Annotated in this window: 38 protein-coding genes; 10 read left to right on the top strand and 28 right to left on the bottom strand. The window is 57.6% G+C overall.

The annotated features are described in order from the left end of the window. Positions 1-41 precede the first annotated feature (41 nt). Both BLQ58_RS27445 and BLQ58_RS27440 read left to right on the top strand, forming a co-directional pair. Positions 42-1,583 carry an IS3 family transposase gene (locus BLQ58_RS27445; RefSeq protein ID WP_092602868.1) on the top strand — a complete coding sequence of 514 codons (1,542 nt, stop codon included), beginning with the start codon at positions 42-44 and terminating at the stop codon, positions 1,581-1,583. A gap of 52 nt (positions 1,584-1,635) precedes the next feature. Next, entirely contained in the window at positions 1,636-3,183 is a 1,548-nt protein-coding gene (locus BLQ58_RS27440) for a penicillin acylase family protein (protein WP_175460029.1), read from the top strand. 113 nt (positions 3,184-3,296) lie between these two features. On the opposite strand, the gene BLQ58_RS27435 is transcribed toward BLQ58_RS27440, so the two are convergent. Next, a complete protein-coding gene (locus BLQ58_RS27435; RefSeq protein WP_092603549.1) occupies positions 3,297-4,229 on the bottom strand; it encodes a LysR family transcriptional regulator in 933 nt (310 codons plus the stop codon). A 302-nt stretch (positions 4,230-4,531) separates the two neighbouring features. On the opposite strand from BLQ58_RS27435, the gene BLQ58_RS27430 reads away from it, so the two are divergent. Beyond that, a complete protein-coding gene (locus tag BLQ58_RS27430) occupies positions 4,532-5,842 on the top strand; it encodes a cation:dicarboxylate symporter family transporter (protein WP_092603547.1) in 1,311 nt (436 codons plus the stop codon). Positions 5,843-5,945: 103 nt separating this feature from the next. Next, on the top strand, positions 5,946-6,782 hold the full coding sequence (locus BLQ58_RS27425) for a 3-oxoadipate:acetyl-CoA acetyltransferase (protein ID WP_092603545.1): 837 nt from the start codon (positions 5,946-5,948) through the stop codon (positions 6,780-6,782). 12 nt (positions 6,783-6,794) lie between these two features. On the opposite strand, the gene BLQ58_RS27420 is transcribed toward BLQ58_RS27425, so the two are convergent. Genes BLQ58_RS27420 through BLQ58_RS27410 form a run of 3 tightly spaced genes read right to left on the bottom strand, consistent with a single transcriptional unit; the run spans position 6,795 to position 10,245 of the window. Beyond that, complete coding sequence (locus tag BLQ58_RS27420; protein WP_092603543.1) at positions 6,795-7,952, bottom strand: NAD(P)H-dependent flavin oxidoreductase; 1,158 nt, start codon at positions 7,950-7,952, stop codon at positions 6,795-6,797. Positions 7,953-7,975: 23 nt separating this feature from the next. Next, entirely contained in the window at positions 7,976-9,013 is a 1,038-nt protein-coding gene (locus BLQ58_RS27415; RefSeq protein ID WP_139186185.1) for a 2,5-dihydroxypyridine 5,6-dioxygenase NicX family protein, read from the bottom strand. A 41-nt stretch (positions 9,014-9,054) separates the two neighbouring features. Beyond that, positions 9,055-10,245, bottom strand: a complete 1,191-nt coding sequence (locus tag BLQ58_RS27410; RefSeq protein ID WP_092603538.1) for an FAD-dependent monooxygenase — start codon at positions 10,243-10,245, stop codon at positions 9,055-9,057. Between the two features lie 305 nt (positions 10,246-10,550). Here BLQ58_RS27410 and BLQ58_RS27405 point away from each other — a divergent pair, with 305 nt between their 5' ends. The 3 genes from BLQ58_RS27405 to BLQ58_RS27395 all read left to right on the top strand — a co-directional run bounded on the left by BLQ58_RS27405 (position 10,551) and on the right by BLQ58_RS27395 (position 14,429). Continuing rightward, positions 10,551-12,188, top strand: coding sequence for an AMP-binding protein (locus BLQ58_RS27405; RefSeq protein WP_092603536.1), 1,638 nt, complete (start codon positions 10,551-10,553; stop codon positions 12,186-12,188). A gap of 250 nt (positions 12,189-12,438) precedes the next feature. Next, complete coding sequence (locus BLQ58_RS27400; protein ID WP_092603534.1) at positions 12,439-13,272, top strand: MBL fold metallo-hydrolase; 834 nt, start codon at positions 12,439-12,441, stop codon at positions 13,270-13,272. Between the two features lie 89 nt (positions 13,273-13,361). After that, the gene (locus BLQ58_RS27395) at positions 13,362-14,429 is read left to right on the top strand and encodes a porin (protein ID WP_092603532.1); all 1,068 of its coding nucleotides are present in this window, start codon (positions 13,362-13,364) and stop codon (positions 14,427-14,429) included. 52 nt (positions 14,430-14,481) lie between these two features. On the opposite strand, the gene BLQ58_RS27390 is transcribed toward BLQ58_RS27395, so the two are convergent. The 18 genes from BLQ58_RS27390 to BLQ58_RS27305 all read right to left on the bottom strand — a co-directional run bounded on the left by BLQ58_RS27390 (position 14,482) and on the right by BLQ58_RS27305 (position 34,552). Then, on the bottom strand, positions 14,482-15,447 hold the full coding sequence (locus BLQ58_RS27390) for a LysR family transcriptional regulator (protein WP_092603530.1): 966 nt from the start codon (positions 15,445-15,447) through the stop codon (positions 14,482-14,484). A 129-nt stretch (positions 15,448-15,576) separates the two neighbouring features. Beyond that, positions 15,577-16,602, bottom strand: coding sequence for a Bug family tripartite tricarboxylate transporter substrate binding protein (locus BLQ58_RS27385; RefSeq protein ID WP_092603528.1), 1,026 nt, complete (start codon positions 16,600-16,602; stop codon positions 15,577-15,579). A 43-nt stretch (positions 16,603-16,645) separates the two neighbouring features. Continuing rightward, a complete protein-coding gene (locus BLQ58_RS27380) occupies positions 16,646-18,721 on the bottom strand; it encodes a tripartite tricarboxylate transporter permease (RefSeq protein ID WP_254776213.1) in 2,076 nt (691 codons plus the stop codon). 38 nt (positions 18,722-18,759) lie between these two features. Further along, on the bottom strand, positions 18,760-19,668 hold the full coding sequence (locus BLQ58_RS27375; RefSeq protein WP_302847677.1) for an alpha/beta fold hydrolase: 909 nt from the start codon (positions 19,666-19,668) through the stop codon (positions 18,760-18,762). Positions 19,669-19,754: 86 nt separating this feature from the next. Beyond that, positions 19,755-20,555 (bottom strand): alpha/beta fold hydrolase, encoded by an 801-nt coding sequence (locus tag BLQ58_RS27370; protein WP_175460026.1) that lies wholly within the window; start codon positions 20,553-20,555, stop codon positions 19,755-19,757. Between the two features lie 524 nt (positions 20,556-21,079). After that, positions 21,080-21,883, bottom strand: a complete 804-nt coding sequence (locus tag BLQ58_RS27365) for an IclR family transcriptional regulator (protein WP_029051664.1) — start codon at positions 21,881-21,883, stop codon at positions 21,080-21,082. 22 nt (positions 21,884-21,905) lie between these two features. Continuing rightward, positions 21,906-22,871 carry a Bug family tripartite tricarboxylate transporter substrate binding protein gene (locus BLQ58_RS27360; protein WP_029051663.1) on the bottom strand — a complete coding sequence of 322 codons (966 nt, stop codon included), beginning with the start codon at positions 22,869-22,871 and terminating at the stop codon, positions 21,906-21,908. A gap of 34 nt (positions 22,872-22,905) precedes the next feature. Next, positions 22,906-24,237, bottom strand: coding sequence for an MmgE/PrpD family protein (locus tag BLQ58_RS27355; RefSeq protein WP_092603520.1), 1,332 nt, complete (start codon positions 24,235-24,237; stop codon positions 22,906-22,908). Between the two features lie 2 nt (positions 24,238-24,239). Continuing rightward, positions 24,240-25,115, bottom strand: a complete 876-nt coding sequence (locus tag BLQ58_RS27350; protein ID WP_049815996.1) for an alpha/beta fold hydrolase — start codon at positions 25,113-25,115, stop codon at positions 24,240-24,242. Further along, on the bottom strand, positions 25,090-27,180 hold the full coding sequence (locus BLQ58_RS27345; RefSeq protein WP_092603518.1) for an acetate--CoA ligase family protein: 2,091 nt from the start codon (positions 27,178-27,180) through the stop codon (positions 25,090-25,092). Before BLQ58_RS27345 ends, BLQ58_RS27350 begins: the two co-directional genes overlap by 26 nt. A gap of 3 nt (positions 27,181-27,183) precedes the next feature. Beyond that, the gene (locus BLQ58_RS27340; RefSeq protein WP_029051423.1) at positions 27,184-27,978 is read right to left on the bottom strand and encodes an enoyl-CoA hydratase/isomerase family protein; all 795 of its coding nucleotides are present in this window, start codon (positions 27,976-27,978) and stop codon (positions 27,184-27,186) included. 32 nt (positions 27,979-28,010) lie between these two features. Beyond that, positions 28,011-29,003, bottom strand: coding sequence for a tripartite tricarboxylate transporter substrate binding protein (locus BLQ58_RS27335; RefSeq protein WP_029051424.1), 993 nt, complete (start codon positions 29,001-29,003; stop codon positions 28,011-28,013). Positions 29,004-29,286: 283 nt separating this feature from the next. Then, complete coding sequence (locus BLQ58_RS27330; protein WP_029051425.1) at positions 29,287-30,246, bottom strand: Bug family tripartite tricarboxylate transporter substrate binding protein; 960 nt, start codon at positions 30,244-30,246, stop codon at positions 29,287-29,289. Between the two features lie 40 nt (positions 30,247-30,286). Next, positions 30,287-31,240: an SMP-30/gluconolactonase/LRE family protein gene (locus tag BLQ58_RS27325; RefSeq protein ID WP_029051426.1), complete on the bottom strand. Its 954-nt coding sequence runs from the start codon at positions 31,238-31,240 to the stop codon at positions 30,287-30,289. A 22-nt stretch (positions 31,241-31,262) separates the two neighbouring features. Beyond that, on the bottom strand, positions 31,263-32,099 hold the full coding sequence (locus BLQ58_RS27320) for an amidohydrolase family protein (RefSeq protein WP_092603516.1): 837 nt from the start codon (positions 32,097-32,099) through the stop codon (positions 31,263-31,265). Next, entirely contained in the window at positions 32,100-33,095 is a 996-nt protein-coding gene (locus BLQ58_RS27315) for a Bug family tripartite tricarboxylate transporter substrate binding protein (RefSeq protein WP_029051428.1), read from the bottom strand. It abuts the gene before it with no gap. A gap of 44 nt (positions 33,096-33,139) precedes the next feature. Then, positions 33,140-33,940, bottom strand: coding sequence for an SDR family NAD(P)-dependent oxidoreductase (locus tag BLQ58_RS27310; RefSeq protein ID WP_029051429.1), 801 nt, complete (start codon positions 33,938-33,940; stop codon positions 33,140-33,142). Positions 33,941-33,997: 57 nt separating this feature from the next. Then, the gene (locus BLQ58_RS27305) at positions 33,998-34,552 is read right to left on the bottom strand and encodes a carboxymuconolactone decarboxylase family protein (RefSeq protein ID WP_029051430.1); all 555 of its coding nucleotides are present in this window, start codon (positions 34,550-34,552) and stop codon (positions 33,998-34,000) included. A 234-nt stretch (positions 34,553-34,786) separates the two neighbouring features. Between BLQ58_RS27305 and BLQ58_RS27300 the strand changes: the two genes are divergently transcribed. Continuing rightward, on the top strand, positions 34,787-35,686 hold the full coding sequence (locus BLQ58_RS27300; protein WP_049815945.1) for a LysR family transcriptional regulator: 900 nt from the start codon (positions 34,787-34,789) through the stop codon (positions 35,684-35,686). Here BLQ58_RS27300 and BLQ58_RS27295 read toward each other — a convergent pair. Beyond that, a complete protein-coding gene (locus BLQ58_RS27295) occupies positions 35,683-37,074 on the bottom strand; it encodes an MmgE/PrpD family protein (protein WP_092603514.1) in 1,392 nt (463 codons plus the stop codon). The genes BLQ58_RS27300 and BLQ58_RS27295 overlap by 4 nt on opposite strands. 7 nt (positions 37,075-37,081) lie before the next feature. Further along, positions 37,082-38,071, bottom strand: a complete 990-nt coding sequence (locus BLQ58_RS27290; protein WP_092603512.1) for a Bug family tripartite tricarboxylate transporter substrate binding protein — start codon at positions 38,069-38,071, stop codon at positions 37,082-37,084. Between the two features lie 213 nt (positions 38,072-38,284). Here BLQ58_RS27290 and BLQ58_RS27285 point away from each other — a divergent pair, with 213 nt between their 5' ends. Continuing rightward, positions 38,285-39,172, top strand: a complete 888-nt coding sequence (locus BLQ58_RS27285; RefSeq protein ID WP_029051633.1) for a LysR family transcriptional regulator — start codon at positions 38,285-38,287, stop codon at positions 39,170-39,172. Here the strand turns inward: BLQ58_RS27285 and BLQ58_RS27280 are convergent. Together BLQ58_RS27280 and BLQ58_RS27275 are read right to left on the bottom strand one after the other, a co-directional pair. Further along, the gene (locus tag BLQ58_RS27280; RefSeq protein ID WP_049815988.1) at positions 39,165-40,046 is read right to left on the bottom strand and encodes an alpha/beta fold hydrolase; all 882 of its coding nucleotides are present in this window, start codon (positions 40,044-40,046) and stop codon (positions 39,165-39,167) included. The genes BLQ58_RS27285 and BLQ58_RS27280 overlap by 8 nt on opposite strands. A gap of 140 nt (positions 40,047-40,186) precedes the next feature. Further along, positions 40,187-41,155: a Bug family tripartite tricarboxylate transporter substrate binding protein gene (locus BLQ58_RS27275; RefSeq protein ID WP_092603510.1), complete on the bottom strand. Its 969-nt coding sequence runs from the start codon at positions 41,153-41,155 to the stop codon at positions 40,187-40,189. 254 nt (positions 41,156-41,409) lie between these two features. Between BLQ58_RS27275 and BLQ58_RS27270 the strand changes: the two genes are divergently transcribed. After that, positions 41,410-42,213 carry an IS5 family transposase gene (locus BLQ58_RS27270; RefSeq protein ID WP_092603508.1) on the top strand — a complete coding sequence of 268 codons (804 nt, stop codon included), beginning with the start codon at positions 41,410-41,412 and terminating at the stop codon, positions 42,211-42,213. Positions 42,214-42,234: 21 nt separating this feature from the next. Here BLQ58_RS27270 and BLQ58_RS27265 read toward each other — a convergent pair whose 3' ends face one another. Both BLQ58_RS27265 and BLQ58_RS27260 read right to left on the bottom strand, forming a co-directional pair. Beyond that, positions 42,235-43,311 (bottom strand): porin, encoded by a 1,077-nt coding sequence (locus tag BLQ58_RS27265; RefSeq protein WP_029051642.1) that lies wholly within the window; start codon positions 43,309-43,311, stop codon positions 42,235-42,237. 241 nt (positions 43,312-43,552) lie between these two features. Then, positions 43,553-44,095 (bottom strand): 3-hydroxyacyl-CoA dehydrogenase family protein (locus BLQ58_RS27260; RefSeq protein ID WP_254776209.1); only part of this gene is annotated, 543 nt, incomplete at its 5' end.

Here is a 44,095-nt window from a genome sequence, read left to right as displayed (position 1 = left end):
TGGGGGTGCGGCCGAAAACTTGGACTACCTGGAGGTAGTTCATGTACTCGTATGAAGACCGTCTGCAAGCGGTTCGGCTGTATTTGAAGTTAGGTAAGCGCATCGGAGCGACCATTCGACAGTTGGGATACCCGACGAAGAACGCCCTCAAAGCCTGGTATCGCGAGTACGAACAGTGCCATGATTTGCGGGCTGGCTATGTGCGTCTACGACAAAGGTATTCGGCCGAACACAGGCAGGCGGCCGTCGATCACTATCTAAGCCACGGGCGCTGTGCTGCTGCAACCCTGAGGGCGTTGGGATACCCGTGCCGGGCGACGCTGGCAGCCTGGATCGAAGAACTGCATCCCAGCATCGGAAAGCGCGTAGTCGGCAGAGTCGCTGGCAGCGCCCCGAAATCGCAGGAAGTGAAACGGGCAGCAGTCATCGAACTGTGCACCAGAGAGCAAAGCGCACGCGCGGTCGCTCAGAAGGCAGGCGTGAGCAGGCCAACACTGTATAACTGGAAGAACCAGCTACTCGGGCCAGAGGCTCCCGCATCCATGAAACGCCAAACCAAGCGCGCGCCGGACGAAGAGAGGGTGAAACTGGAGCAGCAGGTCGAATCCCTTCGACACGATATCCGGAAACTGCAGCTCGAACACGATATCCTCAAGAAGGCGAATGAACTGATAAAAAAAGAAGTGGGCGTCAACCCGCAGCTCCTGAGCAACCGGGAGAAGACGATGCTGGTTGACGCCCTGAACCAAACGTACGCGTTGCCGGAGCTGTTGGCAGCATTGGGGCTTGCTCGTAGCTCTTACTTCTATCACCGTGCACGCCTGCGCGTCGCTGACAAGTATGCAAGCGCACGTTGTGCTATCGCGAACATTTTTGAGGTCAACCACCGCTGCTATGGCTATCGGCGGATACGCGCGGCACTGGCGAGACAGCAAGTCTTCCTCTCGGAGAGGGTCGTGCGGCGCTTGATGAAGCAGGAAGGCCTTACGCTTGCTGTCACCAAGCGCCGTCGTTACGGCTCCTACCTCGGGGAGATAAGTCCTGCACCTGAGAACCTCATCAATCGCGATTTCCAGGCCGCTGCGCCCAATGAGAAGTGGCTCACCGACATTACCGAATTCCAGATTCCGGCAGGCAAGGTCTATCTGTCGCCGGTGATCGACTGCTTCGACGGGCTTGTCGTAAGCTGGGCTATCGGCACCCGGCCAGATGCTGAACTCGTCAATACCATGCTTGATGCTGCCATTGACTCTGTGGCCAACTGCGATGAAAGGCCTGTGGTTCACTCCGATCGCGGTGCGCACTATCGCTGGCCCGGATGGCTCTCACGGATGCGCGATGCCAAGCTCATTCGTTCGATGTCACGCAAAGGATGCTCGCCCGATAACGCAGCCTGTGAAGGTTTCTTTGGGCGACTGAAAACCGAGTTGTTCTATCCTCGTGACTGGCGGACAGCAACCATTGAGCAGTTCATCAAGGTCGTTGACTCTTACATCCGCTGGTACAACGCAAAGCGGATCAAGCTCTCCCTCGGCTTCCTGAGCCCGATCGAATACCGGGAGAGTCTCGGAATAGCGGCATAAAACAGTCCAAGATTCCTGCCGCACCCCCGGGTTCTGGGCGCAAAAGGTGGTTTTGACCCACCTGACTATACCCGGCCAATTCAATCACATCGGCGTGTCTCGAGTCGGCAGCGCAGTTCAACAGATCGGGCATAGCGACGATATCGCACGCACACATACGGTGTCTGCCGTTCCGCGGGATGTAGTCTACAAACTCACGCTGGATCCTAGCAATCCTCAACGATATCTCTACGACGGGAAGCCAAGAGCACTACAAGCATACCCAGTCAGCGTGCGCGTGCGACAAGCAGACGGTTCCGTCGCGTTGCGTACAAAGACCCTCTACTGGAGCCACTTCGGCCCAATAATCCAAAGTAACGAGCGTCCTTGGGACGTGGCTCATGCCTACACCCTGCGCTCGGTTATGAACACTCTGGATCGACTCAAGGTCGATGAGCACAAACTTGCGCTCGACCGAGCGAAATCCGTCAACGAAATTCGTGCAATTCTGTCGCGCTATCAGCTACAGGATACGAACACGATTGCCGTGGACAAGAACGGCAACACGTTATTCGCCGACATCGGCAATATCCCTCATCTGGACAATTCCCTCCTTCAACGATGCGGGACGGTCAAGTTGTTAGATGGATCCAGGTCGGAATGCGAACTTGGCACGGACCCAGACTCAGCACGCGAAGGAATCTTTGGCCCTAAGCGCAGCGCAGTCCAAATGGGTAGGCCGTATGTAGCGAACAGCAACAACCCCCCGCGGTACGTCAACCCGGAGTTCCCACTTAATGACCTAGACGATGTGTTCAGCCGCCAGGGAGTACCGCTCGGACTTCGCCCGCGTATGGGCCTCACCCTGATCTCTCAACGGCTGGACGGCACGGACGGCCTTGGCGGAAAGAAGTTTACCTTCGAAAACATCCAGAAGATGTTCCTCGGAACGCGTGTCTATGCAGCAGAAGTGGTCCTCGATGATCTCCTCAAACAGTGCGCCAAGCATCCTTCCGGCACGCTGAAGAACGGTGAGGTTGTCGACCTCAAACCCGCATGCGACATCCTCTCCAAATGGGACCGCACCTATAGCACCACTAGTCGCGGTGGCCACATCTTCCGGGAATTCGCAAAGGAAGGTGGCATCAAGTTCTCGGATACGTTCGATCCTGCTCACCCCGCGACAACGCCGAAAAAGCTGGAACTCTCGGATAATGCCGCTCTGGATGCGCTCGCACGTGCCGTCGCGAAACTCAAGCTGGCGAAGATCCCCCTGGATGCCTCTTTGGGTGAGATTCAAAAGACGAACCGGGAGGGAGAAGCCGTATCTGTCCCAGGTGGGGATTCCAACGACGGAGTCTTCAACTATATGAGCACCTCGGCGCTGTCCAAGGACGGATACAAGGCAATCGGTGCCACTGGGTTCTTCTATTTCATCGAATTCGACAAGAAGATCAAGAGCAAAGGGATGTTGATCTACGGTTTGTCGTCCGACAGAAGCTCCGAGCACTTCAGTGACCAGATGAAAGCCTACGGCAATGGAGTCATCGTCGACTGGAAGTTCAACGAATCGGACATCGCCGCCGACCCGTTCCTCAAATCGAAGCGAATCACCAACTAGCCTGACGGCCAGCCCGAACGGTTACTGCTGAACCAACCATGCCCTGAACGAAGAAGCTGTTCCAACCGCTTCACCGTTCAGGGCATCAGCTCAACTTGACGCAATGCGCCTTGTCAGTCTGCAAGCCACACTGCCTCACCCTTCCAAGCCGCGCTGGACACAAAAGTCTTAAGCCTCGAACAAAGCATTTCAATCCACGCTTCCGCATACCGTGATGCCGGCCCATCTCGAAGAGTTGTAACCGCCACATTTGAGCGAATCGATGGCCTGACGATCCTGTGCGCTGACAGTTCCCCTGCCTCAATTTCACGCTGAATCGCGATGAATGTGAGGATGGAGTAGCCCAATTCTGCCTTCACCAACTGCTTTGTCAGAGCGACGCTGTCGACTTCCAGCATAACTCGAAGCCTCACTCCATACTGAACTGCCGCCTGCTCAATTAAACGGCGATTGCTATGTGGAAGACTTGGAAGTATCAGTGGTAGTTCGGCGAGATCTCGGATGTGGTAGTCGCGCTCCTGTGCCTTGGGAACTGGCGGGCCCACTAGAATCATCGGTTCGGAGAACAACGTCCTTACATTGAATGCCTCCACCGGCGGTTGGTTGTACACGACCGCCAGGTCCACTCGTCGGTCAAGCACCCATTCCTGCAGCGAGCTGCTGAGGCCCTCCCGTACGTGCAGAGAGACCCTGTCCCACCGTTCGCGAAACTCCTTCGTCAACTCAGCCCCAATGAGAAGGCTCATTGTCGGCGGCAGCCCAACCGCAAGGTGGCCGCGCTCCTCATCGGAGCTGGCTCGAACATCCTCGCTAGTCTCGTTCAGCATGTCGCAGATTAGCTCTGCGCGCTCAAGTAGTCGGGAGCCGGCGACCGTTAGCCGCACTCCGCGGCCGTGCCGTACAAGCAGCGCCACGCCAATTTCGGCCTCCAACTTGGCAATTTGGCGGCTGAGTGCCGGCTGTGCGATGTAAAGGTCAGCCGCCGCACGGCTAAAACTTCCCGCCCTAGCCACCCCTATGAAGCTTCTGAGTTCCCTAATATCCACACGCACTCCTATGCCAATCTGGCATAGATTGTTATGTCAACACGGTCTTTGTCAATACTTAAGGGCCGATCTATGCTCCCATTAACTACAGATTCATCATAGATCTGCTCGGAGACAAAGCATGTCGGTTCCCCGCCATATCCCCATCCGCCTGCACTGACATTCGCACCACCGCGCCTCGGTTGCAATCGCTTCCTCGGCCTGGTCGCCTTTCATCAGCACGGTTTTCCCGTAGTCACCCGACGGTGCTCCTTCTTCGAGCACGGTGGCGATAACACGCGTCCACGTCGGGAGGAGTCCTCATGAAACACCTCAAGAAGCTGCATATTCAAGTCCTCATCGGCCTGGTGAGCGCCGTCATCCTTGGCTTGGTTGCCCCCAGCTGGGCGATTGCCATGAAGCCTCTTGGCCAAGGGTTCATCGCACTGTTGAAGATGATGCTCGCTCCAATCATCTTCTGCACTTTGGTCCAAGGCCTGGCTCATGTCCGTGACCTGCGCATGCTTGGCCGCATGGGGGTCAAGTCACTGGTCTATTTCGAGGTCCTTAGCACAGTCGCAATGATCTTGGGATTTGTGCTCGTGAACGTCTTCCAGCCTGGTGAGGGTCTGCACGCCGCGAATCTCGCAGAGAATTCCGCAGCCGCGAAGGCGGCATCCGGAGCAGGTAGCATATCTGCAGTGGATTATGTGCTGGGGCTCATTCCTCACACCGTGGTGGACGCGTTCGCCAAGGGCGATATCGTCCAAGTACTCATCATTTCGCTGCTCGCAGGGTTGGCGCTGAATATTGCCGTGGGCGAAGATTCCGTTCTTCTCCGTGGCCTGGACGAGGCGCAATCGGTCTTGTTCAAGATGTTGGGCTTCATCATGAAGCTAGCGCCCCTCGGCGCATTCGGCGCTATGGCCGCCGCAGTCGGCAGCTATGGAGGGATGACCTTGGTCTACCTACTAAAGGTCATTGTTCTTTACTACGGCGCCTCGCTGCTCTTCGTGTTTGGCGTGCTGAGTACGGTTAGCTGGATCATTGGATTGCCCTACTTCGCGATCCTCAAACTCATCCGAGAAGAGCTTCTGCTTATATTCGGCACCGCATCCAGCGAAGTCGCATTCCCGCGACTGGTTGAGAAGCTAGAACGTGCTGGCTGCGATGAAGCCGTCGTAGGCTTTGTTCTGCCTGCCGGCTACAGCTTCAACCTCGACGGCACCTCCATCTACATGGCTATCGCTGTTGGATTTATTGCTCAGACTACGGACACCCCGTTCTCCCTTTGGCAGCAACTTGGTCTTCTTGCGGTTCTCAGCCTGACTTCGAAGGGTGGGACGACCGTTGCAGGTGGCGCCTTTGTGAAACTTGCGGCCACACTCCAGTCCGTACGAGCGCTTCCATTGGGCGGCCTGGGGCTCCTGTTCGGCATCGACCGCGTCATGGCGGTGGCCACGGCACTCGTCAATGTGGTGGGCAACACCATGGCCGTCTTCGCGATCGCACGCTGGGAAGGCGCTTTCGACGCCACGGCATTTGAGAAGGAAACCGGAGTTCGGGCACGCACACCGATTCTGAAATCTGCAAGCGCGTCGTCCGCAAACGCCGTAAGTGCGTCCCGCGCCTAAGCTCACGATCGACTGAGCCTGACTTCTACCAGATCCTTGCTCGTCCTAATTTCCACGAATTCAGGCCGCAACCGAGTAAGCGGCTTCCAGCTTTGAGGTATCCATGACCCAATCGTGCATTATCTCCGTGGCCATTACAGGCTCCTTGCCGCGGAAATCCCACAATCCGGCTGTACCGGTTACAGTCGACGAGCAAATCGAATCCACTCAGGAAGCATATGAAGCTGGGGCAACTCTCGTGCATCTTCATGTCCGAAACGACGATGGCACTCCGTCTTCAGACCCGGAGCGATTCGCGCGCGTCCTCGACGGGATTCGGAAGCACGCCCCGGGTATGATTACGCAGGTTTCAACGGGCGGACGCTCCGGCGCAGGCCGTGAACGTGGAGGGATGATCTCCCTGCGCCCGGACATGGCCTCCCTTGCGACTGGCTCAGTCAATTTCCCGACTCGGGTCTACGACAATTCGCCAGAACTGGTGGATTGGCTGGCATGCGAAATGTTGGCGTACGACGTCAAGCCAGAAGTTGAAGCCTTCGACTTATCGATGATCTTCCAAGCAGCCAATATGCAACGGGTCGGGAAGATCGCCGGAGAACTGCATGTCCAGTTTGTGATGGGCATCAAGAACGCGATGCCCGTCGATCGAGAGGTTCTGGAGTTCTATGTTGCGACCCTGCGTAGGCTTTCGCCCAACGCGACCTGGACTGGGGCTGGTATTGGGCGCGACCAAATTACCATGGCACGCTGGTCACTCGAACTGGGTGGACATTGCCGTACGGGTCTTGAGGACAATATTCGCCTAGACCGAGACACTCTGGCGCCCTCAAACGCCGCGCTGGTCCGCCAAATTGCTGCACTCTGCGAAGAGTATGAGCGTCCAGTTGCAATTGTTGCCGACGCAAGGGCTCTCCTTGGATTGAAAGCCCTCGCCACATAGCAATCCCGCCTGTCAAATACTGCCGGCCAGTCGTGAGATTGCTTCCGAAGCGCTTTTCACAAGCTCGTCGACGATCGCTCGCGCTGGCTTCGCTTCTGTAAGTAGCCCTCCTCCGACACCACTGGGATTGCTGTGCAGGTCCCAGCGACCGGCCGCCGCCGCCGCCGCATTGAAGTCATCCATCAAGACCTTCTGGTACGGATTTGCGAGCGGCTCCAATCCAGAGTCTTCCCAAGCCTTGATCGTGGCATTCCGGAATCCCCGCATGGGACTTCCAGAGTAGATCCGGTCGCTGCGAAAATCCTCCAGCCGCCCTTCAAGAATCTGGGACTTATGCTCAGCGGGAATACTGCATTCCTCAGCAACCAGGAACGCAGTTCCCATCCAAACTCCAACGGCCCCAAACGCCAACGACGCCGCAATGCCCCGGCCATCGCTGATGCCTCCCGCCGCAATGACAGGGACAGAAACCGAATCGATGACATCAGGAAGCAGCGCAAAATTCGGGATTCGCCCCACATGGCCTCCGGCCTCCAGGCCTTGGGCAATAATGAGATCTGCGCCGGCGGCCGCATAGCTTTTTGCTTGCTTCGTGCTAGTGGCCAGCCCCATAACGAGCATCCGCTTCTCGTGTGCGGGCCCTGAGATGAGCTTCAGGTCACCGACCGCCCCAGCGAAGACTTGGACATCTTCTTCTAGGACCACATCTATCAAGCTTCGGGTCAACTCGGCGCGCGAGCCACGAAGGCCCGCATCTGTGCCGTCGGCAGTCGCCGCGCCGGACACTGCAATGCGACTATCTAGCTCGACTAGCTCAAGACCGAACCCTTTTGCTAGTTCACGCACGAAAGCGGCATGCTCAGGAAACTGCTCGATAATCTCTCGTCGGATCCTGTCCCTATCCAGTTCGGCCTTGGCAGCGGCTTGTGGCAATACAAGATTGACGCCAATAGGCTTAGCCGTCTGTGTGCGTACGTCTCGAATGACAGCCCGTAGTCGAGAGGGCGATAGTCCGGCGCCACCGATAACGCCCAACCCTCCGGCTTCCGACACCGCTGCGACAAGGGCAGGAGGCGTTGCGCGACCTTGAGATCCCATCCCAGCGAGACAAATGGGGTAGTTGATATCGAGCAGTGCGCACAGTTGCGTCCTGAGATGAATGCCTGTCATAAATGTCTCCTAGCAACCATTGGTCACGAACGTGCTAACAACTCGTCCGCTTCGCTCAACTCTCCTGGGGCAACGAGAACCCCGTGGTCAATTACGAGGATATCGTCGATATATACACTGTGCTCGGTACACACAGCGTCGGGATGGTTCTCTCCACCTCCCTCTTCCCACCAGGGAGTGCCAAACCCAATCGCGTCATTGCCCCGCACTCGAATGTCTTCGTTGAACGACTTTCCAGTAAACCGAGCCCGGGGATGAAATCCGTGAGAGAAGTGGATAATTGAGCCGAGCCCCACCGTACTTGCTCTCCGCAGGGCCGCTTCGAACACCTTCCGATGACTCCCCCCTCCAGCAATGCCCCGAATACGGCCGTCCACCTCAATGGTGAGTGGCTCATCCAAACGCGCATACCACTCATGGAAGACGGCATTGACTACCACCTTACCCTTCACAGATGCGGGGTCAGGGGTAATCACCGTCGATCCGGGAGGCGAAGTAGTTCCTGGAACAGACTGATGCCGGAGCTTGCCTGCCTTGGCTTTCCCAAGCAGAAAGCTAACATCCGTCCCTTGGTCATTCGTTACCCGGCAACGCTTGCCCTCTGCCGCAGCCACCAGACTGTCCAGACGGGTCTGCACCGAAAACAACCGGTCGAAATCCAGCTCTCCGAACAGTCGAATGAGTCCATTAGGCCCGAGGTCAAGGATGTTCACCGACCGCATACGTCCTTTTGCCAATGCTTCGGCATGAGCGGCCGAACCGCTGATGTAGGGGAAGGTGAAATCCACCCATACATCACAACTCTTCAGCCCTGCGGACACTGCTTCCGTGAGATGCGGATCTGCCAGCTTACCCTGATACGGGAGCTGGGGAATGGTGAGAATGCAAACCTTCGCGCCGTGAACACGAGCGGCATGTGCGACTGCCAGAACTGCAGTCATGTCGGTGCACAGGTCTGCGGTAAGAAGAACCTCTTCCTTGGGAGCCAGTCGAAGATAGTCACGCAGCAGAAAGTCGGCAGCTTGAGCAAGCGACGTCGAATCAAATTCTGTCTTCATCATTTTGACTTAGATAGTCCCGCATACCGAATGGTTAGTGGTCGTCAGACATGGACGGACGTCGCGTCGTACTCATAGATCCAGTCGTACCAATCCCCAACTTTGCTCGGGGCCCAGTGTTGCGAGATGTACTCAACTGCTGTGTCGGGATTCGCTAGCGCCTCGTTATGGCGACGTTTGGATTGAGCCCATGACTGGTCGACCACCTTCTTCGTGCGCGGTTGGCGGAGATTTTCATACCATCCCAATGCCAGTTCCCAGTCTGGGCCGTACTTCTCCACGCACCTGACAAGAACGACAGCATCTTCGATGGCCATATTTGCGCCTTGTCCCAACGACGGCGGCATCGCATGGCAAGAATCGCCAAGGAGCGTGATCCGCCCCTTCGACCAGGATGGTTCCGTCTCGTAGAGATACGAACCCCATTTGTATGGGGTCTCGATATGCGAAATGATGCTGCGAATATTTGGATGCCAGCCTTCGAAGTCGGCCAGACATTCCTCGATGGTGCCTTTCTCCGTCCATGAGTTGGTGTGCCAGCTTGGCTTCTTTACCGTCCCAACAAAGTTGAAGAGCTTGCCGCTTCGCACTGGGTACATCGTCACATTGCCTTGCGGTGAAATCCAACTGCTCGCAACGCCACGCTCACGCTCCGGCACCATCTCAATGGGGACCATTCCGCGCCAGAAGATGTTGCCGACATACTGAGGTTTCGGTGTCCCATGCAGCTGCTCGCGAACGGCTGAATGAATTCCATCCGCGCCGACCAGGATCTGCCCGGTTGCAGTCATACCGTTATCGAACTTAGCTACCACCCCGCTGGACGAGGAGGACACGTCAACGCAACGATATCCGGTCCGGACTGCGTCTGACTTCTCCTTCTTAACCGCATCGAGAAGCATCGTATGAAGGTCCCCGCGGTGCATCGTGAGATATGGGGCACCATAGCGCGCCTCTGAAGTACTTCCCTGGTTCTGAAGAGGCCACGCTTGCCCGGTATTCCAAAGGCGAAGCTCACGGTCGCGAGACAGAACACCAAGCTCACGGAGCTTGGATTCCAAGCCGAGCGAAAAGAGAAGGCGAGTGCCATTTGGACTAAGCGTCAAACCCGCACCAATCTCCTGAAGGTCTGGCACCCGTTCATACACCTCAACGTCATGATCACGGCGGAGAAGGGCTAATGCCGTGGCAAGCCCACCAATGCCGCCTCCAATCACGAGGGTCTTGTTGTCCATACACTCATCCTTTTCTATTCGGCGCTCGGATAGCGTCCGACGACTGGAATGAGTCTAGCGAGACCGCAAGTGGAGGAGAACGTACGCAATCTCGCTACCAGCTATGCAAGAACTGAGCGGCAAGGACAGGATGAACATGCCATCCACGGCAGCTATAGCAGGTATTGAATAGGGCCTGTTGCCAGCAGATTCAGAATCCATAGAATCCGTAAAGCCACCCGGATTTTGCGCTTGTACCCACAGGACTGATATCTACGGCTCGCAGTCCCGGCACACATCTTCTGCCCCTATCTACAGGACATCACATGGCGTCGTCAAACTCCCTCTTCCTCGACTATGACATCCGAAAGCTGACAATCGGAGAGATTCTTGAGCAGCGCGCAGCAGAAATCGGTGACAAGGTCTATTTGAACTACCTTGAGACAGGACGCCAGTACACCTACGCGGAGATCAACAGCACTACAAACCGCTGGGCCAATAGCCTGATTTCAATGGGTATTGTGCGAGGCACGCACGTCGCAGTCATGATGGACAACTGCGCGGAACAGCTCCTGCTTTACTTCGCGCTTGGGAAGATTGGTGCAGTAACCGTCCCTATCAATACAGCGTCCCGAGGGGACCTTCTCAAGTACTACTTGGACCTGGCCGACGTGGAAGCTGTATTTGTCGACCTGACGCTCCTTGACCGCATCGCAGAAGTTCGCCCCGAGCTTCCCAAGCTGACCAAAGTCATTGGAACCCCAACCACGGCGGCGGATGCCGAGACAGAGAAGCCTGATGGCTCATACATTCGCTTCAGCGCACTGGAAGGCGGCCCGGACACTCCTCCGACACAGCGCGCCGTCTATTCCGATCCTGCCTTCATCGCATTCACGTCAGGGACAACTGGTCCATCGAAGGCGGTGATTTTTGGGCAGGCAGCGATGCTGCTGACTGGTCTCAACTACGCTCGCAGCTATGGCTACTCCAGCACTGATGTCTACTACATCTGCCTCCCCCTGTTCCATGCTAGCGCCCTACGCGGAGCGGCATATCTTTCCCTGATGTCAGAAGGATCCATCGCCCTGACGCGGCGCTTTTCAGTCTCGCGCTTCTGGAGCGATGTCAGGAAGGCCGGGGCCACGACGTTCAACCTGCTTGGCTCGATGGCGAACTTCATCTGGAGCACACCGCCATCTACGGAGGACCGGAACCATAACGTCCGGTTTTGCCGCGTCGCCCCGGTTCCCAAGTTTGCCCGGGAGTTCGAGGAGCGCTTCAATGTCCGCTTTGTGTCGACATATGGGCTCACAGACGTCGGTGCACCGGTTTCCTACACGCTAAATGACCCGCGAGAAAAGCTCGGCTCGTGCGGCCGTGCACGGGAAGGCTGGGAAGTCATGATCGTTGACAGCGAAGACTTCGAGCTGCCGCGTGGCGAAGTTGGCGAAATCGTGATTCGTTGCAATGTACCCTGGCACACGTCGTCGGGCTACTACAAGATGCCCCTGCAGACGCTCGCGATGATTCGGAACGGCTGGTACCACACCGGTGACCTAGGCTATATGGACAAGGATGGCTATCTTTACTTCAAGGATCGCGCCAAGGATTCCATCCGCCGCCGCGGAGAGAACATTTCGGCCTGGGAGGTCGAGCAGACCATTCAGAACCATCCTGCAGTGCAGGAGGTGGCTGCCTACGCCGTGAAATCGGAGTTGAGCGAAGACGAAGTAGCCGTAAGTATCGTCTTGCGGACAGACCAGCAACTCACCGAGGCCGCTCTCATCGAATACTGCGCGTCCAAAATGGCCTACTTCATGGTCCCCCGCTTCGTGCAGTACGTCAAAGAACTCCCGGTCAATGCTAGCCAGAAAGTACTTAAGGTAAAGCTCCGTGAAGCGGCCCAAGCGAATCCCGACTTGCTCTGGGACCGCGACAAGGCCGGTATTGAAGTGCGTCGTTAACGTCTCCGCCCCGTCGATCCGAGGTAGTCTTGCGGCCCATTCGGGCCGTTTTTTTTATTCAACACACAGACCGCGCATCCAAGCGACTGCGGGAACTCAACTTGCGCACCAAGGGGTCGCGTGCCAGAGCACTGACGCATATCAGCAATCCAGTTTCATACCTATCTCAGCATCGATGCATCTGGCACTCTAGTTTCATCAGGATCAGCAACCTACCCAGGACCTGGCGCAGGGAACACTGCAAATCGAAATGACTATTTCCTACTTGAGAGAACCGGAACCGCGACGGGCCAATGCAGAGCCGTTGATGACGGGAATTAAACGCGTCGTCGCCAATAACCCTGGCCCCCTAACCTACCACGGTACGAATACATACCTTCTGGACCACGCGGAGGGCACCGTTGTCATTGACCCTGGCCCAGCAGAAGATCCGGCGCATATCGACGCGCTCCTAGCCGCTGCTCGCACCCCGATTACGAAGATCCTCCTGACTCATGCTCATCGCGACCACGTTGGCGCATTGGAAGCCCTTGTAGAGAAGACAAGAGCTACGACCTACGCCTTTCGATTTCCTGTGGAGCAGGGTTTCCTGCCGGACGTTGCGCTTGGGGATGGAGATACGATCGCCGAGCTCGACGTGCTTTATACCCCCGGACACTGCTCTGATCACCTTTGCTTTGCCCGTGCCGACGGTGTCGTCTTCACGGGAGATCACGTTATGGGCTGGTCCAGCTCATTCGTGGCTGCTCCAGACGGAAGCATGACGCAGTACTTGAACAGCCTTGCACGGCTCCTGAAAAGAGAGGATCGCTGTTATCTCGCCGCACACGGCCCCGCTATCCATGACCCGAGAACCTATGTCGCGAGCTTGTTCGAACTGAGACTTCGAAAAGAGGCGGACATTCTGGCCGCCGTTAGCAAATCTGGCCCAATTTCCATAGAAGACCTGCTGCGGGTCACTTACCCAAAGGCAGTTGAGCCTCGTATCCAACGAGCGGCCCAACGCACCCTTCTCGCCCACCTCATACGGCTGAGAGACGACGGTGCTGTGCAACTGCTCGAAGACCTCTGGTCGGCAAGCTAGTAGAAGTCGACGCGCCTCGCCCCACTCTAACTACGCGGTCGCAAGATATCGATTTCAACATCATTCGTAGCACCACAACCACAACAGGCATGAGGGAGCGTACTGCCATGAAATCACATCGAAAATCCAGAGCACTTCTACTACTGATAGGCTCGATATCTTGCGCTGGCCCAGTAATGGCCCAAAGTTCGGTCACTCTCTATGGGGTCGCTGGCAACAATATCACCTACACAAACAACAACGGTGGAAAGAATGGCACTGGTGGGCTAGTTTCGCTGAACAGCGGTGGGCTTTCATCGCCGCGTTGGGGGATTCGCGGGTCTGAGACTCTTTCCAACGACCTCAAGGCAATCTTCGTCCTTGAGAATGGGTACTCCAATGATACCGGCGCACTGGGAGACTCCACACGGCTGTTCAACCGCCACGCCTATGTTGGCCTCTCCAGCAGCTCCTACGGAACCGTCGTCGCTGGCCGTACATCCTCCACGATGTACGACTTCATTCTGGACTTTGCCCCACAAGCATATTCCACGACCTTCGAGCCATACAACAGCCTGGCATCCCAGCGCGTCGACAACGCTGTAAAATACACAGGCGATTTTGGACCGGTCCGCATCGGCGCTTACCGAGCATTTGGCGAGCAACCTGGCGGTATGAGGGTGAATAGTGCTTGGGGCGCAGCAATCGCGGCTTCGGCGTCGAACCTCTCCGGTACAATTGCTTTCGACACTCTATACGGCGCACCCTCCGCCCAAGGATATACCGCCTCAAAGAAGCTTGGAGCGGCCGTCTCGTACGATTTCTCGAAGACTTCCGTCATGGCTGGTTATCGCTGGGGCGAGGACACTAGCGCAACAAGCGCAGTGACGTTCCGGGACAACCTTTGGTGGTTCGGTGTTAGGCACCAACTCTATAGTGCACTGACATTGATCGCGGCGTACTACTACGACGACGTCCGCAACCAGAACGGAACAAATCCGCCAAACCCATGGCAAGTGGCAGTTTCGGCCATCTACTCGCTCTCGAAACGGACTGACCTCTACGGCTCAGTTGCCTACGCAAAGAACGCCGGTCTGAACTTCACCAGCGTGACCAATCTCGACAACAAGGACATTGGCCAAACTGGCGTCGCCCTCGGCATCCGTCACAAGTTCTAACACGTGAAGAGCTACCGGCCTAGACGATGGTCTCGGTCGGTATCCTCCTCCGTTACTCGGTCTCAGAATCGCTAAGCTCGTTTCGAACGCGGTTGAGGTTACAGTCGACCGTTCCCCTCAAGACACCCGTTTCCACAAACCTCAAAGCTTCCGCATGGATAACGCGCAATAGCGATCGCGCAGCGGGGGAAATCGGCTGATTGAGCGGAGTTGCCGCGACCAATAGCGCTCTCATATCAGGTGAAGCAATCTTTCGTGCAACTAGCCTGCCCATTCGAACCTCGCGATGGACCGCACCAAACGGCAAGATGGTGGCGCCCATGCCGGCCCCCGCCAACTGACGGAGTGCAGGAATCGAGTCGACTTCCATGACGATATTGAGCTTGATACCGGCCTGCTCCGTTGCTCGCTCAATGACACGCCGGAGTCCATTTTCCGGCCCGGTAAGCACCAGCGGCATTCCTTCCAACTCGTCCAACTCCACTTCACGATCCGCGGGCATCTCGCGATTTTGAATTAGAAAAAGGTCTTCCAGCAGCAGCGGTGCTGCATTGAGATTTCGATTCCGAGCGGCATCATAGAGCACCGCGACGTCGAGGAGGCCCTCCTCGATCCACTCGCCCAATGAACTGCTGAATCCCTCCTTCACCCGAAGCCCCGCATCTGGGCATACCTGGCGAAAATGCATGGCAACAGGAGACACCAGCGTCGCTCCAATCGACGGAGGAACGCCAAGGGTGACGCGACCCTGAGGTGTGCCGCCGCTCTCGACCAACTCCCGCTTTACATCTTCCAACAAGCACAAGATGGTATTAGCCGTGTTCTGCAGTTGTACACCGGCGTCCGTCAGGACCACGCCTCGGCCGTGGCGGTAGAACAATTCATGCTTGAGTTCTTCCTCGAGCTTACGAATGTGGCGGCTCAGTGAAGGCTGCGCCATCCCAATAGTCACCGACGCCCTGGAGAAACTCCCTGCCTTAGCTACTTCGACAAAGTAGCGCAGTCCTGTGATATCCACCTTGCCTCTCCTCTTTCCTGGATGCCCGCATCTTATCTGCAACTGCGCAAAATGAAATGAGCTACCGTCGCTCCGACGAATCGGCGCGAGCAGTAGCTCTCACTTGAGGGTATTGCAGCGCAGCAAACTCTACTTGCCGACTCGAATCGCCTTAGCCCGCGCAATCACCTCGGGGCTAAATTGATCAGTTCGTGTGAGCTTCTGGAGTTCCAGCCCACTCATCGGGTCGAACCAAGTGTGAGATGCCTTGACCTCGGCGAGGAGTGCTGGATCCTTCAACATCGCATCGAATGCATCCCGGAGGATCTTGATGCGGTCTGCAGGAACACCCGGGGGCGCTGTGATGTGTTGGCCCAGCGTAACCGCCGTCAGGAATACGTTGAGAACATCGCGATCCGCAGGCGAACTGACGAACTCCGTGACTGCAGGGACATCGGGAAGCTGACTGCTCCGCGTTGGCGTGTATTGGACTAAAAACCGCACCGCTCCATCCTTTATCCAGCCTGGGCGAAGCGAATACAAGGAGTTAATACCGATCGTCGCGCCGTCAGCTTCGCCGCGCTCCACGGCGAGGATGGTCGACGCCGAATCACGATATCCCGAAACAAACCTGAACTTTGTGCCGGCCAAATGATTCATGACGTTGGGAAAAACCTGGACCAATGATGCCGGTGCCGTCGTTCCGAGCACCGTTTCCTTGGTCTTCGCATCAGCAATCGACTTCACCTTACCGTCGTTGGCCCGAACAAATGTCAGGTTGATGCCGCTAGCGACGCGGCCAATCATGTTGAATTCGGCCGCCTTGAACGAGACTCCTGGGCTCCCTAGCAAGTCCTCAACGATGATGTTTGCCGGCAACTGCCCAAGCATCGTGCCGTCCTTCCTACCCTTTCGGTACAGGTAGTTCGCTGCAGCAAGGCCTCCGGCACCAGGCATGTTCTGCGCCACCACGTTTGGATTACCAGGAATGTGCTTCCCGAGGTGACGCGCCACAAGGCGGCCGACGTAATCAAAGCCTCCCGGCCCAGAGGCAATGACGATTTCGATGGTCTTCCCTTGATAGAAGTTGGCATCGGCAGCAACCGCGGGGATTGCCGCTCCGCATACAGCGACCAAGCAAGCTCGAGCAACGAGGGCGGAAAATGAGGTCTTCATGGTTGTGTCCTTTTCGCAGGTGTAGTGCCCGTCTATGTGTAACTCACATCGATGGAATGATGTCCTTTAACGCCGGAATCCAGTCGCCGACGAAGGACCCCGGCCACGGGATAAGAAGCAACCTGTCGAATACGACATAGATGAAGAGCGTCATGCCAACAGCAAGCATCGCAGTAGTTTTCCAGCTCTCCCGGCCTTCCAAACGCATATACCCCGTGATGAACAATGGCACCGTCGGGATCAAACCAATAAGCGCCATAGAGCCCATGAAGAGCAGGATCCAACCGAAGAAGATGACCGAACGGAACAGCACTGTACGCTGACTCAGGTCTTCGAAGTTTCCTCCAATGTCCATATGAATCTTGTCCGGGTTCCCAGTCGTCACGGTGGACCTGAATACTTCATTCAGCAAAGCAACTGAGCAGAAGACAATCGCAGCTACGCCTACGACAAGCGGAATGATCTTTGCCGCGAAGTTCCACTCGAGCGCCTGGCTAACCAAGAAGACGAACACGCAGAGCAATACTACGTGCAGCCAGTTTGTGACCTTCCAGTGCGGCTTCGAAAAACCAGACATCATTCCGCGGATGCCACCGTGTGACCTCACGTCCTGATACAACGGGCCAAGGATCGCAAACGCTGCAAGCAAGAAGAGTGCCGCCACAACAGGTCGTGTCATCCAACCCATTCCATACCGCTCGATCGAGATAAACATGTACCGCTCAACGATGGAGCCCAAGATGAAGCCCAGCACAAGCGGAGGACGCGGCCACTTGGAGTGCTTCAGAATGGCACCAAGCACACCGAAAGCGAAAAGCGATGCCAGATCGCCCCAACTGCGTTGGCCTTCGAACGCGCCGACGAAGACGAAACACAGGACGACTGGAAGAATCAGGGTGTAGCGCAGCGTAGCAAGCTTCGCGAAATGGCCGGAGAACAGGAAGCAAAGGCCAGACCCCAGAATGTTGGCTAACGCAACACTCCAGATCATTGCGTAGGTAAGGTCCAAATGCTTCGTCAGCATCTCCGGCCCTGGGACCAATCCGTGCATCAGAAAGGCGCCAAGCAGGAGAGCCATACCCGCCGAACCCGGAACGCCGAATACGATAGCAGGCACCAACGCCCCACCCTCTCGAGAATTGGCAGCACTCTCCGCCGCGATAACGCCTCGGACATCACCCTTTCCGAACGTCTTGGAGGCGTCTTTTTCAGTCTTCAGCGCGTGGCCATAGGAAATCCACTCAATGACTGACACGCTGATTCCGGGCACGGCACCTATTACCGCACCAATCCAGGAACACCGCAGAATCAGAAACCAGTGTCGGAAGCAATCCCGGAGACCATCCATAAGACCAGGCTGGAAGACCCGCCGCCAACCCGTGCGTTTCGCCGAGTCAGAGCCTGATTGCGGTACTGCATCGCCCACCAGGCACGTACGACTGACCGCCAGATCGCACAGTTCAGGAAGCGCAAACAGCCCCAAGGTCAGGGGGACGAGTGGGAGTCCATCCAAAAGATAGTCAAGATCCCAAGTCCAACGGTCCGTGGCAGTCTGCGTGTCCGGCCCGATCATCGCCAACATTACGCCGAAACAGGCAACTGTCAGGCCCCGAAGCGGTGTCCTTCCTGAGAGAACAGCAACTAGGGAGAGTCCAAGCACAGCCATGGCAAGCAATTCAGGCGAGCCAACGTAGAGGATCGCCGGCTTAATTACCGGAATGGCAACCCCCATTAGCAATGCACCAAACAGCCCTCCAAGCATTGCCGAGAAGTACGCTGCACCCAGTGCCCGCCCCGCCTCTCCCCGCTTTGTCATGGGAAATCCGTCCAAGGTCGTCGCTGCCGAGGCAGCCGAACCTGGTGCACCCAGGACGATGGCAGAGATCGGGTCGCCAATCGTGACCGCTGAGAGCAGGCCGAGCAACAGAGCAATTGCAGTTGCAGGATCCATGGCAAACGTGAACGGCAGCAGAATCGCCACCCCGGCAACCCCTCCAATCCCCGGAATAATCCCTAAGGCCAAACCGAGCGTTACACCGCCGAACAAGAACATCAGACGATGCGGCTCAAGTAGCGTAATCAACGCTGCTCCTACCGATCCAAGTACATTCGCATCCACGCCATCTCTCCTGAATGATTGACGAGCCGGGCTAGCCGTTACGTTGGTGCTACTGTCTGCCAGCCTGCGCGGGCGAGGCGCCGACGACTTAACGAAGCTTCGACGCTGACAAACGAGCGAATCAGCTCGTTGAATTCTGCCGCGCGCTCTCGGAAGACCAGATTCCCAGCACGATTTATGACGCGCAGATGCGCAGACGGCTGCTTCTCCAGAAGGAGTCCATACAACGCGAATGCGTGTTCGATTGGAACAATCTGATCCTGAAGGCCCCAGATGAGTTGTATCGGCGCCGGGAAACCGACATCTCTGAATTTTGCGAAACAGGCAGATTTCGCCCGCGATATCGAACCCCGCATCGCGACCGCGGCGTCGACCCTCGCGGCCCGGAGCTCTCCAGCCGAAACCGCTTCCTCAAGGAAGTTCCCTTCGCCAATATGCGTCTCGGAGAAAGACATCCGTTCCATTAGCCATCCTTGCCCCTCGCGATTCGAACTTGGACTCGGACATCCGGCGAGGACGAGACTCGAGATTCCGTCACCAGTCGGGGCTGCCCGTGACCCGACAACAGTCACAGAGGAGACACGCGTCGGCAGCGCGAATGCAAGACTCAACGCGATGAGCCCGCCTTCATCGTGACCGACGAGATGAACGGATCCTAGGCATACCGTCTCGACGAACTTACGAGCGTGCTCTGACATCTGCTCCACAGTCGTCACCCGCTCACGGGTGCCGGACGTGTGTCCCATTCCGAGCAGATCTGGTGCAAATACACGAAAGCTCTCCCCCAAAGCAGCAAGATTTCGCTCCCATACCATTGCACTTTGCCGAAAGAGGCCATCGGGCGTTCCTCCGTGGAGGAGGACGATTGTCTCGCCCCCTGCCCCCGCTGTGAGGTACCGGGTTGAAATCCCGTCTAGATCAACATTGCAAGTTTCCAAGACACTCACCAATTGAAGTCTGCAAAGAACTACTCGATTGCCGCGGCGCACTGGGGGACTCAAGCAGGAGTCGTCGGCACCCCGCCCATATCCCACTAGAGCGCGATTCCTTTTGCGAATCGCATCAATAGATCATTGAAGTGTTCGGGGTGTTCGCGAAACGGATGATGACCCGCCTCATTGATGACGGACATGTAGGTACGCCGCTCGTTGGCAGCAATGATTCGGAAGAGCTCCAATCCACGACTAACAGACGCAGTCCGGTCATTCGCGCCCCAGATGACCTGGGTCGGTCGCGAAAGCCCACCTGCAGTCAACCATTGCAGAACCTCGCGCTTGAGTTGCGCCAAGCGTGGCAGAAAGATGCTGTCTTTGACACCGCTCTGCATGATGCGGACGCCCTCCTTGTACTTCGGAAGGTTCAAGACATCAAACCCCGCCTCAACGTACTCCGGTGTGACGGATGCAGCGGAAAATGCCGATCTCTCCATCACCCATCGCTGGCTCTCACGTGTATAGGGTGGATGCGGGCATCCCGCGAGGTTGACGTCTGTCATCCCCACACCTGGCGAGAGCGTGCTGCTATTAATGAGAGTGCAAGTTCGAACAAGGTCTGGTCGACTCTTGGCAATAGCCACGACGGGGAGTGCACCAGCTGACTGACCAACGAGATGTACGTTCTTCAGCCCAAGCTTGTCCAAGAACGCAATCAGGTGGTCAACCACCGCTTGCATCGTAAAGTCATCCTGAAGCGGATTAGCCGTGTAACCTTGGCCGAGCTTCTCCACGGCCACCACGTGGAACGCGCTCGACAGAATCTCGAAGTTCCGGTCCCAGGTCTGCACGACCGAGGTAGCTGTTGGATTCCCGAAATGACCACCGGTAATCAGCAGCATGGGCTCGCCCTCGCCCTTTGCAAAGTACCTAGTTGCAATCCCGTTTACGTCGACCCAGATCGGCTCCACACCCATAGACATATCGCACCCCAAGAGGACTTCTTGCACCACGAAGGTAACTTGCCGCACCACGACTGAGCCATATGACGGGGCATCTGGTAGGGAAGTAACGTTCGCTCTGTTTCAGTCACTCTACTGGAGGCAACGCTTTCGAATAAGGAGGACGGAAACCATAGCCGCTATACGTCAATTGCATAGGAGCCAGGCTCTGGAGGACCAAGGGACACGCGGAAAGCGTCAGATTCAGGGTTTACGCTGTACCGCTGTCGCCGCCCAGCGAGCAAAGGCGAAACAACATCAGTGGAAACCCTCGTTTGCGGTTCGCCGGGGGGAAGGTGCGCCGCCTACCGCCGGGCATCAAGATTTGCGGACCCCCGGCCGTATCACCTGACGCATACGGCCTCCCGCCAAGACGTGTAACGAACAACGCAGACTGTGGCCGAACGTGCGGCACCTTGTAGCATTCACTCAATACGACTGATCGCCGCTAGAATCGAGGCCGCTAAGGACAGCAAAGGTTTGGCGAGCGTGGCCTCGACCTCTTCAACCGTCTGCTGAGTCGAGATGCTGACATTGAGGACGTAGGTGCCATAGCCCTCGATCTGCATAGGCGTCGCAACTGCCACCACCTGCGGCTGCCACGACGCTACACAGTAGCCGTTCTGTCGCACTGACTGAACCGCCAGCTCGATCTCTTTCCGAATAGACAGCCACGCTCGCCCTGGATTGCGACTGGCCATCTCTCGCATCGTAATGTCAAAGTTGGTCTCAGACAGTGTCGCTAGGTAGGCCCGGCCGAGGGAGGTCAGCGCTATAGGAATACGCAAGCCACTGACGATAGTACGAAGCGATTGGCGCCTGCTGTAGCGAAATGACTCCAGGTACACCATGTCGTCATCATCGGCCACCGCTAGGCCGACGTTTAACTTGTGGCGCGTCGCCACCTCTGTCATGAGGGGAGTCGCCACTCTTAAAACAGTAGAGCCATCGCACATCGCGTGCGCCATGCTGAGGACTGGAACTCCGAGCCTGTAAGCGCGGAATTGAGGAACATACTCGAGCATTCCGCTCTCGACCAATGACTGCGTAAGGCGGCTCACCGTCGACCGCGAGAGTCCAGTTCTATCAGAAATCTCGCTATTGCCGAGCATCGACGAACCTGCCCGAAATGCCCGCAAGACTGATATCCCCCGTTCAAGCGACCGGTTTGGCGTAGCCATTCCCTTTCCCGGTTTCACACGGTCTGGATTTGCAATGGTGTTCGTCATGGTGATCCGCCGGCCGATGTGGCTAGTCAAACTGAATGTTTCGTTCCTTCGCGACGCTCTTCCATCGCGCGACTTCCTGGTCGACCGTGATCGTCAAATCTTGCGGCGCACCTACTCTTCCAGTCACTCCCTCCCGCGCAAGACGCTCGCGATAGGGGCCGCTCGCCGAAGCACTCTCAATGGCTTGATAGAGAACCTGGACGATAGCTGGCGACGTTCCCTTCGGAGCAAAGACGCCGTACCAGACGTCAGCGCTATAGCCCTTCACGCCCACTTCGCTGATGGTCGGTACCTCTGGAAACGTGGGCGAACGTTCCGCAGAAGTCACAGCGAGCGCGCGTACGCGGCCATCTCGGATGAGGCCGGCAGAGCTTGCCATAGTGGCAAATGCTGCGTCGATATGGCCTGCGAGAAGGTCGGAAAACTGAGGTGCGGATCCTTTGTACGGTACGTGTATCAGCCTGATGCCAGACATCGCCTGCAGGTACTCGGCAGCCAGATGAACTGAACTTCCGTTGCCAGCTGAGCCATATGTCAGCTTGCCGGGCGAAGCCTTGGCGACCTGCAATAGGTCCTCCATGGATTTCAACCGACTGTCCTTTCGGACAAGCACAACGTTAGGTGCTCGTCCTAGCAACGCGATCGGCTCGAACGCACGCGTACCATCATATGGCAGCTTGGGACCGACACTTGCCACAATCGCGAACGCGCTAGTGGTCAAGAGCAGCGTGTACCCATCAGCCGGACTCTTACTCACTTGGTCCGAGCCCATGATGGACGCCGCGCCTGGCTTGTTCTCGACGATGAATGGCTTACCGAGGCGGCGCGAGAGCTCTTCTCCGAGCGATCTTGCAATGGCATCCGTTCCTCCCCCTGCAGGAAACGGAACAATAATCCGAACGGGCCGCTCCGGATACGCTGCTGCCAGAACGGGCAGCGCCGAGACCGCTATGTAGGCGCAGGCCAGCCTCAAGATATTTCTACGCATATCGTCTCCTCCTTGTCTCTGTTCTATTTCGTTACTATGCGAATTCCACTGCTTTCGAACGGTCCATACTCCAAAGTGTTGAAGCAAGCTTCTCTGCCACGGACTGCCCCAAAACAGGAGAAGCAAGTTCGAGCAGCTTCGCGTCAAGGTCTGCGTCAGTGAGAGGCTCCTCAGGGTCGCCCTTACGATTTGGCTGGAAGTGTTCCGCAAGTTGGCCGTCGACCGTCTCAATGCGGATGTTCGCAGCGCGCTTCCCAGGAAACGCCGCGTCAATTTCCGGATCCACCTCAATGGTCATGCAGTCCATCAATCGGCGAGTTTCGGCGTCAGCAATCCTTTCTGGCGTGTACGCCGCAAGCCGCACACTGCCAAATGCCAAAGCCGTCGCGACGATGTACTTCAGGCTGAACTTCGCCTCGTTCTCGGACTTCGGATTTAGATTGCAGGCGATATCGAGCGCAGGCCGGTATGTCGCTACTTGGATGCGTTTGATTTTGCTGGAATCGATGCCGAGCACGGCCTTCAACGCTAGGGCACCATCAATAGCCGCGAACGTGTGGCCGCAACCAATGTGGTTCTTAAAAGTCAATCGGCAGATATGGAAGTCACTGCCGAGCGTCGCCGCCACCGAGCCCCAGTTTGCCCCATCGGACATAGCCTTACCGAGTCCAGCATCACCATCTAGGACATCCAGCGAACCTGTCGCGTCTGCAGCCGCTGCTTTGGCCGCCAGCAGGCCACCCTCTGCAGCGCGCCCCACATGCAGCGGCTTCGACATGGAGTCCATCCGGAATGCTTGTTGCAGGCCTGCTGAGAATGTCGCGGCCGTCGCTAGCGCGTGAGCCAGTTGGGCCGGAGTGGCACCGTAAATGAAGGCGGCTGCGGACGCGGCACCAAATACTCCGACAGTCGCTGTGTTGTGCCAGTATTTGTAGTGACCTCGACCAAGAGCTACGCCAATTCGAGTGGAGATCTCGTAACCGACGACAATCCCCTTAAGCAGCGTATCTCCAGTGGCGCCTACGTCTTGGGCAGCAGCGATAGCCGCGGCAATCGTAGGTGCGCCAGGGTGATACATGGCGTCCTTGAAACTGTCATCGATCTCAGCGGCATGCGCGGCAGCGCCGTTGATTAACGCCGCAGCCCTGGCGGTCGCGGACCTACCAGATGCCAGCTTTGCGCTACCCTTCCCCAGTTCGTCTTCAAGGACGCGCTCAAGGATCCTAACGGCCTCGTGGCTGATACCTGGATAAACCGCGGCATGCCAATCCACAAGTGCGCGTTTGGCATGGTGGATGGCTTCGGGGGGAAGCGGTGCAGACTGGACCATGGAGTAGAACTTGCCGAAGGCTTCTGTTGCGTACACGTTTAGGCTCCTTGCCCGGCACCAGCCGGACTATGTTCTGTGTCCCGCCAAAACTGCAGCAGGAGTTCATTTACCGATTGACTCGCCTCGTACTGAACCCAGTGCCCCGCTGCCGGAACAACGCACACGCGTGTGTGGCCATTCAGGTATTGCGTATGAGAACGGGGACGGGAGGCGCGGATGATGTCCGGAATATCGGTAGGGATGACTGTGACGTCTGCATCCCCCCAGGCCATGAGAAGCGGACCCTCAAAGCTAAAGATTGCCTTTTGAAGGCCTCCCTTCCGGGAGATGACCTTGCTGCGAAATCGGGTCGATTGGCATGCCGCCATGTGGATTTCTAGCGCCTCGTCGTCCACTTCGGTCCACTCCGCGAACATGAATGTGGCAAGGTTATGCCGCAACGCCTCGGCAAGCGCATCTGCACCCGCAACGCGCCTCCAGTCGACTAGATCGCGCGTCAACCTGCGGGAACCGCCATGTCCGACAGGACCAAGCAACGCGAGGCTTCGAACCCGAAGCGCCAGCAGCTCATGGTGCACAAGATGAGCTGCAGCAAATCCACCAAACGAGAAACCCACCAGGTCGACGCGTCCGTCACAGGTGGGTAGTTGGTCTATCGATTTCGCCAAAAGGCCGACAAATCCGGCCATGTCAGCCACCGGCGAGTCGTCGGAGTCGCCAAACCCTGGCATATCGGGAATCAGCAGCCGGCGTATCCCCGACAACGATTCGATATTCCGAGCCCAGTGTCTCCACGAGCCATGACCGCCATGCAGAAGAATCGCTGGCGGGCCGTCGCCGACGACCCGCCATGCGACTTTGCAGCCGTCCACCGAAGTCGTCAGGACTTCAGGCACCGAGGACTGCGACTGCATCACCGGCCACCACGCCGCGTCCTTGCGGCAGGACAAAGATGGGGTTAATTTCGGCTTCCACCAACTTTTCACCGAGCGAAGCAACCATGCCTGAGAAGGCTACGATGGCATCTGCCAGCGCATCCACATCCGCCTTCGGCCGACCCCGATAGCCCTCCAACAGCGGTGCGGTCTTCAACGAACGGATCATCTCAAGTGCGACAGTCTTCGACAATCCGCGGCCCCGTGGCAGCAGCCGCAGGGTCGTGTCTTCGAAAAGTTCGGCGGTGACACCTCCCATGCCAAGGAGAATGCCGGTACCGAGGGGGTCCCGGTGCATGCCGAGAATAACCTCAACGCCGCCCTTCACCATTTCCTGTACCAGGAAGCGAGTCGGGCGCGTGCCGACCGCTTTCTCGACTTGGTCGCCCATCTGAATCAGACGCTCACCAATTTTAGCTGGGTCCACATTGACAGCCACCCCGCCGACGTCGCTCTTATGGGTGATTTCGCCAGAGAGAATCTTCAGCACCACGCCACCCTCGAACTGCCTGGCGGCAGCGAGAGCTTCCTCTTGGCTCTTCACCACCGTCTCTCGCGTCACTGGCACCCCAAACGCACCAAAGAGTGCTTTGCCGGCAGCCTCATCCAGTGAACCCGAACCAAAGCTGTCAAGGTTGGGAGCTGCCTTCGGTTCGGTTCCGAGATCCTCTGCGGTATTAAACGAGCTGGAGTGCAACATCGCTTGGAAAGCCACGGTGCACGCCTCAGGGGCCGAAAACGCCGGCACTGCGCACTGATTCAAGAGCGACGCCACTTCCGGCGCGTGCGGGCTGACGTATGCGATAACCGGCTTGGCGCTGGTCGGCAAGCAATCGCGAATTGCATTCGCCATCAGGTCGGGCATTGCCAGACTCGACGATCCAACAATCACAGTTACTGCGTCGTAGCTCGGGCTGTCCAGCAGAATGCGAATCGCCGCACGAAGCAGGTCCGGCTGCAGGCCGGCTAACGTAACGTCAATCGGGTTTCGGTCCAGCGCGGCATGATCTCCTTTCTGCAGCGCTCGCAGCTTTTCAGCAGTCTCTTCATCTGGGGCCGGAGTCTCGAAACCAGCGACACCCAGGCTATCCGAAACCAGCGTACCAGCACCGCCTGTAGAGGTGAGGATTGCGATTCGCTTTCCCGCCAGTTTTCGCCCCGTGGAGAGCGCGGCTGGGATATCCAACAGGTCTGCGAAGGACTGCGCACGAATGACGCCCACTTGGTCGAACAACGCCTCATACATTCGGTCCGCACCCGCGAGCGCACCAGTATGCGATACGGCGGCACGCGCGCCGCTCTCCGAACGACCAATCTTGAATGCTACAACGGGCTTGCCAGCGCGAGCCGCCTTAAGTGCAGCACGCCGGAAGGTTTCCGGGTTGCGGATGCTCTCGACATAAAGCGCGATTACCTTGGTGGCCTCATCGTCCGCCAGATAATCGACAAAGTCCGCCAGGTCGAGATCCACCTCGTTGCTCGTCGAAACAAGCTTGGACATACCGATGCCTCGCGCCGCGGCACGTGACAGAAGAGCGCCGAGGATGCCGCCGCTTTGCGAAACAACACCGATGCTGCCGGCCGGAAACTTATCCATCTCCAACGCACCGCTAGCAGACAGCGGAATTCCGTCAGTCAGGTTCACCAGGCCGATCGTGTTCGGGCCGAGCAGCCGCATATTCCCCGCAGCCTCAATCAGCTCAGCTTGACGCCGTGCGCCCTCGGGGCCGGTTTCAGTGTACCCGCTTGCCAGCACAATCGCGGCACCGGCGCCCTTGGCAGCGAGATCGCGAACGGCCAAATGCGCACGCTCAGCGCCAAGCAATACGATACCGACGTCGGGTACCTCAGGCAGGGAAGCTACGTCCGGGTAGCACCGCAGACCATCAATCTCACCAACCTTCGGGTTAATAGGATAGATGGCGCCGGTGAACCCGTGCTTACGGAGATACTGGACCGGCCGACCAGCAGTCTTCGTTGGGTCAGCGGATGCACCGATTACAGCGACGCTACGCGGTGCCACAAGGCGTTGGATTGCATTCATGGCTCAGCCTTTGTCTGCGAGTTTATTCAGGAAAGCCAGCACGGATTCACGGTGTTCAGTGCTGGTGTAGCAGATGCCTTGGGCCTGGCTGCCCTGAGCAAAAATCTGATCTGCCGCCAGTTCGTAGGACTGATTCATGATTGTTTTACCCAGCGCGATTGCAGTCGGCGAACCTTGACTCAGTTCTTTCGCCCATGCCACAGCGTCTTCTAGAAGGCTGTCAGTCTGGCTGACTCGATCGACAATGCCAATCTCCTTAGCCTCTTCAACCGCGACCTTCCGACCGGTAAAGACCAGCTCCTTGGCCTTCGCCAGGCCAACCCGTCGCGGCAGGAAATACATGCCGCCACCATCCGGAATCAGACCACGATTGATGTACGACCACGAGAACGACGCATGTTCGGATGCGATGACAAAGTCGCAGCACAACGCCGTGTCAGCACCCAGACCCGCCGCCGCACCATTGACCGCCGCAATAGTCGGCTTAGGCATGGTGTGGAGCAGCTGTTGGGTGTAGTGCACACGCTGCTGGCGGCTCCAACCGTTGAAACCAACCTCGCCTTGTGGTGCTTCCATCCGGCGCTTCATACCGGATACGTCGCCGCCGGCACAGAAACCCTTACCGTTTCCGGTGATAACCAAAGCCCGCACAGCTTTGTCGGCCGTAATGCGCTCGAGTGCATCGATGAACTCGGTTCGCATGTCGTCACTCATCGCATTGCGCTTCTCGGGACGGTTCAGAGCAATGACAGCAATGCCAGACTCGTACTTCAGTTCGATAAGGGAGTAGTTTTCCATGTTTCAATCCAGTTTTCGTGACGGCAACGCGGTCAGTCAGCCGTGATGTTTGATTCCTTGATGATCTTGCTCCAGCGCTGGCTCTCACCGGCGACATACCGCCCAAAATCCTCAGGTGATCCAGCGCTTACAGTGAGACCTTCCTGTTCAGCACGTTTGCGAAAAGCTTCCGTTTGAACTGCCTTCTTGGCTGCAGCATTCAGGCGTGCGATGACATCCTTCGGCGTGCCTGCCGGCACGAAAAGGCCATACCAGCTGTCGGCGGCGTATCCTGGAACACCGCTTTCGGCGATGGTCGGAACCTTGCTCAGACCGCCCGCCTGTGATCGTTGAGCCGTGGTCACTGCAATCGCGCGGAGCTTCCCGCTCTCAAGGTGCGGCCCTACCGCCGCCGCGGTTGCAAACATCACATCGACCTGCCCACCAAGCAGGTCAGTAATTGCCGGGCCCGCCCCACGATATGGGATATGATTCATGTCTACCTTGGCCAGCTTCTTGAAGAGCTCACCGGCCAAGTGGGCCGATGTGCCCGCGCCTTGCGAGGCGTAGCTGATTCTTCCCGGCTTCGCTTTGGCAGCCGCAATGAGATCTTGAACGGACTTAATCGGACTGTCCGGGCGAACTACCAGCACGTTCGGTGAGCGACCGACGAGCATCACCGGCGCAAAAGCCTTTTCCGTATCGAAGGGCAGCTTCTTGTGAAGGCTCGGGTTGACCGCGTGCGCCAGAGTTGCCATCACCATCGTGTAGCCATCGGGCGCGGCCTTGGCGACCGCATCCGTACCGATGATGGTGCTACCGCCAGGCTTGTTATCCACGATAACGGGCTGGCCCAGATCCTCGCCCATCGTGATTCCCATGGCACGTGCAACCAAGTCCGTACCACCGCCAGGAGCAAACGGAACGACTAGGCGAATCGGCTTATCGGGATAAGCAGCAGACACTGCGGATGGCGCCAGAGCCGCTGCCAGCGGAATCAAAGCGACAGCGATGCTTCGTACGAATGTCGCACGGATGATGTTCATACTTGTCTCCTGTTGACGAATGCTTGTCCGCCCGAGATGAGATACATCTTCTATCTCAGTGCGCTTCTTTGATAGATACAGGTTAGCGACAAGCTTGCGATCGGACATCCCCAAAATTCCATGCAGTGGAATTTACTTCGAACAACAATGGAAGCCGTCGTCGAACAACGCACGCAGGCAAAACAAAAAAAGCCCGGCGGTTGGCACTCCGCCGGGCTAACCCTGCCTCAATTCCTGGAGACTGTACGAAGTCGGACAGGGGGTCATACAATTCAGCTGCGTATTACTCCGGCTTCACGCCCCGTTCCGTGATGAGGCGCGACCACTTCTCACCATCCGAACGGATCCGGGTAGCAAATTCCGAAGGAGACGAAGGTGCCGGAGTCATACCCATGGTCGTGAGACTAGCCTGCACTTCCTTGTTCGCGAGTGTCTTGCGAATAGCAGAATTAAGTTCCTGGACAACCTTCTGTGAGGTTCCAGCTGGTGCCATCACGCCGTACCAGTTCTCAGCGATGACCCCTTTGATACCACTCTCTTCAAGCGTTGGTACGTTGGGAAGATAAGGTAGCCTCGCACTGGTCGTGACGGCGATGGGCTTAAGCTTCTTCCCGGTGATGAACGTTAGTAGACCAGAGGCATCGCCGAAAAAAGCATCAACTTGCCCGCCAATGGTGTCGGTGATTGCCGGCGCTGCACCCTTATAGGCAACGTGCAGGAAGTCCGCGCCCGTCGACGCCTTGAAGAGTTCGATAGCCATATGTGGCATGCTACCGATCCCGGACGAAGCGAGCGAAACCGGCTTGCCCGAGCGACTCAAAGCAACAATGTCTTTTGCCGTCGCGAACTTGGAATTCATGGGAGCAACGATGACCTGCGGCGTGGTCGTCACAAGAGAGACGGGAACCAAGTCCTTCTCAGGCTTATAGGACAGGTTCTTATACAACGCCGGATTGATAACGATTGCGCCGGCGCTGGTCAGAAAAAAGACCGAACCGTCAGCGGGCCCCTTCGTTACCGCGCTGACTGCGATAGCGCCATTTGCACCCGGGCGGTTGTCAATAATGACCGTTCGCTTGAGCTCCACCTCGAGTTGCTTTGCAATGGACCGTGCGAGTGCGTCAGCAGGTCCACCCGCCGGAAACGCGACCACCATCCGGGCGATATCCGTCGCCATTGCAGATTGCGAGCAAAGCGCTGCCATTGCGGAGGCCAAAGCCACCCGCAGGAATGTCCTTCTCATATTACTGTCCCCTCTATAGAAACTCTTGTATCGGTGCCTGTCAGCCGCCGATTGCGCCTTGCGTGTTTACGTACAGGGCGTAGATTGACGTGCACGATGCCATGAAAAGTCGGTTACGGTGGCGACCACCGAAACACAGATTAGCGCATCGTTCAGGAAGGCTAATGTGACCAATAGCCTCACCGTCCGGAGCGAAGATCCGTACTCCGTCAAGCTCAGGAGTACCCATTCCCCAACCGCACCAAAGGTTTCCGTCCACATCTACCCTGAAGCCGTCAGGGGTGCCGGGGCCAGCATCAATCAACACCTTGCTGTCCGTCAGGCTTTCACCGTCGCCGGATACGTTAAAGGCACGAATCCGACGTGGACGGGTGCGGGACTCGATGACGTACAGGAGCTTCTCGTCCGGAGAGAAAGCCAAGCCATTCGGACCGCTTACATCGTCTGCAACCACGCTCAGCGCTCCGGTATGCAGATCAATGCGATAGATTCGCTCGGGAAGCTCGGCTACGGCTTTCTCGCCCTGGTAGAACCCAAGGATGCCAAACGGCGGATCCGTGAACCAGATTGATCCATCCGACTTCACAACCACATCGTTGGGGGAGTTCAGCGGTTTCCCGTCGTACTGGTCCGCCAGAACTGTGATGGAGCCATCGTATTCAGTCCGAGTGACTCGTCGACCGCCGTGTTCGCACGTAATCAGGCGCCCCTGCCTGTCGCGAGTATTCCCGTTGGCGTTGTTAGACGGCTTACGAAAGATAGTTGTGTTGCCCGTTTCCTCGTCCCAGCGCAGAATCCGGTTGTTCGGCACGTCGCTCCAAAGCAGACAGCGTGCATCGCCGAACCACACCGGACCTTCATTCCATCGCCCACCGGTAGCGATGCGGTCAATTGCCGCCAGAGGCAAGTGGTACTTTTCGAACCGATGGCTAAGTGCCTGAATGCGTGCGTCCGGGTAGCGAATGGGCTCAACCGACAAGGATGCGTCCTGCATGATGGTCTCCTCTCTGGGATTGTTATTGATACAAGCTGCTGGGGTTCTCAGATAGAACGGCTCTCAGCATTGCTTCATCACCGACAGCGGAACCAAACCAAGAGAGCAGCGCATCGTCCTTAGGCACAGGGTAGGTCAGGTTCGGGTGGGGCCAGTCCGTTCCCCAAATTGCGCGCTTCGGCGCCGCTTCGAGGAGGCGCTGCAACACCGTTTTTGCCTCCGCCGCGTCCAGCCGACCCTTAGTAATACGGTCAACTCCGGAAACCTTAATCCATACGTTCTCCTGGCGAAGCAGCGTGCAGACGTCATCAAGGCAGGCAGCCAGGTCTGGCGCGTCAACGGCGAGGCGAGCCATGTGGTCTATGACGAGCTTGACGCCGTAGTGGCCAGCGGCATCCACGGCCGCAATAACGTTCTTGGGCTCTCCGTGGATCAGTGCGTGCCAACCATACGGTCGGATGCGCTCAACAAGCGCTCGCACCTTTCCCGCATCAAACGAGTTGCCCAGATGGCTCATCAAACCAATCCGAATCCCCTTGACGCCGCGAGTCGCCATCATCGCGAGCTTCTCATCCGAGATGTCAGGCGAAATGACGGCGATACCTCGATACGTCCCTTTGCTAGCATCCAGAGCTGTCAGCAACGCGCAATGATTCGACCCATAGTTCGCTGCCTGGACAATGACACCGTGGGTGATGCCTATCGATTTGTGTACGGCTCGCAGGGCATCGAATGGTGCTGCCTCGGGAACGTAGAGCGCTTCCTTCGGGAGCGGATACCGGTCATACGGGCCATAGATATGGGTGTGGCAATCCCACACCGGAGTGGAAACCGACATACTTTCCCTGCCTTCAATCATTTAGTTCGCCGTAGCGCCAGTCTCTTTGACAACCTTCGTCCAACGGACGTATTCCTTGTGGATGAGCTCGTGATACTGCGCAGGCGTACCGCCGGTGGGATCCGCACCTTGTGCTTGCAGAGCCTTCACGACTTCCGGCGACTTGAGAGTCTGGTTCAGTTCGCGATTCAGTCGCTCGACGACCGGCGTCGGAGCGCCTGCCGGCGCTACGATGCCTTGCCATGTCCCCGAGTCAAATCCAGGGATTACGGTTTCCGCCAAGGTTGGAACATCAGGCAAAACCGACACTCTCTTCGACGTCGTGGCTGCAATTGCGCGGAGCTTTCCATCTTTGATGAATGGCAGGACTGCGTTCAAGCTTCCCGACATCATGAAATCAATACGGCCAGCCAGAAGGTCGGGCAGTGCCGCCGCGTTGCCCTTGTACGGCACGTGGTTGAACTTCGTCTTCGTCTTGTCGGCGAACACCGCACTCGTGAGGTGATCAATGGTGCCGTTACCTGACGATCCAAAATTCAGCTGACCTGGCTTGTCCTTCAGCAATTTGATAAAGTCCGCCGGTGTCTTAACCGGGGACGCCGAGTTCACGATGAGGACGAGCGGCACATTCGCTGCGTAACCGACCGGCGCGAAAATCTGGTCCGGATTCAGCTTCGGAAGGTTGAACAGCGCAGGAGAGATCGCGATCGAGGAGCTGTTATAGAGCAGCGTATACCCGTCGGCCGGCGACTTTGCTACAAATTCCGCCGCAATGTTGCCACCCGCGCCTGGACGGTTATCGACGATAATTTGCTGCCCCAGCCGAGAACTCATGTCTTTCGCAATGACGCGAGCGATGATATCAGTGGGACCTCCAGCCGAGAACGCCACCACCAGCCGGATCGGTTTGTCCGGATAAGCCCCAGCGGCTACGGCGGGCCATGCTACGACCCCCAGTACAGCAGCAGCCACCAGGCCGAGCGACCGACGACGCGTCACGCGAAAACTTGACTTCATTGCGACTCCTAGACTTCTCTTGCTCTGTAATTTGGGATTCGGGGCTAGTCGCAGCGAACGCTCATACCACCGTCGACAACGATCTCAGTGCCGGTAACGAACCGAGCTTCGTCCGAGGCCAGGAAGAGCGCCGCGTTTGCTGTGTCGCGACCATCGCCCATAAAGCCAAGGGGAATTCGAGCCTGACGTTGCGCCAGCAGCGAATCGACGTCGCCGCCGGCACGCTGGCCCGCAAGACGCGCCTCAACCATCGGCGTGTGCATCTGACCAGGAACAACCGTGTTCACGCGAACGTTCTTCTTTGCATATTCGACTGCGACCACGCGAGAGAACTGGATGATGGCGGCCTTGGCCGATGCGTAACCCACTTGAGCAGCCCCAGTCCAGCGGATACCCGACGTCGACGCGGTATTCACGATGGCGCCGCTGCCCTGCTTTTCCATGTGCGGCAGCACGTGCTTGCACGTCAGGAAGACGCTCTTCAGGTTGAAGTTAAGTTGACGATCCCAGTCTTCTTCACTCAGTTGAACTGGGCCACCCTTCGCGGACCCTCCAACGTTGTTGACCAGGATGTCCACGCGACCAAATCGCTCAACACAGGCCTCAACCATGGCTGCGACGGCTGCAGAGTCAGTCACATCGCAGAGATGCGATGCAAACTCTCCACCAACGGCTGCCAGGCGGTCCAAGGTTTCCACCATCGGATCTTGGTTCTTGTCCACCGCGAAGACCTTCGCGCCTTCTTCAGCGAAACGCACTGCCACAGCACGACCATTACCCCAACCCGGACCAACACAACCTGCACCGGTGACGATGACGACTTTTCCTTCCAGACGACCAGCCATTCTGAATACCTCTATCTGTTGATTCGCAAACGAAGTTAATTGGGGATCTCCGAGCCGTTAGGCTTTCTGGAGCTCCGGCGCGCTCCCATCGGGAGGCACGACGCCAAACACGTTGATGGTCATGGAGATCAGCGTGTAGTACCCAGCGACGCCCACCAGGTCTACGACCATATCCTTGCCAAGGACATCAAGTGCGCGCTGGTAGAGCGCATCCGAGACATTGCGCGTAGCGTGGAGCTCAGTAATGAAGTCGTAGACGACTGCTTCATCGGCGAGCGAAAACTCCGGCGTCTTTCCAACGCGAATCGCTTCGACCACGTCGGACGGCACGCCAGCCTTCAGCGCGATAGGCTTGTGGGCCCACCACTCGAACTCAGCCATCCAAGTCCGGGCCATTACAAGAATGGCAAGCTCGGACAGTCGCGGCGGCAGGGCCGAGTCATAACGGCAGTACTGGCCAAGTGCTTGGGCGCGGCTGGCAAGACCTGCGCGGTGCAGCCACATGGCCAGCGGGCCACGTACTTGGCCACGTGGACCGGATGCGATAGCGTCGTACACCTCTCGCTGTTCCGGCGACAGTTCTTCAGGCTTGAGTGGCTGGAGACGTTCCATGGTGCTTGTGTTCCGAAGTGAGAATGAACCGGAACACCGCACCGGGCGCCGCCATCGATGAGTATCGATGTGCCGCCAGGTAAGGCTTGTCTCCGTTTCATTTTTGGTTTGATGGCTATATTTTGGGTGGACCGATCGATAGCGTCCAATACAAATTTCGGAAGAGACTAATTCCCGATTAGAATAAGTTAGACCAATCGACACCCTCGTGCTGCGATGCAGCACCTCCTCCAAATGCTCGAACTCAGGACTCTCCGCCTTTTTCTAGTGCTCGCCGAGGAACTCCATTTCGGCCGCGCCGCGCAAAGGCTCTCGATATCCCAACCACCGCTGACAAAGCATATCCAGCAGTTGGAGGAAGATTTAGGCGTGCAACTTTTCGACCGCAACCGACGTACTGTCAAGCTGACACCCGCAGGCTCGGCGCTGGTGCGCGAAGCACGCCGCATGCTGAACCAGCTTGATGCAACGGTAGAGGCGGTCAAGAAGGCAGAACACGGCGACATCGGCTACCTTCGCATTGGTTTTGTAGCGGCTGTCCTCTACATGAACATCGAGAACATTGTCAGGAAGTTCGAGAAAGACATCGGTGAGATTGACCTGACCTGGGAGGAAATCAGCACAGCGGAGCAAGTAGACGCCTTGCAACGCGACCGGATTGATCTTGGATTCGCCCAAATAGGGACACCACCTGCTGAGTTGCGCGCCCACGTCGTTCACAAGGAGCGTCTGGTTGCCGCGTTACCGGACGACCACCCTGCGGCAAAGCGTAGGAAGATCGACCTTTTCCAGCTAGCAGATGTCCCTTTCGTCACAATTCCGCGAGACAGTGCACCCGCGTACTTCGACCTCGTTACCGCCACGTGCGTGCAAGCTGGATTCAGCCCCCACATCCGCCACTATGCCAAGCACCTGCTTTCCGTGGTCAGCCTAGTAGGCTTGGGACGAGGGTTCGCTCTTGTCCCTGCGACGCTTGCTAAAGCTTCCTTGCCCGGCGTAGCACTGAGAGAGCTAAACGATGTCTCAGCCGTGGCGGAGTACTCTGCAATTTGGAACCCCACGAACCAATCGCCGGTACTGCTGCGGGCTTTGAAGGCACTCGGAGTTCGGGACCTGGACAGTTCAGCTACCTAGTTTCGGGGAACGGCCAAGCTAAGGATGTCCTTGACGGGCGTCGTGCTCAGCTTTCCAAAAGCAGCGATCAACTCGTCTCCTTGCGCCGGTGACAAGGCAGACTCTGTCAATGCCCTGAACTTCGCAAAAATGGCCGCCGGGCGCTCAGGATTCTCCGCTGAGCCTGACGGATTAGTTCGGTTCGCCCGTACGCGCCTACCATCCCGAGACTCAAGCTCCACCCATCCGCAGAAGCTCGCCGGATACAGCGCATCGAGCTGGGGATCGCGGACGATCTCCATTGCGTTGGCAAGTGCGACAACCTCCGGGTCAGACAGCCGCTTGTCGTCAAACTGGGGAGGGAGGACCTGTCCATCGATAAGGGCCACGGCTAAGCTGTAGCGTCCGCTCATCTGGGCGTTCAGCACGCTTCCCGGCTCATAGCTGTAACCGCACTGCACGTCCACGACAGTAGGCATACCGACCCTGATACTCCCATGGCGAGACCACTTTTCCCTCAGCTGAAGGGCGCAGTCCACGTGCGAGTGCGCACTGCCACAGCAGGCATACGGCTTGAAATTTGTCCGCGGCATACGCCACTCCCGGCCCAAGCCTTTGAGGATTTCGCCCGGTCTAGGATCATCCGAAAACGCCTTCAACCAGCCGCCATCTTCGGTCTCGAACAGCTTTCCTGGCCCCGTGAGTCCGCGCGCCGCCAGCTCGGCAGACATCACGCCAGCATGAGCCCCGCGACCCGGATGGAAGCGCTTCGAGTCTGAACCATCGCATGCGAATGCGAAGAGGCCACCTGATTGGGTACCGGCGAGGCCGAGTGCCCAAGAGGTCCGTAGAGCGTCGAGGCCGAGCATGACCGCCGAAGCCGCCGCAGCACCCAGAGGTGCGCACACGGCAGTCATGTGCCACCCCTTCATGCGGGCAAGCGCAGGCTGCAAAGCGAGGGAGCAGCGGATCATCGTCTCGTAGCCCACGGCGATTGCGGTTTCCACCCGCTCGGGTTCTACATCGTGCAGTTCTGCCAAAGCGAAGACTGCCGGCAACACAACAGCGCCGAGATGGACCTTTGCGTTGTGAAAATCGTCCAGCTCGTACGCGTGAGCCGCTGCGCCATTCACAAGAGCGGCATCGGCTGCGCGATATAGCGGCGTCGAACTGCCCCACGCGCGCGCTCCGTTGACACGCGGAACCTGACTGCCGTCGGCAGCCCAACCTGCGATGGCTTTTGACCACGGTTGGTCATGGCCAGTAAGTCCAGCCCCAAAAGTGTCGAGAGACAGCAAGCCGACGGCCTCTCTTACCTCCGCCGGCAGGTCGGCATTCGTTACGCTAGAAATCCATGACGCAAGCGATGTTGTAATGGCAACATCAGGCCGGTCGAGATAGGCAGTCATTTCTACTTCAATCAATCTGAATGTTGGCCGCCTTGACGATGGCGGATACTTTGGTAAGGTCGGAGTTAATCAAAGCCTTGAACTGCTCTGGGGTCGATTGCACCGGTTCGAACGACATATCGGAGAACCGAGCCTTCACTGCGGGATCTTGAACTGCTTTGTTGATTTCTCGCGAAAGACGTTGCGTGATGTCCGCCGGCAGGTTCGCCGGGCCCCAGATGCCGTACCACGACAGCAATTCAAAACCTGGCAGCCCACTCTCCGCTACCGTCGGGACATTGGGAAGTTGAGGAATCCGCTTGCTGCTGGTGACCGCGAGAACCTTCAACCGTCCCCCCTTCACGAATGGATACACACCAGGCATTGGGGATACGGCAGCTGTCACATGGCCCCCCATTACGTCATTGAGCTGGGGAACTGCTCCCTTGTAGGACACAATTTCCATTTCGAGCTTGAACGAGTGGCGAATCATCTCTTCAGTAAGATGACTGGTAGTGCCTAGCCCGGATGTTGCCCAGGTGTAGGCTTTCGGCTTCGCCTTCGCGAGCTGTACAAGTTCGCGCAGAGAGTTTGCAGGAACATTCGGATTCGCGACCACCAGCAGCGGTACGTGGCCAATTTGACCAATCGCGGTATAGTCCTTGATCGCGTCATACGGTGCGTTCTTTGCAACCAGAGGTAGATAGACTTGGCTAGAGGCGTTGAAGAGAAGCGTATAGCCATCCGACTGAGCCTTGGCAACCGCTTCCGATCCGATCATCCCTGACGCGCCTGGGCGGTTCTCCACAATAATGGGTTGCCCCATCTGACGCTGCAGTTGCGCCGCGACCAGCCGGCCAACCGTATCGATGGATCCGCCGGGGGTGTAGGGAATCACCATCTTGATGGGCCGATTCGGGTAGTCCCCCGCCGCATGCGAGGACAGGCCGATTGCCATCGACAGGGCACCAGCAAGGCCGGTGACGACACGTCGCGTGCTAAATCCAAATACCGCCATGGAAGTCTCCTCCTAAGTGTTCTTATGCTGCTGGCCGGTCGTGAGCACCGACCGCGCATGCAGCCCACTTTAAGAATCGCCCCGCCAAGCGTCCAATACTGATTGCCTCCATGAGTTATAGGGCTGACGAATCAGACAGGCCTCACGTCTTCCCTAGCATCCAAAGAATGCACTTCGAGCTATCCTTACGCTGGGAAACACAAGGGAAGTCGGATGGAACTGCGCCAATTGCTCTACTTCGTCACTGTTGCTGACGAACTGAACTTCAGCAAAGCTGCGGTGCGACTGCATATGTCTCAACCTCCTCTGTCTCAGCAAATCAAGGCGCTGGAAGACGAGATTGGCGTAGAACTCTTCACCCGCAACCGAAGGGAAGTCAGGCTCACCGACGCAGGGCGCGCCTTTCAATCCGACTGCCGCTCAGTTCTCGAGCAAGTGCGGGTTGCAGTATCCACGGCACGCCGTACCGCAGCGGGTGACATAGGTACCCTTCAGATCGGGATGGTCACCTCCGGTATCTATCACGTGTTACCGACGATCCTTAAACGTATGGGCGAAAGCTTTCCGGGTCTGCATATCGCGGTAACCGACATAGGCTCAGCTGACCAGGTGCACGCCGTCATGCAGGGAAAGCTTGATATCGGCGTCGTCCACTCAGTTCCTACGCGAGCAGGTCTCGAAAAGGCCCCTATTTTCACTGAGCACTTTTCGATCGTCGTGCCAGAGGGACATGAGTTCACGACGAAGTCGGACCTCACGATCCGAGATTTAGAGGGTATGCCTTTGGTTGCTTTTTCCCGCGACCATGCGCCGGCTCTTTTTGACGCCATGATTGCATCGTGTCTGGATGCAGGCTTCAGTCCGACTATCGCGCATACAGCGCGTAATCCTCTGACAACCTTTCAGATGGTCAGACTCGGGTTAGGGGTTGCTCTCGTACCTCGCTCGTACGCTCGCGCAGGAATGCCCGGAGTCGTCTTTCGTGAAATTGAAGAAACTGCCGGGCATATTCAGCTCTATGCCATATGGCGCGAGCAAGGACCAGGGGAACTCGTGCGCAAGGTCCTTGCCACCGTTATGAGGGAGCCAATAATTAGCTGACGGGGGTCGCAGGGCTTTCGGCCGCAGCGTAACGCCCCTTGAGGTATCCAACAATTGCCTCGGCCACTTCGTCCAGACGCTCTGGCAACAGTGCATGGGCAGCATTACGAATTGTATGATTCGTGACCTGTTCGCCCAAATACTCGCTGAGGACATTCGCGTACCGCTGAGGCGCAATGACGTCATACTCCGCCTGGACGTTAAAGATTGGCTTGCCACCGCCAGCGAAGAAGTCGTCTACAGGCGTCCGTTTCTGAGCGAAGGTCTGCATCGCCATCAGTTCAGTGTTCCAGCCTGACAACCAACTGGTTGGATCGTTACCCGGCGCGAAGAACACTGCTTTCAGGCTTTCGAGACGGACGTCATCAGGAAGGCTCAGATTTCCGCATTGTTCGATCTTTGCACGAATCTCCGCAGGAATAGGTACCGCATCGACCCCGCGAGGCACCTTGCCGGCAGAGCCTGCTAGCAGCACAAGTGAACTGACTAAGTGCGGATAGTCGCTGGCAGTTGTCCGAGCAATCCAGTTTCCGTGGGCGTGTCCGACGATGACCACCGGTACCTGACCGGAGTGTTCGATCACGGCGGCGATATCGGCAGCCCAATCGTGCAGCGTCTTGTTTTCGAGGGGACCAGTGCTCCGACCGTTCCCCCTAGGTTCAGGACAGAGCACACGATAACCGGCACCCACCAACGGCTCAGCAAGTTCGAGCATGTCCATCGCACCACGACCAAGCGATGGCAACAGCACGACTACGGGACCCTTCCCCGTGGCATATACCTCGATAGAGACCTCGTCGTCGCGACGAACATCGTAACGCTGCACCGACGCCGGCAGCGCGTCGTGCGACGCCTTCTGACAGTCAACTTGCATACTTACCTCTTCAGTGGTGGGCGATCAGACATCGCAGAAAAAGACACTCCACAAAACTGTACCGAGAGGGCAACGCAATATCCAATATGGATTCTGACTGAGAGTTATAGCGGGCACGTTGCTGCGCCCTTCTTGTGTCGTTAGTCCGGCTTCACACCAAGCTTCGTGACGATCCCGGTCCAAGTCGTGACTTCGCGAGAAATCAACTCGCCGAATTGCTGCGGCGTACCTCCTGCGGGCGCTGCACCATCCGTGGAGAACTTCGTCGCCGTCTCAGGCATGGCGAGAATACGGTTCACCTCTGTATTCAATCGTTTCACCACGTCCGCCGGCATGCCTTTCGGTCCGATCAGACCGTACCAGAGCGTTACGTCGTAGTTCGGCAGCCCGCTTTCCGCGACCGTCGGGACCTCAGGGAGCGCCTTCAGCCGCTGTTTAGATGTCACAGCATAGGCTCGCAACTGTCCAGATTTGATGAGGGGTAGCGCGCTGGCGCTTGCTGCAAAGTAGATGTCGACTTGCTTTGCGAGGACGTCGTTAAGCGCTGCGCCGCCGCCCTTGTATGGTACGTGTCGAAGCGGCACCTTTCCATCTGCTCCAAAGCGCTCACCCGCTAGGTGGATTACGCTCCCCGAACCCGACGAGGCAAACGTCAAACCACCAGGCTTAGTCTTGGACAGCGCCAGCACCTCCGCCACGCTATGCGCCGGTAGGTCGGGGTTCGACACAAGAATCAGTGGCCCGGCCGAGACTTGCGAAATTGGCGTAATGTCACGAACCGGATCAAACTTCAGCTTGTAGAGGCTAGGATTTACCGTGTAGCTCGACGAGATAAGCGTCACTGTGTAACCGTCAGGCTGAGCCGCAAGACCGGCGTTAACGCCAATCTGCCCGCCTGCGCCAGGCCGATTCTCAACGATGACCGGCTGGCCCATTGCCCGTGACAGCTTGTCGGCGACGTACCGTCCCACGATGTCGGCACCCCCGCCCGGCACATAAGTGACAATCATCCGAATTGGCTTAGTCGGATACCCTGCTGCAAGCAGAGAAGTTGGAGCAAGGGCAAGAGTCGCGAGAATGGTCGCGACAAGGCCGCGGCAACGGGCCATGAGGCAGTCTCCTGAGTGGTTATTGTGAAGTGTTTCGCGTGGATGATGCCGGAAAGAGATCGCAAAGACCAATACCGTTGGGGAAACACTATGATTCCACTTTGCTAATTCACCGTGGCGTCGTGGTTGCCCAACTTAGTCCCGAGCACCCCAAAAAAGAAGGCGAACCGCCATCGCTGTTTGCCTCTTCCTGACTAAGACCGGCTAACAAAACCATGTCATCGCCACATGGCGGTTGAGCGTTGCCATGTGTCATGGCACGAAAGAAGATCAATAACGAGTTGTGGAAGGCATTGCAGCCGCTGCTGCCGATGGTGGAACCCTCTCCCAAAGGTGGCCGCCCCAGAGTGGACGACCGGGCAGCGCTGAACGGCATCCTGTTCGTATTGCAGACCGGCATCCCATGGGAGGACTTGCCGCAGGAACTGGGCTTCGGTAGCGGCATGACCTGCTGGCGTCGCCTCCGCGACTGGCAGGCCAGCGGCATATGGGAGCGCCTGCACCTGGCCCTGCTGACACGCTTGCGTGAGCATGACCAGATCGATTGGACTCGGGCGAGCATCGATGGCGCAGCGGTGGCCAGCCCCCCGGGGGGCCAGCAGACTGGCCCTAACCCCACGGATCGCGGCAAACTTGGCAGCAAACGACATCTCGTCGTAGACCGACGCGGTGTCCCGTTGGCGATGGCGGTGACGGGGGCGAACCGGCACGACTCCATTGTGTTCGAAGACTTGGTCGATGCAATACCCGCGGTGCCTGGTCTGTCTGGCCGACCTCGGAGCCGCCCCGAGAAGCTCCACACCGACAAGGGGTACGACTTCGCACGCTGCCGTCGCCATCTGCACAAGCGAGGCATCATCCCTCGCATCGCCCGCCGCGGCATCGAGACGAATGACCGTCTTGGCAAGCATCGCTGGGTTGTGGAGCGCACGCATGCTTGGCTCGCAGGCTTCGGCAAGCTGCGCATTCGCTTCGAACGTCGCCTCGATATCCATCTCGGCCTGCTCAAACTCGCTTGCGCCATCATCTGCTCACGATTCGTTGAGGAGTTTTGTTAGCCGGTCTAAGCCACAAGCCCGTTAAAATTTGTGCCGCAGTCCCATTACTGCGCCAAACTGATTTTTCCCCGGGACAACACTAGTGGGCGCTCCCGAGCGGGAGTTGTATCCCACCAAGCCAAGTTGCGAGCCGTTCTTGTTTCGGGTGAATCCCATATTGAGGTACGCATCCGTGCGCTTCGAAAAGGCGTAGTCGGCTGACGCGACAAACATCACCGGGTCGGCTCCGGAATGCCGGTCATCGGTGTAGTAGACGGCTCCGCTGAGCGTCACAGGACCTGTCGGCGAATACCGAACGCCCGCCCAATATAGATTTGAGCGTGCGGGTGCCGTCGAACTGACGTTGCCGTTCAGCCAGCGGTACCCAGCGAATGCTTTGATGCTCCCGAAATCGTAGGTCGCACCCGTCAGGACGCGTCGGTCGGTCTGATCTGCCGTGCCGACAGTTGTCCCTTGCGACTGGTCGTACACGACACCAACAGACAGGTTGCCCGTATCATATGTCAGCGCGCCACTCATTTCACGATCCACTTTCGGGTTGCCCGGAATCTCACCGGCGCCAGTCCGCGCAAAGCTGTAGAACGCCGAAGCCGTGACCCCGCCAAACTTGACCCGATACTTGATGGCGTTGTCTGCACGGCCTGCGATGGCATCGTCATTGCGGTACAACGAATACCTGGGCGCAAACGCCATCGGATCAAGTTGCAGACCAACATCGTAGACGAGGGTCGCTTGCCGACCGAGGGTAACCGTCCCTAAATCTTTGCTTGCGAGACCCACGAGAGCAACGCGGTCGAAAAGCTTGCCATTTGCTCCGTTCTGATTACCCGTATCGAGCGAGATACCAGACTCTAATTCGAACAGCGCCTTCAGGCCGGCGCCCAAATCCTCGGCTCCGCGCATGCCCCAACGGGAGGTAGACATATTCCCCGAACTCACTCGCACAGCATTGGAGCCGCTGGACGACGCGGATGGAACGTGCGTAGCGAACTCAACACCGACATCGGCGACACCATACAAAGTGACATTGCTTTGCGCCGACGCCACGCTAGCAAACGATGCAAGCGCGACGCCTGCAGATACAGCTACTTTCCTCATTCTGTCCTCTCCTCTTCCTCTGTGAAAAACTCGTGCTGGCCGCCTTCAGGCGGCGATCTGCCAAGCGACGCGGTATGACTCGGCGTGCTTCACAACACCCTGTCGTGCTCATTCGGGGAAAATTCTTTGCGAGACGGCTGCCGACCTTGAGGGAGGCCGATTGTCTGTGCTGTCTAGATATCCAGCGTGCAAACTGCGCTCTGCTTGTGGACAGCGCGCAGTTATGAGCGGATGAGGGCGTCTAGGCTTCTGCGGTCAGCAGCGACAGGCCCAGTCCGGCGCGGCGCCACAGCCACGGGCTCGGACGGTAACGCATGTCGCCGGTCAGGCGGTTCATGTTGCGCAGCACTTCCAGGATCACAGCGGCGCCGATCGTGTCGCCCAGCGCCAGCGGACCCTTCGGATACCCCAGGCCGAGGTTCACGGCCAGGTCGATATCGGTCGGCGTGGCGATGCGCTGCTGCGCGATGTCGCTGGCGATGTTCACGATGCAGCCGATGATGCGCTGGGCGATGAAGCCTGCCGAATCGCGGATCACGGTCACGGGCACGCCATCGCTGGCGAACAGGCCGTGGGCGGCGTCGCGGGCCGCGGCGCTGGTGGCCGGCGTGGTCATCAGCGTGCGGCGCTTGGTGGCTTCAAAGGGCAGCAGCGTGTCGATGGCCACCACGCGCGTGGCGTCCAGGCCTTCTTCCAGCGCGGCGGTGGTGGCGTCCAGGCCCAGCGGCGTGACCACGATCAGCGCATCGGCGGAAGGCTGGTTGCCCGCTTCGACGGTCACGCC

This window comes from Ralstonia sp. 25mfcol4.1 (assembly GCF_900104095.1).
Classification (GTDB): Bacteria; Pseudomonadota; Gammaproteobacteria; order Burkholderiales; family Burkholderiaceae; genus Cupriavidus.
Note: the sequence above shows the minus strand (reverse complement) of the source record. Positions and strands in the feature narration are given on the sequence as shown.

Bases quoted from the DNA above. Each gene is read 5' to 3' on its own strand.
- BLQ58_RS27320 (WP_092603516.1), bottom strand. From the start codon at position 32,099: ATGATTGAAGGCAGGGAAAGTATGTCGGTTTCCACTCCGGTGTGGGAT.
- BLQ58_RS27415 (WP_139186185.1), bottom strand. From the start codon at position 9,013: ATGATGAAGACAGAATTTGATTCGACGTCGCTTGCTCAAGCTGCCGAC.
- BLQ58_RS27290 (WP_092603512.1), bottom strand. From the start codon at position 38,071: ATGGCGGTATTTGGATTTAGCACGCGACGTGTCGTCACCGGCCTTGCT.
- BLQ58_RS27370 (WP_175460026.1), bottom strand. From the start codon at position 20,555: ATGCTGCTGATTACCGGTGGTCATTTCGGGAATCCAACAGCTACCTCG.
- BLQ58_RS27345 (WP_092603518.1), bottom strand. From the start codon at position 27,180: ATGAATGCAATCCAACGCCTTGTGGCACCGCGTAGCGTCGCTGTAATC.
- BLQ58_RS27325 (WP_029051426.1), bottom strand. From the start codon at position 31,240: ATGCAGGACGCATCCTTGTCGGTTGAGCCCATTCGCTACCCGGACGCA.
- BLQ58_RS27285 (WP_029051633.1), top strand. From the start codon at position 38,285: ATGGAACTGCGCCAATTGCTCTACTTCGTCACTGTTGCTGACGAACTG.
- BLQ58_RS27365 (WP_029051664.1), bottom strand. From the start codon at position 21,883: ATGACGAACACCATTGCAAATCCAGACCGTGTGAAACCGGGAAAGGGA.
- BLQ58_RS27330 (WP_029051425.1), bottom strand. From the start codon at position 30,246: ATGAGAAGGACATTCCTGCGGGTGGCTTTGGCCTCCGCAATGGCAGCG.
- BLQ58_RS27405 (WP_092603536.1), top strand. From the start codon at position 10,551: ATGGCGTCGTCAAACTCCCTCTTCCTCGACTATGACATCCGAAAGCTG.
- BLQ58_RS27315 (WP_029051428.1), bottom strand. From the start codon at position 33,095: ATGAAGTCAAGTTTTCGCGTGACGCGTCGTCGGTCGCTCGGCCTGGTG.
- BLQ58_RS27395 (WP_092603532.1), top strand. From the start codon at position 13,362: ATGAGGGAGCGTACTGCCATGAAATCACATCGAAAATCCAGAGCACTT.
- BLQ58_RS27300 (WP_049815945.1), top strand. From the start codon at position 34,787: ATGCTCGAACTCAGGACTCTCCGCCTTTTTCTAGTGCTCGCCGAGGAA.
- BLQ58_RS27385 (WP_092603528.1), bottom strand. From the start codon at position 16,602: ATGAAGACCTCATTTTCCGCCCTCGTTGCTCGAGCTTGCTTGGTCGCT.
- BLQ58_RS27305 (WP_029051430.1), bottom strand. From the start codon at position 34,552: ATGGAACGTCTCCAGCCACTCAAGCCTGAAGAACTGTCGCCGGAACAG.
- BLQ58_RS27400 (WP_092603534.1), top strand. From the start codon at position 12,439: ATGACTATTTCCTACTTGAGAGAACCGGAACCGCGACGGGCCAATGCA.
- BLQ58_RS27425 (WP_092603545.1), top strand. From the start codon at position 5,946: ATGACCCAATCGTGCATTATCTCCGTGGCCATTACAGGCTCCTTGCCG.
- BLQ58_RS27445 (WP_092602868.1), top strand. From the start codon at position 42: ATGTACTCGTATGAAGACCGTCTGCAAGCGGTTCGGCTGTATTTGAAG.
- BLQ58_RS27360 (WP_029051663.1), bottom strand. From the start codon at position 22,871: ATGCGTAGAAATATCTTGAGGCTGGCCTGCGCCTACATAGCGGTCTCG.
- BLQ58_RS27430 (WP_092603547.1), top strand. From the start codon at position 4,532: ATGAAACACCTCAAGAAGCTGCATATTCAAGTCCTCATCGGCCTGGTG.
- BLQ58_RS27420 (WP_092603543.1), bottom strand. From the start codon at position 7,952: ATGACAGGCATTCATCTCAGGACGCAACTGTGCGCACTGCTCGATATC.
- BLQ58_RS27335 (WP_029051424.1), bottom strand. From the start codon at position 29,003: ATGAACATCATCCGTGCGACATTCGTACGAAGCATCGCTGTCGCTTTG.
- BLQ58_RS27350 (WP_049815996.1), bottom strand. From the start codon at position 25,115: ATGCAGTCGCAGTCCTCGGTGCCTGAAGTCCTGACGACTTCGGTGGAC.
- BLQ58_RS27295 (WP_092603514.1), bottom strand. From the start codon at position 37,074: ATGACTGCCTATCTCGACCGGCCTGATGTTGCCATTACAACATCGCTT.
- BLQ58_RS27410 (WP_092603538.1), bottom strand. From the start codon at position 10,245: ATGGACAACAAGACCCTCGTGATTGGAGGCGGCATTGGTGGGCTTGCC.
- BLQ58_RS27280 (WP_049815988.1), bottom strand. From the start codon at position 40,046: ATGCAAGTTGACTGTCAGAAGGCGTCGCACGACGCGCTGCCGGCGTCG.
- BLQ58_RS27340 (WP_029051423.1), bottom strand. From the start codon at position 27,978: ATGGAAAACTACTCCCTTATCGAACTGAAGTACGAGTCTGGCATTGCT.
- BLQ58_RS27275 (WP_092603510.1), bottom strand. From the start codon at position 41,155: ATGGCCCGTTGCCGCGGCCTTGTCGCGACCATTCTCGCGACTCTTGCC.
- BLQ58_RS27265 (WP_029051642.1), bottom strand. From the start codon at position 43,311: ATGAGGAAAGTAGCTGTATCTGCAGGCGTCGCGCTTGCATCGTTTGCT.
- BLQ58_RS27310 (WP_029051429.1), bottom strand. From the start codon at position 33,940: ATGGCTGGTCGTCTGGAAGGAAAAGTCGTCATCGTCACCGGTGCAGGT.
- BLQ58_RS27270 (WP_092603508.1), top strand. From the start codon at position 41,410: ATGGCACGAAAGAAGATCAATAACGAGTTGTGGAAGGCATTGCAGCCG.